This is a genomic window from Clostridiisalibacter paucivorans DSM 22131, from assembly GCF_000620125.1.
Taxonomy (GTDB): Bacteria; Bacillota; Clostridia; order Tissierellales; family Clostridiisalibacteraceae; genus Clostridiisalibacter; species Clostridiisalibacter paucivorans.
This window is the reverse complement of sequence record NZ_JHVL01000013.1, coordinates 1-57671: the sequence shown is the minus strand read 5'-3', so window position 1 is coordinate 57671 and position 57671 is coordinate 1. Positions and strand designations below refer to the sequence as shown.

Annotated in this window: 49 protein-coding genes, 1 pseudogene and 1 other annotated feature; of the genes and pseudogenes, 47 read left to right on the top strand and 3 right to left on the bottom strand. The window is 32.9% G+C overall.

Going from position 1 to position 57671, the window contains the following annotated elements; genetic code table 11:
• The first annotated feature begins 370 nt into the window (after positions 1-370).
• The 5 genes from ftsE to Q326_RS0106435 all read left to right on the top strand — a co-directional run bounded on the left by ftsE (position 371) and on the right by Q326_RS0106435 (position 5739).
• On the top strand, positions 371-1057 hold the full coding sequence (gene ftsE / locus Q326_RS0106455) for a cell division ATP-binding protein FtsE (RefSeq protein ID WP_026894631.1): 687 nt from the start codon (positions 371-373) through the stop codon (positions 1055-1057).
• Entirely contained in the window at positions 1047-1943 is an 897-nt protein-coding gene (gene ftsX, locus Q326_RS0106450; RefSeq protein WP_051531253.1) for a permease-like cell division protein FtsX, read from the top strand. The genes ftsE and ftsX overlap by 11 nt, the downstream gene beginning before the upstream one ends.
• Before the next feature lie 18 nt (positions 1944-1961).
• Positions 1962-3095: a murein hydrolase activator EnvC family protein gene (locus Q326_RS19060; RefSeq protein ID WP_026894629.1), complete on the top strand. Its 1134-nt coding sequence runs from the start codon at positions 1962-1964 to the stop codon at positions 3093-3095.
• Positions 3096-3262: 167 nt separating this feature from the next.
• Complete coding sequence (locus Q326_RS0106440) at positions 3263-4492, top strand: S41 family peptidase (protein ID WP_026894628.1); 1230 nt, start codon at positions 3263-3265, stop codon at positions 4490-4492.
• A 35-nt stretch (positions 4493-4527) separates the two neighbouring features.
• Positions 4528-5739 (top strand): PDZ domain-containing protein, encoded by a 1212-nt coding sequence (locus Q326_RS0106435; protein ID WP_051531251.1) that lies wholly within the window; start codon positions 4528-4530, stop codon positions 5737-5739.
• Positions 5740-5886: 147 nt separating this feature from the next.
• Here Q326_RS0106435 and Q326_RS0106430 read toward each other — a convergent pair whose 3' ends face one another.
• On the bottom strand, positions 5887-7437 hold the full coding sequence (locus Q326_RS0106430) for a TolB-like translocation protein (protein WP_026894626.1): 1551 nt from the start codon (positions 7435-7437) through the stop codon (positions 5887-5889).
• Positions 7438-7663: 226 nt separating this feature from the next.
• Here Q326_RS0106430 and uvrB point away from each other — a divergent pair, with 226 nt between their 5' ends.
• From uvrB to rapZ, 26 genes are all read left to right on the top strand, one after another.
• On the top strand, positions 7664-9643 hold the full coding sequence (gene uvrB / locus Q326_RS0106425; protein ID WP_026894625.1) for an excinuclease ABC subunit UvrB: 1980 nt from the start codon (positions 7664-7666) through the stop codon (positions 9641-9643).
• Position 9644: 1 nt separating this feature from the next.
• Positions 9645-12461, top strand: coding sequence for an excinuclease ABC subunit UvrA (uvrA, locus tag Q326_RS0106420; protein ID WP_026894624.1), 2817 nt, complete (start codon positions 9645-9647; stop codon positions 12459-12461).
• Between the two features lie 183 nt (positions 12462-12644).
• The gene (gene putP, locus Q326_RS0106415; RefSeq protein ID WP_026894623.1) at positions 12645-14120 is read left to right on the top strand and encodes a sodium/proline symporter PutP; all 1476 of its coding nucleotides are present in this window, start codon (positions 12645-12647) and stop codon (positions 14118-14120) included.
• A gap of 125 nt (positions 14121-14245) precedes the next feature.
• Positions 14246-15055, top strand: coding sequence for an amino acid ABC transporter substrate-binding protein (locus Q326_RS0106410; RefSeq protein ID WP_034601422.1), 810 nt, complete (start codon positions 14246-14248; stop codon positions 15053-15055).
• A 36-nt stretch (positions 15056-15091) separates the two neighbouring features.
• Positions 15092-15736, top strand: a complete 645-nt coding sequence (locus Q326_RS0106405) for an amino acid ABC transporter permease (RefSeq protein ID WP_026894621.1) — start codon at positions 15092-15094, stop codon at positions 15734-15736.
• Positions 15737-15884: 148 nt separating this feature from the next.
• Entirely contained in the window at positions 15885-16424 is a 540-nt protein-coding gene (locus tag Q326_RS0106400) for a hypothetical protein (RefSeq protein WP_026894620.1), read from the top strand.
• Between the two features lie 191 nt (positions 16425-16615).
• The gene (locus tag Q326_RS0106395) at positions 16616-17812 is read left to right on the top strand and encodes an ABC transporter substrate-binding protein (protein WP_026894619.1); all 1197 of its coding nucleotides are present in this window, start codon (positions 16616-16618) and stop codon (positions 17810-17812) included.
• 99 nt (positions 17813-17911) lie between these two features.
• A complete protein-coding gene (locus Q326_RS0106390) occupies positions 17912-18814 on the top strand; it encodes a branched-chain amino acid ABC transporter permease (protein ID WP_034601421.1) in 903 nt (300 codons plus the stop codon).
• Positions 18815-18817: 3 nt separating this feature from the next.
• Positions 18818-19861, top strand: a complete 1044-nt coding sequence (locus tag Q326_RS0106385; protein ID WP_051531249.1) for a branched-chain amino acid ABC transporter permease — start codon at positions 18818-18820, stop codon at positions 19859-19861.
• Between the two features lie 23 nt (positions 19862-19884).
• Entirely contained in the window at positions 19885-20646 is a 762-nt protein-coding gene (locus Q326_RS0106380; RefSeq protein WP_026894616.1) for an ABC transporter ATP-binding protein, read from the top strand.
• A gap of 1 nt (position 20647) precedes the next feature.
• The gene (locus Q326_RS0106375) at positions 20648-21358 is read left to right on the top strand and encodes an ABC transporter ATP-binding protein (protein WP_026894615.1); all 711 of its coding nucleotides are present in this window, start codon (positions 20648-20650) and stop codon (positions 21356-21358) included.
• A 194-nt stretch (positions 21359-21552) separates the two neighbouring features.
• Positions 21553-23313: a sigma 54-interacting transcriptional regulator gene (locus tag Q326_RS0106370; protein ID WP_169733577.1), complete on the top strand. Its 1761-nt coding sequence runs from the start codon at positions 21553-21555 to the stop codon at positions 23311-23313.
• A gap of 326 nt (positions 23314-23639) precedes the next feature.
• Positions 23640-25094 (top strand): 4-hydroxyphenylacetate 3-hydroxylase family protein, encoded by a 1455-nt coding sequence (locus tag Q326_RS0106365; RefSeq protein ID WP_026894613.1) that lies wholly within the window; start codon positions 23640-23642, stop codon positions 25092-25094.
• Between the two features lie 99 nt (positions 25095-25193).
• Positions 25194-25472, top strand: a complete 279-nt coding sequence (locus tag Q326_RS0106360; protein WP_026894612.1) for a NifU family protein — start codon at positions 25194-25196, stop codon at positions 25470-25472.
• 11 nt (positions 25473-25483) lie between these two features.
• Entirely contained in the window at positions 25484-25777 is a 294-nt protein-coding gene (locus Q326_RS0106355) for a hypothetical protein (protein ID WP_026894611.1), read from the top strand.
• The gene (locus tag Q326_RS0106350; protein ID WP_250160317.1) at positions 25758-27047 is read left to right on the top strand and encodes an acetyl-CoA hydrolase/transferase family protein; all 1290 of its coding nucleotides are present in this window, start codon (positions 25758-25760) and stop codon (positions 27045-27047) included. Before Q326_RS0106355 ends, Q326_RS0106350 begins: the two co-directional genes overlap by 20 nt.
• A gap of 18 nt (positions 27048-27065) precedes the next feature.
• Positions 27066-28424, top strand: coding sequence for a permease family protein (locus Q326_RS0106345; protein WP_034601420.1), 1359 nt, complete (start codon positions 27066-27068; stop codon positions 28422-28424).
• 230 nt (positions 28425-28654) lie between these two features.
• Positions 28655-28852, top strand: a complete 198-nt coding sequence (locus Q326_RS0106340) for a cold shock domain-containing protein (RefSeq protein ID WP_026894608.1) — start codon at positions 28655-28657, stop codon at positions 28850-28852.
• Positions 28853-28957: 105 nt separating this feature from the next.
• Positions 28958-30823, top strand: a complete 1866-nt coding sequence (uvrC, locus tag Q326_RS0106335) for an excinuclease ABC subunit UvrC (protein ID WP_034601418.1) — start codon at positions 28958-28960, stop codon at positions 30821-30823.
• Positions 30824-30951: 128 nt separating this feature from the next.
• Positions 30952-31164 (top strand): PspC domain-containing protein, encoded by a 213-nt coding sequence (locus Q326_RS0106330; protein ID WP_026894606.1) that lies wholly within the window; start codon positions 30952-30954, stop codon positions 31162-31164.
• A 9-nt stretch (positions 31165-31173) separates the two neighbouring features.
• Positions 31174-32097 (top strand): HPr(Ser) kinase/phosphatase, encoded by a 924-nt coding sequence (gene hprK / locus Q326_RS0106325; RefSeq protein WP_026894605.1) that lies wholly within the window; start codon positions 31174-31176, stop codon positions 32095-32097.
• Positions 32098-32129: 32 nt separating this feature from the next.
• Positions 32130-32864: a phosphatase gene (locus Q326_RS0106320; protein ID WP_026894604.1), complete on the top strand. Its 735-nt coding sequence runs from the start codon at positions 32130-32132 to the stop codon at positions 32862-32864.
• A gap of 132 nt (positions 32865-32996) precedes the next feature.
• Complete coding sequence (nifJ, locus tag Q326_RS0106315) at positions 32997-36530, top strand: pyruvate:ferredoxin (flavodoxin) oxidoreductase (protein ID WP_026894603.1); 3534 nt, start codon at positions 32997-32999, stop codon at positions 36528-36530.
• A 141-nt stretch (positions 36531-36671) separates the two neighbouring features.
• On the top strand, positions 36672-37586 hold the full coding sequence (murB, locus tag Q326_RS0106310; protein ID WP_026894602.1) for a UDP-N-acetylmuramate dehydrogenase: 915 nt from the start codon (positions 36672-36674) through the stop codon (positions 37584-37586).
• Positions 37587-37609: 23 nt separating this feature from the next.
• The gene (locus Q326_RS0106305; RefSeq protein ID WP_026894601.1) at positions 37610-38341 is read left to right on the top strand and encodes a PHP domain-containing protein; all 732 of its coding nucleotides are present in this window, start codon (positions 37610-37612) and stop codon (positions 38339-38341) included.
• Between the two features lie 28 nt (positions 38342-38369).
• On the top strand, positions 38370-39233 hold the full coding sequence (gene rapZ, locus Q326_RS0106300; protein ID WP_026894600.1) for an RNase adapter RapZ: 864 nt from the start codon (positions 38370-38372) through the stop codon (positions 39231-39233).
• Positions 39234-39317: 84 nt separating this feature from the next.
• On the opposite strand, the gene Q326_RS0106295 is transcribed toward rapZ, so the two are convergent.
• On the bottom strand, positions 39318-39839 hold the full coding sequence (locus Q326_RS0106295) for a tryptophan transporter (RefSeq protein WP_026894599.1): 522 nt from the start codon (positions 39837-39839) through the stop codon (positions 39318-39320).
• Between the two features lie 126 nt (positions 39840-39965).
• Positions 39966-40231: a binding site (T-box leader), on the bottom strand.
• Positions 40232-40462: 231 nt separating this feature from the next.
• Here Q326_RS0106295 and Q326_RS0106290 point away from each other — a divergent pair.
• The 16 genes from Q326_RS0106290 (at position 40463) to Q326_RS16880 (ending at position 57370) form a co-directional block, all read left to right on the top strand.
• On the top strand, positions 40463-40873 hold the full coding sequence (locus Q326_RS0106290; RefSeq protein WP_026894598.1) for an NUDIX hydrolase: 411 nt from the start codon (positions 40463-40465) through the stop codon (positions 40871-40873).
• Between the two features lie 39 nt (positions 40874-40912).
• Positions 40913-41869: a DNA-binding protein WhiA gene (gene whiA / locus Q326_RS0106285; RefSeq protein WP_026894597.1), complete on the top strand. Its 957-nt coding sequence runs from the start codon at positions 40913-40915 to the stop codon at positions 41867-41869.
• Complete coding sequence (locus tag Q326_RS0106280; protein WP_026894596.1) at positions 41869-42135, top strand: HPr family phosphocarrier protein; 267 nt, start codon at positions 41869-41871, stop codon at positions 42133-42135. The genes whiA and Q326_RS0106280 overlap by 1 nt, the downstream gene beginning before the upstream one ends.
• A 101-nt stretch (positions 42136-42236) precedes the next feature.
• Complete coding sequence (locus tag Q326_RS0106275; protein WP_026894595.1) at positions 42237-45719, top strand: DNA polymerase III subunit alpha; 3483 nt, start codon at positions 42237-42239, stop codon at positions 45717-45719.
• 68 nt (positions 45720-45787) lie between these two features.
• On the top strand, positions 45788-45979 hold the full coding sequence (locus Q326_RS0106270) for a hypothetical protein (RefSeq protein ID WP_026894594.1): 192 nt from the start codon (positions 45788-45790) through the stop codon (positions 45977-45979).
• A 103-nt stretch (positions 45980-46082) separates the two neighbouring features.
• A complete protein-coding gene (gene pfkA / locus Q326_RS0106265) occupies positions 46083-47042 on the top strand; it encodes a 6-phosphofructokinase (protein ID WP_026894593.1) in 960 nt (319 codons plus the stop codon).
• 14 nt (positions 47043-47056) lie between these two features.
• Positions 47057-48814 (top strand): pyruvate kinase, encoded by a 1758-nt coding sequence (gene pyk, locus Q326_RS0106260; RefSeq protein WP_026894592.1) that lies wholly within the window; start codon positions 47057-47059, stop codon positions 48812-48814.
• Between the two features lie 223 nt (positions 48815-49037).
• A complete protein-coding gene (locus Q326_RS0106255; RefSeq protein WP_026894591.1) occupies positions 49038-50204 on the top strand; it encodes a quaternary amine ABC transporter ATP-binding protein in 1167 nt (388 codons plus the stop codon).
• Between the two features lie 16 nt (positions 50205-50220).
• Complete coding sequence (locus Q326_RS0106250) at positions 50221-51054, top strand: ABC transporter permease (protein WP_250160316.1); 834 nt, start codon at positions 50221-50223, stop codon at positions 51052-51054.
• Between the two features lie 88 nt (positions 51055-51142).
• Entirely contained in the window at positions 51143-51964 is an 822-nt protein-coding gene (locus tag Q326_RS0106245) for a glycine betaine ABC transporter substrate-binding protein (protein WP_245592065.1), read from the top strand.
• Positions 51965-52089: 125 nt separating this feature from the next.
• Positions 52090-52509, top strand: a complete 420-nt coding sequence (locus Q326_RS0106240) for an acyl-CoA thioesterase (RefSeq protein WP_026894588.1) — start codon at positions 52090-52092, stop codon at positions 52507-52509.
• 13 nt (positions 52510-52522) lie between these two features.
• Complete coding sequence (locus tag Q326_RS0106235; RefSeq protein ID WP_026894587.1) at positions 52523-52915, top strand: FxsA family protein; 393 nt, start codon at positions 52523-52525, stop codon at positions 52913-52915.
• 16 nt (positions 52916-52931) lie between these two features.
• Entirely contained in the window at positions 52932-53942 is a 1011-nt protein-coding gene (locus tag Q326_RS0106230) for an aldo/keto reductase (RefSeq protein WP_026894586.1), read from the top strand.
• Positions 53943-54013: 71 nt separating this feature from the next.
• Entirely contained in the window at positions 54014-55384 is a 1371-nt protein-coding gene (gene rlmD, locus Q326_RS0106225) for a 23S rRNA (uracil(1939)-C(5))-methyltransferase RlmD (RefSeq protein WP_026894585.1), read from the top strand.
• A 398-nt stretch (positions 55385-55782) separates the two neighbouring features.
• Positions 55783-56007, top strand: a complete 225-nt coding sequence (locus Q326_RS0106220) for a hypothetical protein (protein WP_026894584.1) — start codon at positions 55783-55785, stop codon at positions 56005-56007.
• Entirely contained in the window at positions 56000-57370 is a 1371-nt protein-coding gene (locus Q326_RS16880) for a type I restriction-modification system subunit M (RefSeq protein WP_250160315.1), read from the top strand. Before Q326_RS0106220 ends, Q326_RS16880 begins: the two co-directional genes overlap by 8 nt.
• Here the strand turns inward: Q326_RS16880 and Q326_RS16875 are convergent.
• Positions 57365-57671: pseudogene (locus tag Q326_RS16875) on the bottom strand (IS3-like element ISAzo10 family transposase); the annotation flags it as partial. The gene Q326_RS16880 and the pseudogene Q326_RS16875 overlap by 6 nt on opposite strands.

Below are 57671 nucleotides of genomic sequence, written 5' to 3'. Positions count from 1 at the left end.
TAGACCCTCCTTACCAATAATTTCATAAAAAATAATGGATATTTAACATTTATTAAAAGAATTTTGAAGGATTTTAGAGAAAAAAGCAGAAGAAATATAGTAAGTTATTTTCAAATCAATACTTAATTTCCCAAAAACTATTATAATATAAATTAGGGCTAATTGTTAGTAGTCAATGTCTAATCAAGGTAAATAAATTAGTGCAGAAAAAATTATATTAGATTCATAATATGGTTTATGGATGCTATTAAAATTAGGACTTAAGAACTAAAAATAACATTTTATGTTTAAATTTATATAACTAAAGTACTTTTTGACGAAATAACTGATAATATAAGGTTTGGATAGTATATTTTACAGGAGTGATAAGATGATAGATTTTATAAATATATACAAAGAATATGATAATGGTGTTGTGGCACTAAAAAATATAGATGTACATATAGAAAAGGGAGATTTTGTATTTTTAGTGGGATCTAGTGGTGCAGGAAAATCTACATTGATAAAGTTACTGTTGAAGGAGCAGGAACCTACTAGGGGAAGGATTATATTAAACAATAAGGATATAACCTATGTGAGGAACAGAAGGATACCTTTTATAAGGAGGAGTGTAGGGGTTGTATTCCAAGACTTTAGATTACTGCCTAAGAAAACAGTATATGAAAATGTTGCCTTTGCTATGGAGATAATAGGGGCGTCTTCAAGGGAAATAAGGAGACAAGTTCCCATGATACTAAGCATGGTAGGGCTTAGTAATAAGGCAAATTCTTATCCTGATCAGCTTTCAGGAGGGGAACAACAAAGGGTTTCCATAGCTAGAGCAATAGTAAATAGCCCTGCAGTACTTATAGCTGATGAGCCCACAGGAAATCTTGACCCAGATACGGCGTGGGAGATAATGAAGCTGATAAAACATATCAATAGAAGGGGCACTACAGTACTTATGGCTACCCATGCTAAAGATATAGTAGATTCAATGAAACGAAGAGTCATAGCCTTGGACAAAGGAGAAGTTATTAGAGACAATCAGAAGGGTGGATATGACTATGAAGTTTAGAATGTTTAAACATATGATGAAACAAGGATTAACAGGGATGTGGAGAAATAGAATGATGAGTTTAGCATCCATAGGTTCTGTTACCTCGGCATTATTTATTTTGGGGATAGTACTTATTCTTATATTGAATATAAACAATATGACCAATATGGCTCAAGAAAAATTTGATGAGATACATGTGTTTTTAGTAGATGATTTAACCGATGAAAATGTTGATAGTATAGGAGATAAAATAAGTGAATACGAAGGCGTTTTATCAGTAACATTTCGTTCAAGAGAACAGGCATTAGAGATAATGAAGAAGGACTGGGGAGATGAAAGTTATTTATTAGAAGGTTTAGAAGATAATCCGTTTCCTAATTCATACATTATTCAATTGAGTAGCATAGATAAGGCAGATGCAGTAGTCCAGAAACTACAGGCAGTTTCAGGTATAGAAGGTATTAGATTCCATCAAGATATAGTAGAGAAGATGATGACTATAACAAATTTTGTAAGGATGAGCGGACTGATTATAATAACTATACTTACATTGATTTCTATATTTATTATATCTAACACTATAAAATTAACTGTTTCTGCTAGAAAGAGAGAAATAAATATTATGAAGTATGTGGGAGCGACTAATGGATTTATTAGGGGACCTTTTATTATAGAAGGGACATTATTAGGAGTTATAGGTTCAGCACTGGCTATAGCTATAGTGAGCTTTGGATATAAATACATATTTAATGTGGCCAGTGAGAAGTTATATGTATTTTTTACTATGTATATGATTCCCTTTGATGGTCTCTTTGAAGATATAATAATAATATTTTCAGTAATCGGAATAGGTATAGGAATATTAGGTAGTGTTATTTCATTGAGAAAATTTTTACGAGTATAGGTTTAAGGAGGGGGCAAAGTGAAAAAAAGGATAACATATTTGATATTAGGTATGTTAGTGTTATTGAATTCCATTGTGGTGTATGCAGGTAATAATGATGTGAATGCTTTGAGGGAAAAAAAGTCTAAAACTGATAGTGAAATAAAATCTATACAAAAAGAAATACACAAAAAACAGCTGAAAGAGGCAGAGGTTACCAATGAAATAAATGCATTAGATAGGAAAATAGATGAGGCAGATAATGAACTGGCCAAAGTAGAAAATAAATTGAAAACTATTAATGGCAATATAAAAAAGACTAAAGAAGAATTAGTTGAAGCAGAGAATAATATAACAAAGAAAAATGACACTCTAAACTCTAGGTTAAGGGTAATGTATAAAAATGGTTCTGTGGGATATTTGGAGGTGCTTTTAGATTCAGAAGACATAGGAGATCTTTTAACTAGATTAGATATGGTTAAAAGCGTAGTTTCTCACGATGTTGATTTATTGAAATACATGAAGGAACAGAGAGAAATAATAGTCTCAAAGAAGAAGGACTTGGAGATTCAACAGGATGCTTTGGCTTCCACTAGAGTTGAATTAAATAATAAGAAACAAGATTTAGTTGTTGCTACTAGGGCTAAAGAACGGTTAATGTCAGATATAAAGCAAGATAAAGATAAATTAGAGAAACAGGTAGATGAACTAAATGCGTTGGCAGAAAAGATTTCATCAGAGATAAGAAAGAGGCAATTATCTGTAGAGTATGCAGGTGGAGAGATGATGTGGCCTACTCCTGGGATATATAGGATAACATCTCCATATGGATATAGAATCCACCCTATATTCCATACTAGAAAGATGCACACAGGTGTAGATATAGGTGCATCATATGGAACAAAGGTACTTGCTGCCAATGATGGTGTGGTTCAGATGTCAGGATGGCTTGGTGGATATGGTAAGGTTGTTTTAATAGATCATGGTGGAGGTATAACCACATTATATGCACATAATTCCAGACTATTGGTAAAGGCAGGAGCTAAAGTAAAGAGGGGACAGGCTATATCAAAGGTAGGGAGTACAGGAAACTCTACAGGGGCGCATCTTCACTTTGAGGTTAGAAAAAATGGATCTCATGTAAACCCATTACCTTGGGTTAAAGGGAAATAAATACAGTTAGTAGTTCATAGCTAGTAGTTGGTAGATATTAACTACTAGCTTTTTTATTTCACAGATATATAGAAATGGGAATTATTGAAAAGTACAAACAGTGGTGGTATAATGAACACATCTGTTTAATAGAATAAAATATTAGAACAATAACTGGGGTGAAATATATGATATCAAAAAGAAAGGCTGTTTTATGGAGTGTGATATTAGTTTTTATATCAAGTATTGTGACATTTACTGTGGGAAATATTATTCAAATATCTGTAGGTGATAAGGTAATAATAGCAAAAAGGGAGGTAAATAAGTTAACAAATACATATGAGAAATATGCTAAAGCTATGGCATTGGAAAACTTTATAAATGAAAATTACTTAAATGATATATCTGAGAAAGAGATGATGGATGGACAATTAAAGGGTATGTTCGAATCATTGGATGACCCCTACTCTGTATATATGACAGAAGATGAATTTAACAACTTCATGGAGCATACAAAGGGTAGCTATGGAGGTATAGGTGTAATAGTCACTCCTGGAGAAGATAATATGATAACAGTAGTTTCTCCCATAGAGGACACTCCAGGATACAGGGCAGGGTTTAAGCCTGGAGACAAAATAATAAAGGTGAATGGAGAGGAGTTTACAGCAGATAAATTGGACGATGCTATAAAAATAATGAAAGGAGAACCGGGAACAGAAGTTAATATTACTGTAATGAGAAGAGATGGAGAAGGAAAGCCTAACTATATTGAAATGCCCATAACTAGGGAAGAAATAAGATTAGAGAGCATAAAATCAAAGATGCTTTCTGATGATATAGGGTATATAAGAATAATTCAATTTGATGAATTGGTATATGATGATTTTATTGAACACTATGAGGCATTAAAAAATGAAGGTATGAAGGGACTTATAATAGATTTAAGAAATAATCCTGGTGGATTATTAGATAAATGTGTAGATATAGCTGATAAACTTATAGGTAAATCTGTGGTAGTATATACAGAAACAAAATCGGGAGATAGGGAGTATTTTAAATCTGATTCAGATAAAATTAATATTCCATATACTGTATTAATAAATGAAGGTAGTGCCAGTGCTTCTGAAATTTTGGCAGGAGCAGTTAAGGATACTAAGTCAGGAACTCTTATAGGAACTAAGAGCTTTGGTAAAGGAATAGTACAAAGAATAAATCAATTGCCTGATGGATCTGGATTTAAGCTTACTGTTTCTAAGTATTTTACTCCTAATGGTGTATCTATTCATGGAGAAGGTATAACTCCAGACATAATTGTGCCCATACCTGAGGATGTAGATCAAATAGGATTAGACAATTTGAATCAAGATACTCAACTTAAAAAGGCTATTGAAGAAGTTAAAGAAAAAATGAATCATTAGTTTTCTGGTGATTTGTAAATGTATGGAGGGGTTGAATGAATCAAATTGTGTATCTGATTAAAATGATATTTTTCACGTTGATTCAGGTTATACTTAATCCTATTTTTTTAGTAGTGTTATTAATATTATTTATTCAATACAATAAGATTTCAAAGATGGAAAGGGACATATTGGGAATAAACAAAGAGAGTATAGCCAAGAGGATATTTTCATCAACAGCTGTGGGGCTTTTAGGAGGAGTTCTTGGGAGTATAATAGTTATTTTATTAGGAGTTACCATAGAGGCTTCAGATTTTAGATATATATTTGTATTGGCTATAATTTTGATGTTGATTCATCCTAGATTCATCTGTTTTTCTTATGGTGGTGGATTGATATCACTATTTAGTTTAATATTTGGATTTCCAGATATAAATGTATCTAGTATAATGGCCATCGTAGCAGTTCTCCATCTAGTAGAAAGTTTTTTAATATTTATAGATGGTGATACAACAAAAATCCCCATATTTATGGAAACAAAGGGTAGAATAGTGGGGGGATTTAATATGATGAGGTTTTGGCCCATACCCTTTATTGTACTTTTGCTTGTTTCCAGCTATGATATTTCTAGTGGAATAGATATGCCTGAGTGGTGGCCACTTTTTAGTTCCACAGATATGAAAAATGTATTCTATATAATGATAGGTGTAATAGCTGCATTGGGTTATGGAGATATGGCTATAGCTCAAATGCCTAGGGAAAAGATAAAAAATTCTTCAAAAAATTTGTTTTTATTTAGCATAGTCCTATTGATATTGGCTGTAATATCATCACATATATATGTATTTAAATATATAGCAGCTATATTTAGCCCAGTAGCCCATGAATTGCTGATACAAATAGGTCGTAAAACTGAGTTAAATGGAAAGTCAATATTTTCTCCACCACAAAAGGGCGTTCTTATACTGGATACTATACCAGGTTTTGCAGGAGATAGAATGGGACTTAAAACAGGAGATATAATTTTTGCTATAAATGGAAATAGGGTAGACTATAAGGAAGAAATAGATAATGTACTTATGGAAACACCCTCATATATATGGATAGATTTATATGAGGGGCCTAATAATATAAAGACTTTAGACTATAAAGACTATGGAATAGGGATACGAAAACTAGGAATACTGACAGTTCCTAAAAATTCAATATATCCCTTTGTGGTAAGGGAAAAAGATGGAATCTTAAAGAGGATTATGAAGAGGAAGTAAGTTCAATATAATGACAGAGTTATAAATACAGTTAGTAGTTCGTAGCTAGTAGTTCGTAGTTGATGGAAGAAATCTTATGGATTTCATCATTAAACTATTTACTACTAGCCATTACCTACTAACTATATTTATATTTTAAACTAAGTTCTATTTTGTTGGAATCATGTATATTCTTTTGTTTTCAACCTCGGAGATGGGAGGTGAGGTATTTACAAACAAATTATTCTCACTATATATGGTATCACTGGACAATGAATAAAATAATGTAGATAATTCTTTGGATTTCATAGAATATTTTATTATTTTTATTATATTACTAAAGGTATCCTCATCAAATATTATTAAGCTATTTGATGATATATTATAATTTTTTATATTCAAGGTATCAATTTTTTCTATTGAATTATCTAGTAAATTGTATATATATAATTCATTTTTATTTAATTCCTTTTTCATATATACTAAAGTATCTTTGTCTAAAAGATTTATATCAAAACCATTGGCTATTTCTAAGGGTTCTTGATCTTTTTCTAATATATATATAGGTGAATTTGTATTATTATCATCAAACTTTTTGTATATTATAATATCATGCAGTATGTCAAATTCAGATACAATAGTATCAAATACATATTCAGTACTGACATTATTGGTACTTATATTGTACTTATATAAGGTAGAAGATTCATTACCATCATTATTAATGAAATATAAATTATTATTTTTCCATTTTATATTCCAGGTATGATCTATTTGTAGACATGGAATTTTTTCGGTGCTGCCCTTATGTAAGTCTATAAGGAATATATCGGTTAAGCCATCATTATTATCTATAACAGAAATATATCTACCATTTTGTCCAAAGCTACCATCAAAAATAGCGTTATGGGTGGTATATAATTTTTTAGTACTTTGATCATTTATATTATAGATCCATAAAGTCTCACTATTTTCACTTTCTGTTGTATTATTTTTTTTGTAAAGTACATATTTATTATTAAATGTATCTAATAGAGTACCTTCGTCTATATAGGTTGATAAATCAGTTATGCTAGATGTCAATATTTCTCCATCCATAGCATTGACAGTGCCTTCAAATGAGACAATAGGGTATTCTTTTTTAGATTTATCAAATGCAAACTCTAATTTTATATCCCAAATATAGCCATCTTTTGTCTCTATCAGTTTTACAATGGGCTTTGTATTTGTAGCAATTTTAAATTGTGAAAATACATTATTAAGAATGTCAACCTTATTAAAAGGAAGTTGAATAGGATCATAATTTGTGGGTATTATTTCAAAGGTGACATCCTTTAATTTATTTATGTCTATATCAGGCAAAGAAATTGTCAGTTGAGGTATAAATAGATCATCGGTTTTACCTCTGGAAACACTGGAAGTATATATTTTAACCAGATTATTTTTAGACGTTATTTTAGTAATTACAGCATCAGAGCATTTAACAATACCTAGATTTATTAATAAATTAGGGTTTTTAGATTTATTTATCATTTCTACATTTTGTTTTATGGATTGGTATCCCATAGATAAAACCTTTTTTTCAATATTAAAATTTAAAAGGGTTTCTTTAGAAGTGTCTTTTATTGTTTCTGTATCATTATTTCCATCAGATAAGAAATTACATCCAGAAATAAAAACAGACAGTATTATAAATACAAATAATATTTTTTTCTTCATAAGTTTAATACCTCCTTGGATACTTACATTATATATGATTCAACAAATATTTTAAAACCCCTTTTTATTTGGGTATAAAATGTGCCAAAGCTAGTATTTAACTATTAACATTTTAGGATACAAATCTTCTTATTTCTATTAGATTAAAAATTAAAGAAAGTTGACTTTTTATATACATAAATATATAATTAATACGAACAAATGTTCATATCGATGAGGTGATTTTATGGGTAAATTCACACTGGTTTCCGAATATAAACCAACAGGAGATCAGCCTTATGCTATAAATAAATTAAGTGAAGGGATTGTAAATGACAAAAAACATCAGACCCTTTTGGGGGTAACAGGTTCTGGCAAGACCTTTACTATGGCAAATATCATAGAAAAGGTACAAAAACCTACTATAGTTATAGCGCATAATAAGACATTGGCTGCTCAATTGGCCAGTGAGTTTAGAGAGTTTTTTCCTGAAAATGCTGTAGAATACTTTGTAAGCTATTATGATTATTATCAGCCAGAAGCATATGTACCTCAAAGCGATACTTATATAGAAAAAGATGCATCAATAAATGATGAAATAGATAAACTTCGACATTCGGCTACTGCATCTCTATTTGAGAGAAGGGATGTAATTATAGTAGCTAGTGTTTCTTGTATATATGGTTTGGGAGATCCAATAGATTATGAAAATTTAGTATTGTCGTTAAGACCAGGTATGATAAAGGATAGAGATGAAGTATTGGCTAAACTTGTAGATATACAGTATGAAAGAAATGATATAAATTTTGTTAGGGGTACCTTCAGGGTACGGGGAGATGTAGTTGAGATATTTCCTGCCTCTTCTTCGGAGAATGCCATACGGGTAGAATTTTTTGGGGATGAGATAGATAGAATAACAGAGGTAAATTCTTTGACAGGGGAGATAATAGGGACTAGAAGTCATATATCTATATTTCCAGCATCTCACTTTGCTACATCTCAAGATAAGATAGAAAGGGCTATTAATGATATAAAACAAGAGCTAGTTGAACGACTAAAAGAACTGCGTTCACAGGACAAACTATTAGAAGCTCAAAGATTAGAGCAAAGGACTATGTATGATATAGAGATGTTAAGAGAGATGGGATATTGTCAAGGTATAGAGAATTATTCTAGACATATAAGTGGAAGACCTCCAGGAAGTAAGCCATATACTTTGTTAGACTATTTTCCCGACGATTATTTAATGATAATAGATGAGTCCCATGTTACTATTCCACAGATAAGAGGCATGTATGCAGGGGACAGGTCTAGAAAGGAAACTCTAGTAAATTATGGATTCAGATTGCCTTCAGCGTTAGATAACAGACCATTAAGATTTGACGAATTTGAAAGTCATATAAATAAGATAGTATATGTAAGTGCAACACCTGGACTCTATGAGAATGAACACTCTGAAGAAGTGGTAGAACAGATAATAAGGCCTACAGGATTATTAGATCCTCTAGTTGAGGTTAGACCTGTAAAAAATCAAATAGATGATTTAATAAAGGAAATAAATATGAGAATAGAAAAGAACCAAAGGGTATTAGTAACTACATTGACCAAGAAGATGTCTGAGGATTTGACCAATTACTTAAAGGAAATAGGAGTGAAGGTAAATTATTTACATTCTGATGTAAAGACTATAGAGAGAATGAAAATAATAAGAGACTTGAGATTGGGAGAATTTGATGTGCTTGTGGGAATAAATCTTTTGAGGGAAGGGTTAGACTTACCTGAGGTTTCCCTTGTGGCAATATTAGATGCAGATAAGGAAGGATTTTTAAGATCAGAGACTTCTATGGTACAGACCATAGGAAGGGCAGCTAGAAACTCCGAAGGAAAGGTCATAATGTATGGAGATAGAATTACTGGTTCTATGGAGAGAGCAATAAGTGAGACTAATAGAAGAAGACAAATTCAGAAAAAATACAATGAGGAACATGGTATAGTACCAAGAACTATTAGAAAGTCCATAAGGGATGTAATAGAGGCCACAAAAGTGGCAGAGGATGAAGAAAAATATGGAATAAGTGAAGAAGATAAGCTTTCCAAGGAGGAAATAAAGGAATTAATAGTTCAACTAGATGCTGAAATGTTTGAAGCAGCTGAAAATTTACAATTTGAACGGGCAGCAGAATTGAGGGATAAAATAAAAGAACTAGAACAGAGGATAGAGGGATAAAATGGAAAGAAACAGTATTATTATAAAAGGAGCAAAGGAACATAATCTAAAGGATGTAGATTTAGAAATACCAAGGGATAAATTTGTAGTCTTAACGGGATTAAGTGGTTCGGGTAAGTCATCTATTGCATTTGATACCATATATGCCGAGGGACAGAGAAGGTATGTGGAAAGTTTATCTGCATATGCAAGGCAATTTCTGGGTCAGATGGAGAAGCCAAATGTGGAGTATATAGAGGGATTATCTCCAGCCATATCTATAGATCAAAAGACTACTAGCAATAATCCCAGATCTACAGTGGGAACTGTGACAGAGATATATGATTATATGAGGTTATTGTTTGCACGAATTGGTACGCCACATTGTCCTAAATGTGGAAAGGAGATAACTTCTCAGACAGTGGACCAAATGGTGGATGCTATATTGGATCTACAACATAGAACAAGGATTCAGATACTGTCTCCCATAGTTAGAGGTCGTAAAGGACAACATAAAAAGACACTGGAATTAATAAGGAAAGATGGATTTGTAAGGGTTAGGGTAGATGGAGAAATATTTGAGCTTACAGATGATATAGAACTAGACAAAAATAAAAAGCATAATATAGAGGTAATGATAGATAGGATTATAATTAAAGACGGTATAAGAAAGAGATTGACTGATTCCTTGGAAACGGCTTTAAAATTGTCAGAGGGATTAGTTATAGTTGATATAATTGATAGAGAAGAAATGCTTTTTAGTGAAAAATTTGCATGTGTAGAATGTGGAATAGCACTGGAGGAATTGGCACCTAGGATGTTTTCTTTTAATAGTCCTTTTGGAATGTGTCCCGTATGTAATGGATTGGGAAGTCATAAAAAGATTGATCCTGATTTAGTAATACCCAATTATGAGCTTTCAATAAATCAAGGAGGATTAGCACCATATAGCAATATATCCGAGGACACATACTATTATAAGATATTTGAATCCATAGCAAAGAATAATAATTTCGATTTGCAGGCACCCCTTAAAGATGCACCTGATAGCTTTTTACAAGAGCTTTTATATGGGACAAACAAAAATATATCCTTTGAGTTTGAGAGTAGATTTAATGGCAGAAGGACTTATAATGGCAAATTTGAGGGTATAATAAACAATTTGGAAAGAAGATATACAGAAACGAATTCTAATTATATGAGGGATAAAATAGATAAATTCATGGGAGTTATATTATGTAATAATTGTAATGGAAGCAGATTAAAAAAGGAAAGCTTAGCTGTTACAGTGGGAAATAAGAATATATATGAAATAACTGAAATGTCCATTAAAGATACTGTAGAGTTTTTTAACACGCTATCTTTAACAGAAAGACAGGAATTTATAGGACATCAAATCCTGAAGGAAATAAAAAGTAGACTTAACTTTTTAAAGGATGTGGGTTTGGATTATTTGACATTATCTAGAAGTGCAGGTACCCTCTCTGGAGGAGAGTCTCAAAGGATTAGATTGGCTACTCAAATTGGATCAAGCCTTGTGGGAGTTTTATATGTCCTCGATGAACCCAGTATAGGTCTTCATCAAAGGGATAATAACAGATTATTAAAGACATTGAGAAATTTAACTGATTTAGGTAATACAGTATTAGTTGTAGAACATGATGAAGATACGATGTATAATGCAGATCATATAGTGGATATAGGACCAGGGGCAGGGCTCCATGGTGGAGAAGTGGTAGCTCAAGGTACTGTAGAAGATATAATGAACTGTGATAGATCTATAACAGGGCAATATTTGAGTGGAAAAAAGAAAATAGAAATACCTAAAAATAGAAGGGCACCCAATGGTAAAAAAGTCATGGTTATGGGTGCTAAAGAAAATAATTTGAAGGATATAGACGTGGAGTTTCCACTGGGAGTATTTCTCTGTGTAACAGGTGTATCGGGCTCTGGTAAAAGTACATTGGTAAATGAAATATTATATAGAGGTCTAGCCCATAATTTACATAGGGCTAAGACAAAACCAGGGGCTCATAAAGGTATAAAAGGAATAGAAAATATAGACAAGGTTATAGATATAGATCAATCTCCAATAGGAAGAACTCCAAGGTCCAATCCAGCCACATATACAGGAGTTTTTGACCATATAAGAGATGTATTTGCTAAGACTCCTGAAGCTAAAATGAGGGGATATAAGAAGGGAAGATTTAGTTTCAACGTAAAGGGCGGTAGATGTGAGGCATGTAATGGAGACGGTATAATTAAGATAGAGATGCATTTTTTACCTGATGTATATGTACCCTGTGAGGTATGTAAAGGGGAAAGATATAATAGGGAAACTTTACAGGTTAAATATAAAGGTAAAACCATATCCGATGTATTAAATATGACTGTTGAAGAAGGTCTAGAATTCTTTGAGAATATACCCAAAATAAAAAGAAAATTGCAGACAATGTATGATGTGGGATTGGGATATATAAAATTAGGCCAACCTTCCACACAACTTTCTGGTGGTGAAGCCCAGAGGATAAAACTAGCCACTGAATTAAGTAAAAAGAGTACTGGAAAGACTCTATATATTTTAGATGAGCCAACAACAGGATTGCATATGGCCGATGTGCATAAACTTATAAAGGTATTAAACAAGCTTGTTGAGGGAGGAAATACGGTAATAGTAATAGAACATAATTTAGATGTAATAAAAACTGCAGACTATATAGTGGATTTAGGTCCTGAAGGTGGAGATGGAGGAGGTACTGTAATCGCTAAGGGAACTCCAGAAGAAGTTGTTGAAACACCAGAGTCCTATACAGGACAGTTTTTAAAGGAGATATTGTAAATATAGTTGGTAGTTCATAGTGCGTAGTTAGTAGTTGGTGGAGGAAATCTTATGGATTTCATGATTAAACCACTGACTACTAACTTTTCTTTTCTCCTATAATATGTTACAATTTATTAATATGTGTTTTTTCACCCAAAAATGAGACAATATTTGTAAAAACAATAGGAGGAGTGAATATTTATGGCAATTAATAGTGGAAGTATACTGTTGACCTTTATAATATATCTACTTTTTATGCTAGGTATAGGTTTTTTCTTTTATAAAAGGACAGAAAATTTATCAGACTATGTATTAGGAGGAAGGGGATTAAACAGTTGGGTAACAGCATTGAGTGCCCAAGCCTCAGATATGAGTGGATGGCTTTTGATGGGATTGCCTGGAGCTGCATATTTAACAGGAATAGAGTCAGTATGGATAGCTATAGGACTGGGATTGGGAACATACTTAAATTGGAAATTTGTAGCTGAAAGGCTTAGGAAATATACAGAGATAGCAGGAGATTCTATAACCCTTTCTGTATACTTTGAAAATAGGTTTAGAGATAACTCGGGGATTCTTAGAACATTGTCGGCATTGTTTATATTATTATTCTTTTTATTCTATACTTCATCGGGATTGGTTGCAGGAGGAAAATTATTTAGTACTGTATTTGGTATTGAGTATAATTTAGCCCTTACTATTGGAGCTATAGTAATAATAGGTTATACGTTTTTAGGTGGATTTATGGCTGTGAGTTGGACAGACTTTTTTCAAGGTGTTATTATGTTTTTTGCCATAATAATAGTACCTATAGGTGGTATTTATAATCTGGGAGGTATTTCTGAGACATTAGATAAAATAAGAGTCATAAATATGGAACTAATTAATCCCTTTACTAATATTGAGGGAAATTTTTTGGGCTGGATTTCAATAATATCCCTTTTTGCATGGTGTTTTGGCTACTTTGGACAACCCCATATATTGTCTAGATTTATGGCTATATCTTCTGCTGAAAAGATAAAGAAGTCTAGAATGATAGCTATGATATGGGTGGTCATAAGTTTGGTCATGGCAATATTAATAGGAATGATAGGTAGGGTATATTTAGCTGAGCCATTGGCTGATGCTGAGAAGGTATTTATGGTAATGGTAAATAGATTATTTCCATCATATATAGCGGGAATAATGTTGGCAGCCATATTGGCAGCTATAATGAGTACAGCGGATTCACAGCTTTTAGTTACTGCGTCTGCATTGACAGAGGATGTATATAGGGCATTGTTTAAAAGAAATGCATCGGATAAGGAACTGGTATGGGTTAGCAGATTATCTGTAATAGGGGTAGCTATAGTTGCATATATATTAGCACTTAATCCTGAAAGTTCAGTGTTGGATTTAGTATCATATGCCTGGGCAGGATTTGGTGCAGCATTTGGACCAGTAGTTATATTTTCTTTATTTTGGAAGAGAATGACTAGAAATAGTGCCATATTAGGTATGCTTACGGGAGGAATCACAGTAGTTGTTTGGAAACAACTTTCAGGGGGAATATTTGATCTTTATGAAATAGCCCCTGGATTTGCCATAGCCAGTCTAATAATAGTAATAGTTAGTCTGTTGGGAAAAGAACCATCTGAAGAAATTCAGCAGGAATTTGAGAGAGTTGGTAATGAGTAATTAATAACAAGTAGTTAGTAGTTAATATTGCAAGCTACTAGCTACAAATTTTTAAATTTATACTTTACTTATATAAAGTGATAAAGTATAATAGTATATAGTTAAAAAAGAGAGGAGAAATTAATATGAATAGGAAAAAATATTTATTGATTAGTTTTGTAATTATATTATCTTTATCAGTAATTTTGACGGGGTGTGGAGAAAAGAAATCTGTTGATAATTCATTGAATGATATAAAGGAAAAGGGATATTTTGTAGTGGGACTAGATGATAGTTTTCCACCTATGGGGTTTAGAGATAATTCTGGAGAGATAGTAGGATTTGATATTGACTTGGCAAAGGCAGTAGCTGAAAAAATGGGGGTAGATGTAAAGTTTCAACCTGTAGAATGGGATGGAGTTGTATTAAGTCTTAAAAAGGGAGATATAGACGTAATATGGAATGGATTGACAGTTACAGAGGAAAGAGAAGAGAATATAGACTTCTCAGATGCTTATCTTGCCAATAGACAAGCTATAATAGTTGGAAGAGACTCTGAAATAAAGGATAGATCAGATTTAAAGGATAAAATAGTAGGTATCCAGATGGGAAGCAGTAGTGAAAAGGCATTGGCTTCAGATGATGAACTTACAAATTCTTTAAAGGAAGTTAGAAAATATTCCAATAATGTGGAAGCACTTTTAGACTTAAAAGCTGGTAGGCTAGAAGCTGTTATTGTAGATGAGATAGTAGGAAGATATTATACTGCAAAGAAACAGGATGAATACAAGATATTAGAAGATTATCTGGCTGAAGAATCTTATGCTGTGGGAGTTAGGGAAGAAGATGATTCCTTTACTGAAGAATTAAACAAGATTTTAAAGGAGATAAAAGAAGATGGCACTGGTAAAACAATATCTGAAAAGTGGTTTGGAGAGGATATATTAGTTAAATAAATGATTTTTCTAAAGTAAAATTGAGGGGTTTAAATTATGGCAGATATTTTAGATATGACAATTTTTATATTAAAGGGATTATCGGTAACATTGAGGTTGTATATATTTACAGCTATACTTTGTTTGCCCTTAGGGCTTGTATTTGCAATAGGTAAGGTATCAAAGCTTAAGGGTTTAAGAAATATATTAGGTATATATACTTGGATATTTAGGGGAACACCCCTTCTACTCCAATTGTTCTTTACCTATTATGGATTACCTATAGCTACAGGCATATCTTATAGTCCTTTTATTGCAGCATTAATCACATATACTCTGAATTATGGGGCATATCTGACTGAAATTTTTAGATCAGGTATAGAATCTATAGATAAGGGGCAATATGAGGCATCATTTGCTTTAGGTATGAGTTATAGACAGACTATGTCAATTGTAGTAATTCCTCAAGCATTGAGACGAGTTATACCTCCACTATGCAATGAAGCTATTAATCTTGTGAAGGATACGGCTTTGGTAGCTGCCATAGGAATGGGAGATCTACTGAGGTCTTCTAAAGAATTAGTTACTGCATCTTTTACTATAACCCCATTTATTATTACAGCAATACTATATCTGATATTTAGTAGTTTTGTTGTATTGTTTTTTAGATATCTAGAGATGAAATTCCAGATAAAAAATTAAAAATTATTGCATAATTACAGCTCTCAATTCTTATTCACTAGTTAAATAAGAATTGAGAGCTGTTTTTAATATATCAGTATAGAATTATTTATTGAGGAAATACTTTCTAATAATATTGTACAAGCATATTTATTGGGAGGTATGAATAATGAATAGAAAGATGATTATAATTATATTTGTGTTGATATTGTTGAGTAATGTAAATATTGCGCAGGGACTGGAACAAGGCATCCAATGCTACATAGAAAAGATATCATTTAAAATTGATAATAATACAGATGATATAGAGTATGATGTACTCTTTTATGATGATTTGCCCTATATGTCATTGGAGCAGATAGAAAGTATATATAATAGTGATATAGATTTCCATGATATTGATAAAGAGGTAGATATAAAAAGGTATAGGGATTTTGATGAGTGCAATCCATTGGAGGGAGAGATATTTGTCTATGGAACAATAAAAATACTAGATGATGAAAAGGGATATATTGAAATAGAACAGGCATTTGACCACAATAGTACAGAAATAGAAGGAAGAAAGGAAATAGTAGATGATTTGGTAATAATATTGAAACGGGGAGACAATAAAATGAATATAGCATTTAAGGATTTAAAATTAGGAGATAACATAGGTATGGTACTCAATGCTAATGGCAAAGTTCGGGGGATTATATTAGAAGGTTAAAATTTACAAATTGTATACACACAAAAAACACTTGACTTCTTCATGAATACAGATTAAAATTATATTAAATAAATTTAATATTTTAGCATTTGATTCAGAGACAGTATTGTCTCTGAATCAAGTTTTGTTTTATTGCTTTAACTTAGTATTGTCTTAAAGCGATGGGACTAAAATTATAAGGGGGGTATATTGTGAGGAAGAGAATTTCATTGTTTTTGGCATTGGTTATGATATTGTCATTATTTACTGTGGGATGTTCTCAAGGGCAAGAGACATCTAATGAAGGTGGAGCTGGAGATAAGCAGGTTAGTGAAGGTGGAGATACGATTAAGATAGGTGTATTTCAGCCTATGACAGGCCCAAATGCTGCAGGAGGAGAAATGGAAGTAGAAGGTATAAAGTTGGCCAATGAACTGTATTCAGAAGTCTTAGGAAAAGAGGTAGAACTTGTTATAGTAGATAATAAATCAGATAAAGTTGAAGCAGCTAATGCTGCCACTAGACTTGTAGATAAAGAGAAAGTTGTGGCAATAATAGGTAGTTGGGGAAGTTCATTGTCAATGGCTGCTGGTCCAATAATACAGAAGGGGCAAGTACCCACTGTAGGTGCATCTTGTACAAATCCATTGGTTACAGCGGGAAATGAATACTATTTTAGAGCATGTTTTATAGATCCTTTCCAAGGCAAGGTTATGGCTAACTATGCCTTTAATGAGTTAGGTGCTAAAAAGGCCGCTATAATAAAGGAAATATCAAATGATTATTCAGTAGGACTAGCTAAGTTTTTTACTGATGCATTTAAAGAATTAACTGGAGATGAAAATGCAATAGTAGGAGAGGCAAATTATAATACTATGGATCAGGATTTTACTGCACAACTAACAAATATTAAAGATCAAAATCCAGATGTTATATTTGCACCAGGTAATTTTACTGAATCTGCATTACTTATAAAACAAGCCAGAGAATTGGGAATAGAGACACCTATTTTAGGTGGAGATACTTGGGAACTAGAGGAATTCTTAGAAATAGGTGGAGAAGCAGTTGAAGGAACTGTTATATCTACATTCTTTACATCAGAGGTACCTATAACTGATAAATCAGAGGAATTTTTGAATGCATATAGGAAAAAATTTGATTCAGAGCCACCAGCAGTTGCTGCATTGGGATTTGATGCATATTTAATGATATTAAATGCAATTGAAAAGGCTGGGTCAGCTGATAAAGTAGCTATAAGGGATGCATTGGCTGAAACAGAAAATTTTGAAGGGGCAGCGGGAATAATTACATTAGATGAAAATGGAGATGCTGTTAAGAGTGCAATAATAAAAGAGGTTAAAGATGGAGAATTTAAATATTTGACAACTGTAGAGCCTTTTAAGAAATAGGAAAAATATAATATAGACTATCGGTATTGATAGTCTATATTATATTTTATAAATTCGCAATATTTTGCATATTTAATCTAATACAAGAGAGGGATATTTATGGACTATATGAGTTTAGAAAGCTTTTTTCAACATTTGGCCAATGGCATATCATTGGGTAGTTTATATGCATTATTAGCTATTGGTTATACAATGGTATATGGCATATTGAGACTAATAAATTTTGCTCATGGAGATATATTTATGTTGGGTATATATTTTGGCTTTTATGCTGTAAGTAGATTCTTCCTACCATGGTGGATAGGATTTATAGTAGCAATTCTTTTGACTGGAATAATAGGAATATTAATAGAAAGACTGGCTTATAGACCATTAAGGGACTCTCCAAGAATATCTGTTATGATATCGGCCATAGGAGTATCTTTTTTTATAGAAAACCTTGCAGTAGTTATATTTGGAGGAAAACCAAAGTCTTTTCCCAATATAGGGATTTTTAGTAAAGTAGTAAAAATAGGTTCAGTTACATTGACAAGTGTATCTCTTTATATTCCCATTGTGACAATGGTATTATTAATTGGATTATTATATATAGTTAATCATACTAAAACAGGTATGGCTATGAGGGCTGTATCTAAGGACTATGAAGCTGCAAGGCTCATGGCTATAAATGTAAATAGTATAATAACTATAACCTTTGGAATAGGCTCTGTAATGGCTGCAGTAGGGGGAGTAATGTGGGGACTTAGGTATCCATCTATGATTCCTTTAATGGGACTTATGCCTGGTCTTAAATGTTTTATTGCTGCTGTTGTGGGTGGTATTGGGGATATCAAAGGTGCAGTTATTGGCGGATTTATATTGGGGCTAGGAGAGATTATGCTAGTGGCATTTTTGCCTAGTTTATCAGGATATAGGGATGCCTTTGCCTTTGTATTATTAATAGTCATTTTATTATTTAAGCCCACAGGCATTATGGGGCAAAATACAGTGGAGAAGGTGTAGCATATGGAAATAAATAAAAAAAAGAGATTAATGACTTTAATAGCTATTGGGTTATTTCTTGTAATAATAGTAATATTTAACAAAACATTTGACTCATACAAGATGAGGATATTTAATCTATGTGGAATATATGTAATTTTAGCTTTGGGACTTAATTTGATAAATGGGTTTACTGGATTATTTTCTTTGGGTCATGCAGGTTTTATGGCTGTGGGGGCATATACATCTGCATTACTTACAATGTCCCCTGATATGAAGGAAATGAATTTTTTTATGAAACCCATAGTACCCTTTTTGGCCAATGTGGAAGTACCCTTCTATATCGCATTACTTATGGGAGGAATTATGGCTGGATTGGCAGGTTTTTTAATAGGAGCACCTGTATTAAGATTACGAGATGATTATCTTGCTATAGCAACATTGGGATTTGGTGAGATTATCAGGATAATATTTACTAATACCCAATCTTTGACTAATGGAGCATTGGGACTTAAAGGATTGCCCAATACTACCAATGTATGGTGGAGTTGGGGTATAGCAATAGTATGTATAATATTTATGGTATTTCTTATAAAAGGTAGTTATGGAAGGGCCTTTAAAGCCATAAGAGAAGATGAGATAGCAGCACAGGCCATGGGAATAAATCTATTTAAACATAAGATATTGGCATTTACAATAGGCTCTTTTTTGGCTGGAATAGGAGGGGCATTATTAGCCCATTTATTGGGTACTATAGATCCATTAATGTTTAGATTTATTTTGACATTTAATATAGTTCTTATAGTAGTACTGGGAGGTATTGGCAGTATAACAGGGACAGTAATATCTGCTGTAGTAGTTACAACACTAATGGAGGTATTGAGGGTATTAGATGGAAGTATGAACTTTGGATTTATAAAGATTGCAGCCATACCAGGACTGAGAATGGTAGTATTTTCTGCTCTATTGATGATAGTTATATTATTTTATCAGCAAGGGCTTATGGGGACCAATGAGTTTACATGGGATTGGTTTATAGATAGAAAGAAACGCAAAAAAGTTAGTTAATATAACAGAAGGATGTGAAGTATATGTCAGTTTTACGAACTGATGGAATAACCATGAAATTTGGAGGACTGGTTGCAGTATCAAATTTGAATATGGATTTGGAAAAAAATCAAATTGTAGGATTAATAGGTCCCAATGGTGCAGGTAAGACTACTGCATTTAATATGATAACAGGTGTATATAAACCGACTGAAGGAAGTATATATTTTGAAGATAAAGATATAACATTAATGAAGCCTCACAATATAACTAAATTAGGATTGGCAAGGACATTTCAGAATATAAGGTTGTTTAAAGAGTTGTCAGTTTTAGATAATGTGTTAGTAGCCAACCATTTGAGACTTAATTCCAATGTTATTTCATCTATATTTAGGACACCTGATTATGTAAAAAAGGAAAGATATATGTATGAAAAATCCATAAATCTTTTAAATGAAGTAGATTTGTTAGATGTAAAGGATGAAAAGTCATATTCACTGCCCTATGGAAAACAACGGAGACTTGAGATAGCTAGGGCATTGGCTACAAATCCTAAAGTATTACTTTTAGATGAGCCAGCGGCAGGCATGAATCCTCAAGAATCTTTGGAGTTGATGAACTTTATACAGGAAATAAAAGAGAAATTTGACATAACTATATTGATGATAGAGCACCATATGCAAGTAGTCATGGGGGTATGCGAGAATATTTATGTTTTAGACCATGGAGAAACTATAGCGGTGGGCAATCCTTACGAGATACAAAACAATCAAAAGGTAATAGAAGCCTACTTGGGGGTTGATTGATATGCTTAAAATAGAAAATTTAAATGTACATTATGGAGGTATACATGCACTAAGGGGTATTACATTGGAAGTGATCAGTGGTAAAATAGTAACCCTCATTGGGGCAAATGGAGCAGGGAAAAGCACAACACTAAGGACTACTATGGGATTAGTTGAGAGTAGCAGTGGAAAGATAATATATCAGGGGAAGGATATAACTGGTGAAAATACCACTGGCATTGTGAAGAAAGGATTGGTATTGGTACCAGAGGGAAGAAGGGTATTTCCCGACCTAAAGGTTGAAGAAAATCTTATGTTGGGTGCCTATGGTAGAAATGATAAAGAGCAAATTCAAAAGGATTTGAAATGGGTATATGAGTTGTTTCCCATATTAAAGGAACGAATCTGGCAAAAGGCAGGGACTATGTCAGGAGGAGAACAGCAGATGTTAGCTGTGGCTAGAGGACTTATGTCTAGACCAAAATTATTAATGATGGATGAGCCTTCTCTAGGGTTGGCACCATTAATAGTTAAAGATATTTTTAATATAATAAAAGAGATAAATAGAGAAGGAGTAACTATACTTTTAATAGAGCAGAATGCTAAAGCATCGTTAGAGATTGCTGATTATGGATATGTATTGGAGACAGGAAAGATAGTATTAGAAGGTAATGGAATGGAGCTTCTAGACAATGATGATGTTCAAAGGGCATATTTAGGAGAAGTCAAATGAGAATATAAAATATAGTTAGTAGTTGGTAGCTAGTAGTTCGTAGTTGATGGTGGAAATCCTATGGATTTTATCATTAAACTACTTACTACTAACTTTTTTATATTTTAATAAGTTTTATAGTTGCCAACAATCGGGATATTTGTTTTTAGAATCATTTTTTTGTGTTATTATTAAAAATGGGAGGGGGTTATTTTATGGGGATGGGCGAGAGTAATGCAGATAAATTATCAATACAATATGAACTTAAAAAACTTCGAACAATAATACAATCTTCCAGCAATGGGATAGTTACAATTGATAAGGATGGAATTATATCATGTTTTAATAAGACGGCTTTAAAGATATTGGGGGTTGACAAGTATGATGTGAAAGATAGTCATATCTCAGATATATTTGAAAAATTCAGAATAGAGAAAAATATATTGAAAGAATTTAATAGTATATATAAAGAGAAAATCAGGTATAAAGGGAAATTACTAATATATGATTTTATTCCGTTGAGAATAGATGACAAATTATGGGGAGCTACTATCTTATTTCAAGATATAACTTCCTTTGAAAAGATATTAAAGGAGCTAGAAATTAATAGAAAGTTATCTAAAAGATTGGATAGAACTATAGAGTATTCCTATGATGGGATATATATTACAGATGGAAAAGGAAAAACTATCAGAGTTAATGAATCATATGAGAGAATAACAGGGCTGAAAAGGGCGAATCTAATTGATAGAAATATGAAAGACCTTGTGAAAGAGGGTTATATATCAAAGTCAGGTTCTCTTTTATCAATAGAGAAAAGACAGACTATTTCTTTAAATCAAGAGTTTAAGACAGGGAAGAAGGCATTGATTACCAGTAGACCAGTATTTGATGAAAAAGGAAATATAATTATAGTGATAACTAATGTAAGGGATGTCACTGAGCTGTATAAACTAAAAAGTGAACTGCAAGTACAGGAAAAGTTAGCTGAAAAATATTATTGGGAGATTAAAGAACTAAAAAATCAATATCTAGACACATCAGGTCTTGTGGTAAAGGATAAAAAAATGTTAGATATTCTTTATCGTGCTAAAAAGGCGGCAATAACTGATATTACAGTATTACTTTTTGGTGAAAGTGGAGTTGGAAAAGAGGTTGTGGCCAAATTCATACACAAGAATAGTAACAGACTTGAAAAGCCATTTATAAAAGTAAATTGTGGTGCTATACCAGAAAATCTAATAGAATCTGAACTCTTTGGATATGAACAAGGGGCATTTACTGGTGCAAATAAAGATGGAAAGATGGGACTTTTTGAGGTTGCTAATGGAGGAACCTTATTTTTAGATGAGATAGGAGAATTGCCACTAAATATGCAGGTAAAACTTTTGAGGGTACTTCAAGAAAATGAAGTCAAAAGGGTTGGGGGAGTGAAATCCATAAAGATAGATGTGAGGATAATTTCTGCCACTAATAGGGATTTAGAAAAGATGGTAAAACAGAAGCTATTTAGAGAAGATCTATTTTATAGATTAAATGTAATTCCTATAAATATTCCTCCACTTAGAGAGAGAAAGCAGGATATAATAGAATTGACTAGATATTTTTTAATGAATATAAACGAAAAATATGGATGGAATAAATCTTTAGCCAGAGATGTTATGGATGCTATTTATGACTACCAATGGCCAGGAAATGTAAGGGAACTAAAAAATGTTATAGAAAGAATAACAGCAATGAGTAGTGGCGATGAGATAAATTGTAAAGACTTACCTAGAAAAATACTCAATAAAAAGAATAGGCCAAGATTTGAATTCTGTGATGATATAATCCCTATAAAAAGGGCAGTTTCCATTGTAGAAAAAAATTTGCTAGAGAGGTCATATGAAAAATATGGTAATGTCAGGGATGCTGCTAGGGCTTTAGACATAGATCCTTCTACATTTGTGAGAAAGAGGAAAAAATATGAAAAATAGATGTTGCAATAATGCAATAAAAATGCATATATGCAAACAAGGGTATATATAGCTTTAAATTCAATGATTTCATATTAAGAATTCAAAAAACGAAGAGAAATTCGTTGCGATATCGCAACGAATTTCTCTTTGTTTTTTGAAAATATAGGATTTGTTTTGGTTTTTTATTAAATGAAGATACTGAAAATACAGTCATTTAATGAGGACAAATAAAAAATAATTAACTTTGTTAAAAAAATGGCATATCAATTGCAATATTAATTAAGTGAGAATAAAAGATAGCTATCTTGATATCAAAATTAAATTATGTTAGGGAGGTTGTTAAAATGGCACTTATGACAGGGAAAGAGTATATTGAAAGTCTTAGAAGTTTAGACATAAAGGTTTATATGTTTGGAGAGTTGGTGGAGAATCCAGTAGACCATCCGATAATTCGTCCATCTATTAATTCAGTGGCAATGACATATGAATTGGCCCATGATCCACAATATGAAGATTTGATGACAGCTACATCTAATTTAACAGGAGAAAAGGTAAATAGGTTCTGTCATTTACATCAAAGTACTGAAGATTTAGTTAAAAAAGTAAAAATGCAAAGATTATTGGGACAAAAAACGGCATCATGCTTTCAAAGATGTGTTGGGATGGATGCCTTTAATGCAGTTTTTAGTACTACTTATGAAACAGATGAAAAATATGGGACTAATTATCATAAGAATTTTACAAAATACATGAAAGAGGTTCAACAAAAGGATTGGACAGTGGATGGAGCAATGACAGATCCCAAAGGAGATAGAGGTTTAGCCCCTAGTAAACAAGAGGATCCAGATATGTTTGTCCATGTAGTAGAAAGAAGGAATGACGGTATTGTAGTAAGGGGGGCAAAGGTACATCAAACAGGTAGCATTAATTCCCATGAGCATTTAATCATGCCTACAATAGCGATGGGACCCGATGACAAAGATTATGCTGTGTCCTTTGCTATACCTACAGATGCAGATGGAGTTTTCATGATATATGGCCGTCAGTCATGTGATACTAGAAAGCTGGAAGAAGATGTACAAATGGATGTGGGTAATAGTGAATTTGGAGGGCAAGAGGCATTGGTGGTATTTGATGATGTCTTTGTACCCAATGAGAGAATATTTTTAAATGGAGAGACAGAATTTGCAGGTATGTTAGTAGAAAGATTTGCAGGATATCATAGACAAAGTTATGGTGGCTGTAAAGTAGGAGTTGGTGATGTATTAATAGGAGCTGCTGCATTGGCTGCGGAATATAATGGAGTGCCTAAGGCATCTCATATAAAGGATAAACTTATAGAGATGATGCATCTAAATGAAACTCTATACTGTTGTGGTATAGCATGTTCTTCAGAGGGCTATGCTACACAATCGGGGAATTACCAAATAGATATGTTATTGGCGAATATATGTAAACAGAATGTTACGAGATTCCCTTATGAGATAGCCCGATTAGCTGAAGATATTGCAGGGGGATTAATGGTTACTATGCCATCTGAAAAGGATTTCAAACACCCAGAAATAGGACCCATATGTGAAAAATACTTTAAAGGTAATGCAAATGTACCTACTATGGATCGTATGAAAATATTAAGATTAATTGAAAATATGACACTGGGTACTGCAGCGGTAGGATATAGAACAGAATCAATGCATGGAGCAGGGTCTCCTCAAGCACAGAGAGTAATGATATGGAGACAAGGTAATTTAGAACACAAAAAAGATTTAGCTAAAAATATAGCCAAAATAGAAAAATAATTGAGATGTAATTATAAATTTTAGTATTGACAGAGGCATAAATAAAATTATTTGTAGCAATTTTATGTCTCTGTTGATCTATAAATATGGAGTGATATTATGGTTGACAAAGTGAAGGAAATACTTGAAGAAAAAATAAGACCTAGGTTAATAAGTCATAATGGGGATGTAAGACTTTTAGAAGTTAAAAATGGAGTAGTCAGGATAAAATTATTGGGTGCATGTAGTGGGTGTCCCCATTCTGATATGACTACAAAGGATTTTATTGAACAAAAGTTAAAGGAAGAGTTTCCATGGGTCAATGAAGTTGTTATATCTAGAGAAGTGAGTCCAGAGCTTATTGATATGGCAAAAAAAATTTTAAACAAATCTCTATAAGGAGAAATGATGTGAATATAGGTATAAAGTATTGTGGTGGTTGTAATCCCAAATACAATAGAAAAAGGTTTGTAAAATATATAAAGGATATATTAACAGAAGATAAATTTTTTGTAGCTAGAGAAAATGAGTATTATGGTGTGTTGATTATAGTGTGTGGGTGCACAAGTGCTTGTGCAAATAGTGATAGAATTTTGTGCCAGTGGAAGATAAAAGTAGACAGTAGAGATTGTTATGAAGATATATTTAAAAAGATAAATATGTTAAGGCATGAGGGGGGAGATTATGTGGAAAAGAATTTATAAAAATAGATTGACATCTGCTGATGAAGCAGTAAAAAATATAAAGTCTGGCGATAGAGTAGTTATAGGCCATGCATGCAGTGAACCTACGAAACTGGTTAAGGCCATGATAGATAATAAGGAACAATACGAAGATGTTGAAATTGTCCATATGGTTGCCATGGGAAAAAGTGAATATACAAAACCTGAAATGAGAGGACACTTCAGGCATAATGCCCTTTTTGTTGGAGGATCTACTAGGGAGGCAGTTAATCAAAATAGGGCAGATTATACACCTAGCTTTTTTTATGAAATACCTAGGTTGTTTACAGATAATTACTTACCTGTAGATGTGGCACTTATACAGGTAAGTACTCCAGATGAACATGGATATTGTAGTTATGGATTATCTAATGATTACACTAAGCCTGCTAGCGAATGTGCAAGGTTAGTAATAGCAGAGGTCAATGATAAGATGCCAAGAACTTTAGGTGATAATTTTATACATGTGTCTAATATGGATTATATAGTTGAAAATTCAACAGAGCTCATAGAGCTTAATGCACCTAAAATAGGTGATATCGAAAGGGCAATAGGAGAGAACTGTGCTGCTCTTATTGATGATGGATCCACATTACAATTGGGAATAGGGGCAATCCCCGATGCTGTATTATTGTTTTTAAAGGATAAAAGAGATTTGGGGATTCATTCAGAGATGTTTTCTGATGGAGTTGTAGACCTTGTTGAGGCAGGTGTAATAACAAATAGGAACAAAACTATTCATAAAGGAAAAATGGTAGTTACTTTCATGATGGGGACGAGACGACTTTATAATTTTATTGATAATAATCCATCTGTGGAACTATATCCTGTGGACTATGTAAATAATCCTGTAATCATTGCACAAAATTATAAGATGATTTCCATTAATTCATGCCTAGAAGTAGATTTAATGGGACAAATATCTTCTGAAAGTATAGGATTAAATCAATTTAGTGGGACTGGGGGGCAGGTTGACTATGTTAGAGGTGCTAGTATGGCCAAAGATGGGAAATCTATAATAGCCATACCTTCCACAGCAAGGAAAGGCAAGACTTCAAGAATAGTACCATTTTTAAATAAGGGTTCTGCAGTTACTACTTCAAGAAATGATGTTCATTATATTGTTACTGAATATGGTATAGCTGATTTAAGGGGGAAGACATTGAGAGGTAGAGCTAAGGCCCTTATCAATATTGCTCATCCTAATTTTAGAGATGAGTTAAAAGATGAGTTTGCAAAGCGATTTAAATAAAATGAGGGGGATATATTTATGAAAGGAAGAAAAAATGGTGAAGAGCAACCGTATATTCCATTTGGAATATTTAAAATAAGAATTCCATTTATACACTATAAAATAGAAATGCCTGAAATTTGGCAAGGACTCTTACTTTGTGCAACTTGTCTAGGTGCGATACCTGTTATGACTGAGACTCTAGGATTTTCTTTTGAGGTGGCTTTAACAATGGTTATAATAAATGGATTGTTTTATAACCTACATGTTTTAATGGGAGATCCTGTTGTGCCAGGCTGGATAACTCCAGCATTGCCATTGATTTTAGGGTTTTTAGGACAATATAAAATGGGCCCAGATAGAATACATGCACTAATAGCATTACAATTATTAGTGGGAGTATTGTTTGTAATAATGGGGATAACAGGTTTAGCTGGAAAAATAATAAACTGGATTCCCAATTCAATGAAAGCTGGTATATTATTGGGTGCTGGTGTTGCTGCTATAACAGGGGAAATGGGCATAGGAGGAAGATTTGGTGAATTTCCTATTTCTATAGCATTAGGGGGGTTATTGTCATTTTATATTTTATTTTCAGCAAAGTTTAAGAGTATAAAGGTGAAATCTAATATATTGTCATATTTAGGCAAATATGGAATGGTACCAGCTATAATAGTGTCTTTATTTATAGGTGTTTTAGTAAAAGAAATACCAGTACCAAATATACAGTGGGAAATATTTGTGCCTAGATTTGGAGAAGTTATAAAGACCATAAGCCCATTGGGCATAGGCTTTCCAGGCGTTGATATATTTATAGCTGCATTACCTATGGTAATTGTAGTGTATATAATAGCCTTTGGAGACTTTATAACTAGTAAAGCATTGATAAATGAAGCAAATGAAAGCAGAAAAGATGAAAAGATAGACTTTGACTCCAATAGATCTAATCTTATAAGTGGTGCTAGAAATATCATTCAATCTATAATAGTTCCCTATGCCACATTATGTGGACCCTTATGGGCTGCAGTGACAGCAGCTGTTAGTGAAAGGTATAAAGAGGGAAGGCATCAAATGGATTCTATATATGGAGGATTTGGAAGTTTTAGAATAGCTAGTTTTATAGGTGTTTCATTAATGCCCATAGTGTCATTGTTAAAGCCTGTATTGCCTATTGCACTATCTTTGACATTATTAGTTCAAGGATTTGTTTGTACTAGGATAGCCATGCAATATACTGAAACAAATGAAGAAAAGGGATTGGCTGGAGTTATGGGTGCTGTACTAGCTACCAAAGGAGCTGCTTGGGGATTGGCTGTAGGACTGATATTGCATTTTATAATAGGAAGTGGAAAGAATAAAGAAATGGAAAAGGCAAATGAATTAGAGGCTACAGCATAGAATTTGAAGATTTAGTTTCAGTTTTTTTGTAACATTTCCAAAAATTACTTGACTTATTATTAAAAGTATTATAGACTTAGTAAGAACCTTAATTCAAAAGTAAATTATTATTATTGTATTTCTGATTTGTTTATTGCTAACAATGACTTTGCATATAAAATCCGAAATTTCTATTGATAAGTTATATTTACAAAGAATTAAAGGAATAAAAATTTCGGAGGTATGAAAATATGAATGGTATAGTAAAATGGTTTAATGCAGAAAAGGGATTTGGATTTATTACTACAGAAGAAGAAAATGATGTATTCGCTCATTTTTCTCAAATTAATAAGGATGGATTCAAGACATTGGAAGAAGGACAAAAAGTATCCTTTGATGTAGTTAAAGGACCAAAAGGCCCTCAAGCAGAAAATATAACAATACTTTAATTTTATAAGAGCAATGAAAACCTGAAGATTTATCTTCAGGTTTTTTTACTTTCTTTTTTTGTGGTATTATATATGTATAACATTTAAATAAATAAGGGTGAGAGTATGCACTTTAATATAGATGAGGAATTAAAAAAGTTACCAGATAGATCAGGTGTATATCTAATGAAAGATGATTCTGGACAGATTATATATGTAGGGAAGGCCATCTCTTTAAAGAAGAGGGTGAGACAATATTTTCAAAACTCTTCATCAAAGGCGACCAAGGTAAGGGCTATGGTGAAGAATATAAAGGAATTTGAATATATAATCACTGATACAGAAGTGGAGGCATTAATTTTAGAAGCAAACCTTATTAAAAAGCACAAACCTAAATATAATGTGCTTTTAAGGGATGACAAGCAATATCCTTATATAAAGGTTACTACTAATGAGACATATCCTAGAGTGTTTAAAACTAGAAATATAAAAAAGGATGGTGCAAAGTATTTTGGACCGTATACCAGTAGCGGTGCAGTAAATGATACATTAGATATCATTAGGAATTTATATCCAATAAGGACATGTAAGATGAATATAGACAAGGGACAGAGAAAAAAGAGGCCATGTCTAAATTATTATATAGGGAAATGTATGGCACCTTGTCAAGGCAATGTAGATGAAAAGAAATACATGGATATGATTAATGAAATAATTATGTTTCTTAATGGCAAAGAAGAAAAATTGGTACAGATTATAGAAGAAAAAATGAAAATGGCATCTAAGGAATTAGACTTTGAATTGGCAGCAAAATATCGAGATAAGATAATGTCTTTGAAACATATATTGGAAAAACAAAAGATAGTTTCCACTAAGATGGTGGATCAAGATATAATAGGTATGGCAAGAGCAATGGACGAATCTTGTATACAGATATTCTTTGTTAGAGCAGGAAAGGTTATGGGAAGAGAACATTTTATTTTAGATGATACTGAGAGTATGAATAGAGGGGAAATATTAAGCGCCTTTGTAAAACAATTTTATCTAGGAGCTGCATATGTGCCAAAGGAAGTATTGATAGAAGAAGACTTTGAAGATAGAGAAGTAGTAGAAAAATGGTTAAGTGAAAAAAGGGGTTCAAAGGTATATATGAAGATACCTAAAAGGGGAGATAGAAATCAGTTAATGGAAATGGTAAGAACCAATGCAATGAATGTATTAAATCAATATAGTGACAGAATAAAGGGGAAAACATTGGAAGCAAAGGAGGCATTACAGCAATTATCAGAAATAATGGGGTTGGAAGCATTGCCCATAAGGATAGAGGCCTTTGATATATCCAATATACAGGGGGTAGAATCAGTGGGTTCCATGGTAGTGTTTCAGGATGGACAAAAGGTCCCCAGATATTATAGAAGATTTAAAATAAAAAGTGTAATTGGTTCTAATGACTATGGAAGCATGGAAGAAATTGTTAGAAGAAGGTTTAATCGTGGCATAGAGGAAAGAAGACTTATAAAGAACAATAAAGTAAAGATGAAGAGTTTTTCTGTATTTCCAGATATTATAATGATTGATGGAGGGAAAGGTCAAGTAAATATAGCAAAAAAAGTTATAGATAAAATGGGAATAGATATCCCTATATGTGGTCTGGTAAAGGACGAAAATCACAGGACTAGAGGTATTATATATAATAATAAGGAAATAAAACTCCCTGTTGGAAGTAAGGCGTTCAATCTTATTACTAGAATTCAAGATGAGGCCCATAGATTTGCCATAAGCTACCATAGAACATTAAGGGATAAAAAGGTGTTTAAATCTGTATTAGATGATATAAAGGGCATAGGACCCAAAAGGAAATTTGAATTGTTAAAGGCATTGGGTTCTGTAGAAAATATAAGAAAGGCATCTTTAGAAGAATTAAGAGCAGTTAAGGGTATGAATAATATATCGGCAGAATCTGTATATAATTATTTTAGACAGAGACGATAGTTTGTAGTTGGTAGTCGGTAGTCGATGAATGAAATTCTATGAATTTCTTCATACTTCTAAGCCCTAAGAACCAAGCCCTAAGAACCAAGAACCAAGAACTAAGAGCTAAAAAAGAAGGAGTGAAACTGGTGGAAAATAAAAAATTATATTTATCGAGGACTGATAAAAAGATTTCAGGAGTTTGTGGAGGTATAGCAGAATACTTTGAGATAGATTCTACACTGATACGATTATTATGGGTATTGGCAACAATATTTACCGTTGGATTTCCTGGTGTCATAGCATATATTGTGGCAGCTATGGTTATGCCAGATAAACCAAAACATTTTGATGAATATTAGGGGGAAAAAATGAAATCTCTTACTATAGACAGATTAATTAAAGATATGAAATTACAGATTATATATAAACCAGAAAAAATAGATACTGAAATAATAAAAAGTGACATAAATAGGCCAGGTCTTCAATTGGCAGGATACTTTGATCATTTTGTTTATGATAGACTTCAAATTATAGGGAAGGTTGAGTCCAGTTATCTGGAGACATTGGATAAGGAGACTAAGGAATACAGACTAAATAGATTTTTTAGTGCTCCTATACCAGCACTAATAGTTAGTAGAAAAATGGAAGTTGATCCCTATATGATAGAATGTGCCAAGAAATATAAAAGACCTATTTTGACTACAGAGATGCCTACGACCAAGTTTATAAGTAAGATCATAGGATATATAGATGATATGTTAGCTCCAAGTACTACTATTCATGGAGTATTGGTTGACGTATATGGTATTGGTATACTAATAGTAGGAAAAAGTGGCGTTGGCAAAAGTGAAACAGCATTGGAATTGATAAAAAGAGGACATAGACTAGTTGCAGATGATGCAGTAGAAATTATCAGAGAAGAAGAAGGAAAATTAAAGGGAATGGCCCCTGAATTGATAAGACATTTTCTTGAGATAAGGGGACTAGGGATATTGGATATAAAAAGGCTTTATGGAATAGGAGCTGTTAGGGCTTTTAAAACCATAGAATTGGTAATAGAACTGGAATATTGGGATGAAGAAAAGAGTTATGACAGGGTAGGATTAGATGAAGATTTCACTGAAATACTGAATACCAAATTGCCCAAGATTGTAATACCAGTGAAACCAGGACGAAATTTAGCAATGATAATGGAGGTTGCAGCTAAAAATCATAGACAAAAACAGATGGGTTATAACGCCGCAGTGGAGTTAAACAATAAATTAATGAAACAGATGGGATTTAGTGAGTAGATGTATACAGTATAAAAGAAGGAGGCTTTTTTATGATGTATTTAATGGATATACATTGTCATACAATAGCTAGTGGTCATGCATATAGTACTGTCAGTGAAGTGATTCATGAGGCCAGTAACAAGGGCTTATCTATAGTAGCATTGACTGATCATGGACCAGAGATGCCTGGTGGTCCTCATATGTTTTATATAGCCAATCAGCGAGTAATTCCTAAAAAAGTGATGGGGGTTCACGTATTAAAAGGAGTGGAGGCAAATATAATGGACTTTGAAGGTGCATTAGATGTGCCAGATAGGGTATTGAAAAATCTAGATTTAGTAATAGCATCATTACATGACAAATGTATAGAACCTGGACATAGGGACGAAAATACAGCGGCTATTATAGGTGCTATAGAAAATCCTTTAGTGGATATTATAGGACATTCGGGGAATCCTGTTTTTCCTATCCATAAGGAGGAAATGGTATTGGCTGCAAAAAAGAACAACACATTGATAGAGATAAATAATAGCTCGTTAGGAGTCACTAGAAAGGGAAGTCTTGTTAATTGCATAGAGATAGCTAAGTTATGTAAGAAATATAAGGTGCCCGTGGTTATGGGGAGTGATGCCCATATAGCATATGATGTAGGTAATTTTGACAAAGTTGTAGAAATATTTAAAGATATAGATATGCCAAGGGATCTGATAATGAATCTATGGCCTGAAAAATTCATGAAATATTTGGAGAACAAAGGCAAGAAAAGGTTTGAGTCAAATATCTAAAAAATCAGCAATTTCAAATTTTTTTGAAATCTGTCTAAAAACTTGTAAATTGTTGACTTTATGGACACAGTTTATTATACTAGAGTTGTGTGTAGATAGAGTTTTGAACAAATTTTGCAAGGGGGTAATATAATGGCAAAAGTTATGAAAACTATGGATGGTAATACAGCTGCTGCATATGTTTCTTATGCATTTACTGATGTGGCTGCAATATACCCTATAACACCATCATCACCAATGGCTGAGCATGTTGATGAATGGGCTGCCCATGGTAAGAAAAACATCTTTGGTCAACCAGTACGTGTTACTGAATTACAATCAGAGGCTGGTGCATCAGGAGCAGTACACGGTTCATTAACAGCAGGAGCATTAACTACAACATTTACAGCATCACAGGGATTATTATTAATGGTTCCTAATATGTATAAAATTGCAGGAGAGCTTTTACCAGGAGTATTCCATGTAAGTGCCCGTGCGGTTGCAACCCATGCACTTTCAATATTTGGAGATCATTCGGATGTAATGGCTACTAGACAAACTGGATTTGCACTTTTAGCTTCAAGTAGTGTACAAGAAGTGGCAGACCTTGCTGGAATTGCTCATTTAGCAGCAATAAAGACAAGCGTTCCTTTTGTACATTTCTTTGATGGATTTAGAACTTCTCATGAAATCCAAAAAGTAGAGTTAATAGACTATGAAGAATATGCTAAACTGACTGATTTTGAAGCAGTTAATGCATTTAGAAATAAGGCATTAAATCCAGAGCATCCATATACAAAAGGTACAGCTCAAAACCCTGATATATTCTTCCAAGCAAGAGAAGCATGTAATAAATATTATGATGTTATACCAGATGTGGTAGCAGAATATATGAAAGAAATAACTAAGATAACTGGAAGAAAATATATGCCATTTAAATATTATGGTGCAGAAGATGCAGAAAGAATTATTATAGCTATGGGATCAGTTACTGAGACTATCGAAGAAACAGTAGACTATTTAGTAGCTAAGGGAGAAAAGGTAGGAGCAATAGTAGTACATCTATATAGACCTTTCTCTGAAAAATATTTCTTTGATGCATTACCAAAGACAGTTAAAAAGATAGCTGTTTTAGATAGAACTAAAGAGCCTGGAGCAATTGGAGAGCCATTGTATTTAGATATAAAAGCATTATTTTACAATAAGGAAAATGCTCCATTAATAGTTGGAGGAAGATATGGATTAGGTTCAAAAGATACTACTCCTTCAGATATTAAAGCAGTGTTTGATAATTTGAATGCAGAAGAACCAAAAGATAGATTTACTGTAAGCATCGTTGATGATGTTACATTTACTTCATTAGAAGTTAAAGAAAAGATAAATACAGCACCAAAAGGAACTATCGCTTGTAAATTCTGGGGATTAGGTTCAGATGGTACTGTTGGAGCTAATAAAAACGCTATCAAAATTATCGGAGACAATACAGATATGTATGCTCAAGGATATTTTGCATATGATAGTAAAAAATCAGGTGGAGTTACAATTTCTCACTTGAGATTTGGTGACGAACCTATAAAGTCTACTTACTTAATTAATGAAGCGGACTTTATTTCATGTTCAAAACAAGCATATGTGAACCAATATGATTTATTGAAAGGCCTTAAAGATGGAGGAACTTTCCTATTAAATACATTATGGTCACCAGAAGAATTAGAAGAAAAATTACCTGCTAATATCAAGAAATATATAGCTGATCATAATATTAACTTCTATATTATAAATGCTACTAAGATAGCATCTGAAATAGGATTAGGTAATAGGACAAATATGATTATGCAATCAGCATTCTTTAAATTAGCTGAGGTAATTGATATAGATGACGCACTTAAGTACCTTAAAGAAGCTATTGTTAAATCTTATGGTAAGAAAGGTGAAAAGATAGTTAATATGAATAAAGAAGCTGTTGATAAAGGTATAGATTCTCTAGTTAAGATAGATGTACCTAGCTCATGGGCGAAAGCTGAAGAAGCTAATGAAGCTGCTGCAACAAAAGAAGTGCCAGATTTCATTAAAAATGTATTAGAGCCTATGAATAAACAAGAGGGAGATAATCTACCCGTAAGTACATTTGTTGGTGCAGAAGATGGATCATTCCCACATGGAACTGCTGCATATGAAAAGAGAGGTATAGCAGTAAATGTACCAGAATGGGCAAAAGATAAATGTATCCAATGTAACCAATGTTCATTTGTATGTCCACATGCAGCTATAAGACCTATATTAGTTGATGAAGATGAAGCTAAGAAGGCACCAGAAGGATTTGAAACTAAACCTGCAACTGGTAAGGGATTTGAAGGACTACAATATAAGATACAGGTAAGTGCATTGGATTGTACAGGATGTGGAAACTGTGCAGATATTTGCCCAGTTAATGCCCTTGAAATGAAACCTCTTGATACTCAAGTTGAAAAAGAAGTTCCAAATTGGGACTATGCTATGAGTGTAAAGGTAAAAGATGATTTAATGACAGCAGAAAATGTTAAAGGTAGTCAATTTAAACAACCATTACTTGAGTTCTCAGGAGCTTGTGCAGGATGTGGTGAAACACCATATGCTAAACTTGTAACTCAATTATTTGGAGATAGAATGGTTATAGCTAATGCTACTGGATGTTCTTCAATCTGGGGTGGTTCAGCTCCTTCAACTCCATATTGCAAAAATGCAGAAGGCAAAGGACCTGCTTGGGCTAACTCATTATTTGAAGACAATGCTGAGTATGGATATGGTATGGCAGTGGCAATTAGACAAATAAGAGAAGGAATAGCTGAATTAGTAAAAGAATTAATCAGCTTAGATATAAAAGAAGATGTAAAAGCACCATTTAAAGAGTGGTTAGAAGGCATGGATGATGCTAAAGCATCTAAAGCAGCTACACTTAAAGTATTACCTGTATTAGATAAGAAAGATGTAGACGATGCTAGAGCCAAAGAAATTCTTGCAGATATTGAAGCTAAGAAAGATTATCTAATCAAGAAATCTGTATGGATATTTGGTGGAGACGGCTGGGCTTATGATATAGGTTATGGTGGATTAGATCACGTATTGGCATCTGGAGAAGATGTAAATGTATTTGTATTTGATACTGAAGTTTATTCAAATACTGGTGGTCAATCATCTAAGGCTACTCCTACTGCTGCTGTTGCTAAGTTTGCTGCTTCAGGTAAAAAGGTTAAGAAGAAAGACCTTGGTATGATAGCAACAACTTATGGTTATGTATATGTAGCACAAGTAGCTATGGGATACAACAAAAATCAATTAGTTAAGGCAGTAGTTGAAGCAGAGAAATATGATGGACCTTCACTAATCATTGCCTATGCTCCATGTATTAACCATGGTATAAAAGCTGGTATGGGTAAAACACAAGAGCAAGAAAAGAAAGCTGTAGAAGCTGGATATTGGCATCTATATAGATATAATCCACTACTTAAAGAAGAAGGAAAGAATCCATTCACATTAGATTCTAAAGAACCAACAGCATCCTTCAAGGAATTCTTAAATAGTGAGGTTAGATATACATCCCTTATAAAAACATTCCCTGAATTGGCAGATGAATTGTTTACTAAGGCAGAAGAAGATGCTAAAGAAAGATATGGAAACTATAAGAGAATGGCTGAAATGGAATATTAATATAAGAAAAGCAGCGAAATTTATTTCGCTGCTTTTTATTTTGCCTATATCTTGTATAAATATATTAAAACCGATATACTTTTAATATATTATGAATAAAAATATAATGGATTATAAAAATAGATACTAGAGGTGAAAATATTGAACAAAGATAAGGTGTATGACACTATATTTAAAACTTTAGGAGAAGATAGGGTATTAAGTAATGAGCCTATGAAGAGACATACATATTTTAAAATAGGAGGACCTGCTGATATCTTGGTATTGCCGAAGACTGTTGATGAAATAATATTTATTTTGGATATATGCAAAGAAAATGGTATAGACTATTTTATTATGGGAAATGGAACAAATTTATTAGTAACAGATAAAGGTATAAGGGGAATAGTTGTAAAAATTGGGGAAAACTTTAATGATATAAAGATCAATGGAAATAAAATTGTGGCACAAGGGGGCAGTTTATTGTCACAAATATCTAAAATAGCCTTGAATCATGGGTTAACTGGAATGGAATTTGCCAGTGGTATTCCAGGGTCTATTGGTGGAGCTGTGACTATGAATGCTGGGGCATATGGACCAGAAATGAAGGATATAGTAACCAAAGTAAAATGTATAGATAGTAGAGGAAGAATTAAGACTTATTCAAATGAAGATATGGAATTTGGGTATAGATATAGTAGAGTTGTAAAAGATAATCTTATAGTTGTAGAAGTTGAAATGGAATTAAATAAAGGTGAATATGGTCTTATAAAGGTACAGATGGATGATTTAACTAAAAAAAGAACTAGCAAACAACCATTAAATATGCCCAGTGCTGGAAGTACATTTAAAAGACCTGAAGGAGATTATGCCAGTAGATTGATAGATGCCGCAGGACTTAAGGGAGTTAGGTTTGGGGATGCCCAGGTATCAGATAAACATTGTGGATTTGTAGTGAATTGTGGAAATGCAACTGCTGAAGATGTACTGAGATTAATTAAATTTGTACAGAAGACCATAAAAGATAAATTTGATATAAAATTAGAACCAGAAATAAAGATAATAGGAGAAAGGTAGTAAAGGGGAAGGAGAAAGATTGTATGAAAATATTTGCCGATTATCATACCCATACTATATATAGTCATGGAAAGGGAACCATAAGGGAAAATGTTGAAAAGGCGATTAGTATAGGTCTTGAAGAGATAGCAATAACTGATCATGGTCCTAGACATATCGGGTATGGTGTTAAACGAAAGAATTTCAGTGTTATGAGAAAAGAAATAGATGAATTAAATAGAGAATTTAAAGATATAAATATATTATTGGGAGTAGAGGCCAATGTGGTTGGATATGATGGAACTTTAGACATAGACGATGACATAAAAAAATATCTAGACATTCTATTAGTAGGATTTCACTTTGGAGCTCTTCCTCAATCTATTAAAGATGGATATAAGATTTTTGGATTAAACTATATGGGAAAGATGTTTAAGAAGAAGGCAGAAAAGGCCCGATATTTGAATACTCAAGCATTAATAAATGCTATGAATAGGTATAAAATAGATATCATAACTCATCCTGGAGCTAAGGTAGATATAGACTCTAGAATGTTGGCAAAGGCAGCAGCCAAAAGGGGAACTAAATTAGAAATAAATGCTAGTCATGGGCATCTAACTGTGGAATATATAAAAATAGCAATGCAGGAAGATGTGGAGTTTGTTATAGATAGTGATGCCCATACTCCTGAAGATGTAGGAAATGTCATGAAGGGAATAGAGAGGGCTAAAGAGGCAGGACTAACTGCTGAAAGAATAATAAATGCAAAAGACTAAATAGTGACAATGAAAGGGGAATAATAATATGGAATTTGTAATTGTTACTGGACTATCGGGAGCTGGTAAAAGTCAAGCTATAAAGGTAATGGAAGACATAGGGTTCTATTGTATGGACAACCTGCCACCTTCACTATTACCGAAATTCACAGAACTTTGCTATCAGTCTAAGGGTAGGATTGAAAAGGTAGCCCTTGTTGTAGACATAAGGGGAGGGAAGTTTTTCGATGACCTGTTTGAAAGTTTGGATATATTAAAAGAGCGGGGCTATAAATATACCATATTATTTTTAGAGGCATCAGATGATACTTTAATAAAGAGATATAAGGAACTTAGGAGACCTCATCCTTTGACTCCAGACGGTAGGATAATTGATGGTATAAAAAAAGAACGGGAAATATTAAGTGAAGTAAAGAAAAAATCAGATAATATAATAGACACATCTAATTTTACTATATGGATGCTAAAGGAAGAAATTCAAAAGATATTTTTAGAGGGAAAGAAACCCGATAATTTCACCATATCAGTATTATCCTTTGGTTTTAAATATGGTATACCCTTAGATGCAGATTTGGTATTTGATGTCCGATTTCTTCCAAATCCCCACTATATAGATGAATTAAGAGACTTTACTGGAAATGATAGAAATGTAAGGGACTATGTGATGAGTTGGGATCAGACTAGGATATTTGCTCAAAAGCTCAAAGATATGATAGATTTTTTAATTCCCTATTATGTAAAAGAAGGAAAAAGCCAATTGGTAATAGCTATGGGATGTACAGGTGGAAAGCATAGATCTGTAACTTTGGCAAATTTATTACATGAACATTTGAGACAAAGAGGTCTAAGATCAGTAGTAAATCATAGAGATGCAGGCAAGATAAAGGAATAAATATAGTTCGTAGTTTGTAGCATGTAGTTCGTAGTCTATACTAAAAATCCCACGAACTACCGGCTACATACTACAAACTATATTTTATTGTTCAATAAATTTCACGCCTGAAACCTTCAATGTTGATTTTACGGCATTGTATACTATAAGGGTTATAAATATATTTGTTATTGATGTGGGAATTACTATACCCACAAACAATGCCAAGAAAGGAGCAGGAAGGCCTACTAAAAATAGTGCAGTTCCTAAAAATACAGAACCACTTACAATAGTACCAATAAAAGATATGATTCCCACAGATATTTGATTGAATTTAACCTTTTCTGCAATTAAAACTAATAGATAAATGACTAAGCAAGTAATAATTTTGTCTACGATATTTGCTATTTGACCTCCTGGAAATGCAGTTGTTAATGCAGTAATTATACCTCCTAATAATGCAGTAAGGATTACATTTTTAAACTCTCGATTTATAAATATGGAGACAAATATAAAGGCTAACATCAGATCAAATTTCATACTACCTATGGCACCTGGCATAACTTGATGCAATATAAATCCTATAGCTAACAATAATGCGGTTAATATATTTTTTCTTAAATCCATCTAAATCTCTCCTTTTAATAAATTAGTGTAAATAACATTTTAAAAATAATATATTTTTTTATTTGAAGTTCATATCATTATTATCACCTCGCAAAATTTAACAAAACAAAAAGCCCTCCATCCCCATAAAGGGACGAAAGGCTATTTTTTCCGCGGTACCACCCAAATTAGATAGTATGTAATACTATCTCGCTTAAATCAGATACGGAGCATATAATGAACTCGATATCTTATTTCTATAATGGGAAATCCCATCCATAGCTACTTAACAAATCAGTGTTCACTAGGATTCTCCCAGGTCCATTCAACAGTTACCTAATATCGACCTTCCACTATCGCCGACTCGCTATAATGTTAGCAATCTGTTTACTATTCCTGTTCAAAGAATTTGTATATATATTTTAAATAATATTAACATAGTAAAAATATAATGTCAATAATATTTTGAAAAAATAATAATTATTGAATTGATAGTGAAGACATGATATTATTCATTACAATGAGTAAAAACTATGATATAATAATAGAGTATATATTTTTGTATATAATTATTGTAATTTAGATAGGTGGTATAATAAAATCTGGATATATGTCATACATAATATAAACAGGAGATGTATATTGTGAAAAGGGAAATAAGTGCCGGTGGAGTTGTGGTATTTGGAAATGCCATCTTACTACTTAAAAAATACAATGGTGATTGGGTACTACCTAAGGGAAAGGTAGAACAGGGCGAAAAGTTGAATGAAACTGCCATAAGAGAAGTTTTTGAAGAAAGTAATGTAAAAGGGAAAATACTGAAATATTTAGGATATATTAGATATAGTTTTACTAATAGTAGATGTGAAAAAACAGAAATAGTCAATAAAACTGTCCATTGGTTTCTTATGGTTACTAGAAATATGAATTGTACACCTCAAAGGCAGGAGGGTTTTGTTGATGCAAGATTTGTCCATATGGATAGAGCTATAAAGGTAGCTAGATATGAGGATGAAAGAAGTATTATTATGAAGGCTATAAGTGAGTTTATATAATTTAGTATTTATAAGAGTTGAAAGTGGGAGTAGATATATATGTCTTTTTCTTCTAAAACAAAGAATGAACTTTCAAGACTTGAGATTGAAAACTATTGCTGTGCCATAGCAGAGATATCAGCCCTCATAAGAATGAGTGGTACTATACAGTTTAACGGCATGGGGAATATATCTTTGAAATTTGTGACTGAAAACGCTGCCATAGCTAGAAGGATATTTCTGATATTAAAAAAGATATATGATATGAAGATTGAAGTTATGGTGAGAAGGAATAAACAGCTCAAGAAGAATAATAGTTATCTTATGATTGTGGATGATTCTGAGGATGCAAAAAAGATTTTGACAGAAACCGAAGTATTTAACGAAGATGAGCCGTTTAAATTTAATACAGAAGTGCCCCAGAATTTAGTCAACAATAGATGCTGTAAAAGGGCATATATACGGGGAGCTTTTCTAGGAGGAGGTTCCATAAGTGACCCAGAAAAGACCTATCATTTGGAATTTGTAAATCATAGTGAAGAGCATAGTAAGGGTCTTTGTGATATAATAAATTCGTTTGGATTAAATGCTAAGATTGTATTAAGAAAGGACAACTATATAGTATATCTTAAAGAAGGAGAACAAATAGTAGATATACTCAATATAATTGGTGCCCATAATGCCTTGTTGAAGCTTGAAGACATAAGGGTATTGAAAGATGTTAGGAATAATATAAATCGCATAGTTAATTGTGAGACAGCAAATCTGAGTAAGACTATAAATGCATCTATTAGACAAATAAATAACATAGAGTATATAGATAAACATATTGGAATAAATAATCTTCCAGAAAATCTTATAGAAATTGCAAAACTTAGGCTTGATCATAGGGAAGCAAGTTTAAAAGAATTGGGAAAAATGTTAAATCCTCCCATAGGTAAATCAGGTGTAAATCATAGATTAAGAAAGCTTGAAGAGATAGCCGAAGACTTAAAAATGAAAAGAGGTGAAGTTTAATGAAATGTGAATCCATTGTTGTAAAGAATAAAATAGGGCTTCATGCTAGGCCAGCAGCGCTATTTGTGCAGACAGCAACTAGGTTTTTAGCAGATATTTATATCAAAAAAGAAGGTAGAGAAGTAAATGCCAAGAGTATAATGGGGGTTATGGCATTGGGTGTCTCTCAAGGTGACGAAATAGAATTAATAGCTAAAGGGGAAGATGAAGCAGAAGCAATAAATGCATTGATAGAACTTCTGCAAAGTGGATTAGATGAAGAATAGATATTATCTATACTAAAGATGATATATGGATTTGTATTTGATATAATAAGGATGGTGGTAATCACTGTCCTTTAAATTTTTAAATGAGGAGTAGATTTTTTATGAGTGAATTTGTTCATCTGCATGTCCATACTGAATATAGTTTGTTAGATGGCTCAGCCAGAGTTTCAAAACTTCTTGATAGAGTAAAGGAATTGGGGATGGATAGTATAGCCATAACTGATCATGGTGTGATGTATGGCGTAGTTAACTTTTATAAGAATGCTATAAAAAAGGGAATAAAACCTATATTAGGATGTGAAGTTTATACATCTAAAGGTGCATATACAGAAAAAGACCCTCAAAGAGATAAAAACCAATATCATTTGGTTTTGTTAGCAGAAAATAATGAGGGATATAATAATTTGATGAATATTGTTTCTGAGGGCTTTGTAAATGGTTTCTATTATAAGCCGAGGGTAGATAGTAGTGTATTAAGGAAATATAGTAAAGGGGTAATAGCCCTTAGTGCTTGCCTGGGTGGAGAAATACAGAATCATATATTAAACAATAATTATGAAAAGGCCATAGAGAGGGCAAAGGAATATAATGAAATATTTGGACAAGATAATTTTTATTTAGAGTTACAAGACCATAATATGAAGGAACAGAAATATGTAAATCAAAAGTTGATATCTATGAGTAAAGAATTAAATATACCTTTAGTAGCAACTAATGATGTACATTATATAGATAGAGATGATGCCAGGGTACATGATGTATTATTATGCATTCAGACTGGAAAAACTGTAGACGACGAACAGAGAATGAGGTTTCCTTCTGATGAGTTTTATCTTAAATCTCCAGAGGAAATGAGTGCATTATTTCCCAATGTTAAAGAGGCTATAAGTAATACGGTGAAAATAGCAGAGAGATGTAATGTGGACTTAGATTTTGATACATTACATTTACCTGAATATAAAGTACCCCAGGGATATACAAATGTGGAGTACTTTAGAAAATTATGCTATGATGGATTGAAAAAGAGATATGATCATATAACAGAAGAAATAGAGAATAGATTAGAATATGAGATGAAGACCATAGAAGATATGGGATATGTAGACTATTTTCTCATCGTTTGGGACTTTATAAAATTTGCCAAGGACAATGGAATCATGGTTGGACCAGGTAGAGGTTCAGCAGCAGGAAGTATAGTATCTTATACATTAGGAATTATAGATATAGACCCTATAAAATACAATCTGATATTTGAACGTTTTTTAAATCCTGAAAGGGTGACTATGCCAGATATAGATATAGATTTTTGCTACGAAAGAAGAGAAGAGGTTATAGATTACGTTGTTAAAAAATACGGTAGTGATAAAGTGGCACAGATAGTAACCTTTGGTACCATGGCTGCTCGTGGGGCAATAAGGGATGTAGGAAGAGCCCTTAATATGTCCTATGGAGAAGTTGACTATATAGCCAAGCAAATCCCGATGGAATTGGGGATGACCATAGAAAAGGCATTGAATGTAAATCGAAAATTAAAGGAATCCTATGATAATGATATAAAGGTTAAGAAGCTAATAGATATTGCACTATCTGTAGAGGGTTTGCCAAGGCATACATCTACCCATGCAGCAGGGGTAGTTATATCTAAATTGCCAATAACAGAATATGTACCACTGGGTAGAAATAATGATGCAGTAATCACCCAATTTACTATGACTGAATTGGAAGAATTGGGACTTTTGAAGATGGACTTTTTAGGACTCAGGAACCTTACTGTTATAAGGGATGCAAAACATCTTATAGAATATAATCATGATGTAGAGATATCTTTTGAAAATTCTCAGTATGATGATCCCAATATTTATAAGATGTTTGCTGAAGGGAATACTTTAGGTGTATTTCAGTTTGAAAGTGCTGGTATGAGACAGTTTTTAAAAGAACTAAAACCCACAGGGTTTGAAAATATAGTTGCTGCAAATTCACTTTTTAGACCAGGTCCTATGAGACAGATTCCAACATATATATCAAATAAAAATAATCCTGAGAATATTCAATATATACATTCTACACTAAAACCCATATTAGGTGTAACCTATGGTTGTATGGTATATCAAGAGCAGGTTATGCAAATAGTAAGGGATATCGGTGGCTTTTCCATGGGAAGATCAGATTTAGTTAGAAGGGCCATGGGAAAGAAAAAGATGGATGTAATGGAACAAGAGAGAAAACACTTTATATATGGTAAAAAGGATGAAAAAGGCAATCAAGAAATAATTGGTGCTATAAATAACGGAGTAGATGAAAAGATAGCAAATAAAATTTATGACCAGATGATAGATTTTGCAAAATATGCCTTTAATAAATCCCATTCGGCAGCATATGCAGTATTGGCCTATGAGACAGCATGGCTTAAGTATTATTATCCTGTGGAGTTTATGGCGGCACTCTTAACCAGTGTAATGGGTAATACCACATCTATATCTCTATATATACAAGAATGTAAAAAGTTAGGCATAGAGATATTACCACCCGATATAAACGAGAGCTATGCCAAGTTTACAGTATCAGGTGATAAGATAAGATTTGGATTAGCGGCAGTTAAGAATGTGGGTATTGGTGCCATTGAAGCCATAGTAGATGCAAGAAATAAAGATGGAGAATTTAAGACGTTAACAGATTTTTGTCAGAGGGTAGATATAAGTAGCTTAAATAAGAGAATGGTTGAAAGCCTGATAAAATGTGGTGCCTTTGACTCATTAGATGGAAATAGAGCACAATATTTGGCCATATATGAAAGGGTGTTAGATGGCATCCATTATGATAGAAAGAAGAATATTGAAGGACAGTTTTCTATATTTGATACTATTAAACAAGAAGACAATAATCTAAAGGATGAAACTTTACCTAATATAGAAGAATTTCCTGAGAGGACATTATTATCTATGGAAAAGGAAATGACGGGGGTATATATAAGTGGACATCCATTGTCTCAGTATGCCAGTAAAATAGAAGAAATATCTACTATGAATAGCAGTGAAATATATGAGTTGAACAATAGTATTAATACAGGAGAAGGAGATATTGATACTATTTATAGGGATGGAAGTAAAGTCTATCTTGGTGGGATAATAATCGATGTCAAAGAGAAAATAACTAAGAATAACAATATGATGGCATTTGCTACTGTGGAGGACTTATATGGTAGTATTGAAATAATAATATTTCCTAAGGTATACGAGAGATATGGGAGATATATAAAAGAAGATAGTATAATAGTAATAGATGGAAGGCTTTCTATTAACGAAGAAGATGACCCTAAGATAATATGCGATAGGATATCACCTTTCTTTTCAGAGAAGAAGACCAAATTATATCTTAAAGTATCTCCTAAACATAGAGCAAATATATTTAATAACATAAAGGGGATATTGAGAAAATATTCTGGAGATACTCCAGTATATGTATATATGGAAAAAAATAAATCCACAGCTATGGCTGATAGAAGCTTATGGGTTAATGTGAAAGATGAAGAGCTTATAGAAAAATTATCAGAAATTTTAGGGGATAATTGTGTAAAAATATGTTAGTAAATTATTTTATGTGATATAATATTGCTATATTTAGTAGATATTTATAGGGACATGGGGGTAAATATATGTGGACTACAGTTCATATAGTTGATAGTAAAGAAGAAGCTGATGAAATTATGAGAAAACTACAGGCAGAAGGATTCTTGATAAAGACTGACATACTAGCTAGAGAAGGGGATTTGATTACTTATCAAATATTGGCCCCAGAGTTTGAGGCTGATGATATTCAGTCTGTAATATTAGAACTCAATCTATAATATGGCAATAAAAGTAATATTTTTAATGTATATAATAGTGGAAAACTTATTTTTAATGTTTGTGGGACACATAAGGTCCATCATGGCAAAAGGAGGCGGTATAATGAAAAATATTGGGGTATTGACCAGTGGTGGTGATGCGCCAGGGATGAATGCAGCCATAAGGGCAGTGGTAAGGTCAGCGATATATAATGGTCTTAATGTTTTTGGTATAAAGCATGGCTATAATGGTTTGATAAATGGAGACATAAAAGAGATGAACTTATCATCTGTAGCAGATATAATCCATAGGGGAGGTACCGTATTAAGAACAGCCCGCTGTGAAGAGTTCAAAACAGAAAAGGGATTACAAAAGGGTTTAAATGTAATAAATGTTTTTGGTATTGATGGCATAGTGGTAATAGGTGGAGATGGTTCATTTAAGGGAGCACAAAAGCTTGCCGATGCAGGTATCCCTACGATGGGAATACCTGGAACTATAGATAATGATTTGGGATATACCGACTATACTATTGGGTTTGATACTGCTATCAATACAGTATTGGACGCTATAAGTAAAATAAGGGATACATCTACATCTCATGGCAGAGCAAATATTGTTGAGGTGATGGGAAGACACTGTGGAGATATAGCATTGTATGCAGGATTAGCCGGTGGAGCTGAAAGTATAATAGTCCCAGAGGAAAAGATTAATACAGAACAGATATGTAAAAAGATACTCCAAGGAAGGAATAGAGGAAAACTCCATAGTATAATAGTGTTGGCGGAGGGTGTAGGAAATGCCTTTGAATTAGAGAAATCTATACAAGATAAGACCAATATAGAGACAAGGGTTACTGTATTGGGACATATTCAAAGAGGTGGAAGTCCCACTGCTTCAGATCGAATAATGGCTAGTAAGATGGGAGCTATGGCAGTGAGTTTATTACTAGATGATAAAGCAGGATTGGCAGTAGGTATAAAGGGTAATAAAATAATATCTGTAGATTTAAACGATGCTATTAATTCTAAAAATTATTTTGATAAGGACATGTATAAATTAGCTAAAATATTATCTATATGATGAGGAGGTATATAATGAAAAAGACAAAAATAGTATGTACACTGGGACCAGCTTCAGAGAAGAGAGAAGTATTAAAAGGCATGATTAAAAGTGGTTTAAATGTAGCTAGGCTTAATTTTTCCCATGGGAATCATGAAGAGCACAAGGTCAGGATAGATATGGTAAAGGCTTTGAGGGATGAATTGGAACTACCCATAGCAGTAATGTTAGATACTAAGGGACCAGAGATAAGGACAGGAAATTTTGAAGGTGGAGAAATAACTGTCGAAGATGGAGATACTATTACATTGACTACTAGAGATACTATGGGCAATAAAGATTTATGCCATGTTACATATAAGGGATTGGCTAAGGATGTCAATGTGGGGGATACCATACTTATAGATGACGGCTTAGTGGGATTAAAGGTAATAGATATAAAAGAAGATACAGATATAGTATGTACTGTTGAAAATGGCGGAGTGATAAAAAATAAAAAAGGTGTAAATGTGCCAGGTACAAAGATAAATCTTCCTGCCATCACTGAAAAAGATTTGGAGGATATAAAGTTTGGAATAGAAAATGATATAGATTTTATTGCGGCATCATTTATTAGAAAACCTTCAGATGTAATTGAAATAAGAAAAATTCTTGAAGAAAATAATGCAGATCATATACAGATAATATCTAAAATAGAGAATAGAGAAGGTGTAGAGAATATTGACTCCATACTCAAAGTGTCCGATGGAATAATGGTTGCCAGAGGAGATATGGGGGTTGAAGTGCCAGCAGAGGAAGTACCTCTTATACAAAAGATGATAATTAAGAAATGTAATAATATAGGTAAGCCAGTAATTACAGCTACTCAGATGTTAGACTCTATGATTAGAAACCCAAGACCTACTAGGGCAGAGGTTACAGATGTGGCAAATGCTATATTAGATGGTACTGATGCGATAATGTTGTCGGGAGAGACAGCAGCAGGTAAATATCCCATAGAAGCAGTTAAAACTATGCATAATATAGCAGAAAGAACGGAAGACTCTATGGATTATAAGGACATATTGGCATCTATAGTTAGACAAAATGATATAACTGTAACTAACGCTATAAGTCATGCTACTTGTGCTACAGCACAGGACTTAGGTGCAGCTGCCATAATTACAGCTACATCATCAGGATATACTGCCATGGCAGTATCTAAATTTAGACCTAAGGCACCTATAATAGCTGCTACTACAACAGAAAGGGTTATGAGACTATTGTCGTTGGCATGGGGAGTATATCCCATATTAGTAGACCAAACTAATTCTACAGATGAGATAGTAGATGTTTCCATAGATGGAGCTATGGAAAAGGGATATATAAAGAATGGTGATCTAGTAGTAATTACAGCTGGAGTACCAGTGGGAGTAGCAGGAAGTACAAATCTTTTAAAGGTACACATAGTAGGAGAGGTATTACTTAAGGGTACAGGAATAGGAAACAAATCAGCAGTAGGAAAGGTTTGTACAATTAAAAATGCCAGTGAAATAAATGAAAAATTTGAAACTGGTGATATATTAGTAACTATTAGTACAGATAAAGATATGGTAGATGCTATGCAAAGGGCATCAGCAATAATCACAGAAGAGGGAGGACTTACATCCCATGCAGCAGTAGTGGGATTAAGTATAGGTAAGCCAGTAATCGTTGGAGCAGCAAATGCCACAGAGGTACTTGCCCATGGAGGTATAGTTACTGTAGATGGTATTAGAGGACTAATATATAAAGGTAAAGCAAAGGTATTATAGGAAAGTGGCCACTGGTCACTTTTCTGTTTTTTATTTGCCACATACCTAAGTTTGACTATTTGTAACTTATATGATAGTTTTATAAATGGTTTTATATGTATGGTCTATTTTTAAATATATGTTTTAACAGATAATAAACACTTTAGGATGTAATTTATAATATTCTAAAGTGTTTTGTTTATATATATTAAATGAATTAAAAATAATTGGGAGGCTTTTTTAGATGGCAAAAATTAAAATGAAAAATGTTACTAAGGTATTTGGTGATGACCCTGAAGAGGGGCTCAAACTGTTGGACCAAGGATATTCCAAAGAGGAGATATTGAAAAAGAAGGGGCTGACGGTTGGAGTTAATAATGTGAGCTTTGATATTGAATCCAATGAGATATTTGTGATTATGGGTTTATCAGGCAGTGGAAAATCTACTTTGCTTAGATGCATAAATAGACTTATAAAACCAACATCAGGTGAAATATTGATAGGAGATACTGATATAACTAAATTAGATAAAAAACAGCTTAGAGATATAAGAAGGGAAAAATTTGGAATGGTTTTCCAAAACTTTGCACTGTTTCCCTTTAGAAATATATTAGAAAATACACAATTTGGACTGGAAGTATATGATATGTCTAAATCAGAAATGGAAGATAAATCAAAAAAGGCACTTAAAAAGGTAGGGTTAGAGGGATGGGGTGATAAATACCCAGATGAGTTAAGTGGAGGGATGCAACAGAGAGTGGGATTAGCCAGAGCCTTGGCAATTGAACCCGATATACTCTTGATGGATGAACCCTTTAGTGCATTGGATCCTCTTATAAAAAGGGATATGCAAGATCTATTATTGGAAATATATGACGAATTAGATAAAACTATTATATTTATAACCCATGACTTGGACGAGGCACTGAGATTAGGAGATAGGATAGCAATAATGAAAGACGGAGAGATAGTTCAATTGGGTACGGCAGAAGATATTTTGACTAATTCAAAAAATGAATATGTGGAAGAGTTTGTAAAAAATGTGAACAGGTCTCAAATATTAACTGCAGAAGATATAATGGTAAAACCATTGGAGCTGGCCTATGAAAAAGATGGTCCTAATACTGCAAAATATAAAATGAAACAGAATAAAATATCTAGTATTTTTGTAGTAGGTAAGAAAAGAAAACTTAAGGGGTTAGTTACAGTTGAAGGTATAAAAAGAGCCGTTGAAAATGGAGACAAGGATTTATTAAATGTTATGGAAGAAACTAAAGAGGTAAGCCCTGATACAACTATAAATCAGTTGTTTGACGATATATCACAAATGGATGTACCTATTCCAGTAGTTGAAGATGAAATTTTAAAGGGAATAATAGTAAAAGGTACAGTGCTTGCAAACTTATCATAATATGGAGGTGTTAGTTTTGAATACTATTCCTGTGGGAAAAGTCGTTGATAAATTCGTACAATGGTTACTTGAAAACTTTGGAACTGTATTTGATGGTATATCAAATATTATAGAAAATTTTATGGGGTGGACAGAAATAGGATTATTAACATTACCGCCACTTATCTTTACAATTATATTGGCTGGTATAGCATTATTACTGGCAAATAAAAAGGTTGCGTTATTTACATTTGGGAGTCTAGTATTTGTTTTTTATATAGGTATATGGATAAATTTTGTTCAGACCTTTGTTTTAGTTTTAATATCTGCAATATTGTCTTTATTAATAGGGCTGCCAATAGGTATACTTTGTAGTAAATCTAAAGTATTGAATCGTATAGTGGCACCAATTCTTGATTTTATGCAGACGATGCCTCCATTTGTATACCTTATACCAGCTGCAATACTGTTTGGAATAGGAGAAGTGCCAGGGGTGATTTCAACTATAGTATTTTCAATGCCTCCATCAATAAGGTTAACAAAATTAGGTTTAAAACAAGTACCTGATGACTTAATAGAGGCAGGGGATGCATTTGGATTAACTTCTATACAGATGTTATATAAAATTAAGCTTCCAATGGCATTTCCATCAATCATGGCAGGTATAAATCAAACTATAATGTTGTCTCTATCTATGGTGGTAATAGCATCAATGATTGGAGCAGAGGGATTAGGTAGCCAAGTATTAACAGGGATACAACAAATGGAAGTAGGAGTAGGATTTGAAGCAGGATTGGGAGTAGTTATAATGGCAATAATACTGGATAGAATAACAGGAAGTATAAAGATGGGTAGAGCTAAAAATAGTTAATTAATAGAGGTGATTTATTATCAATAAATTTATTAAAGTAATATCAATATTATTGTTGATAGTGTTAATATCAACAGGATGTGCAATGATGGAAAGTCCGATAAAATCCAATGAAAATAAAGAAACAAAAGGAACTGTTGAAATAGGATATGTCCAGTGGGCATCGGCTCAAGCATCTACCAATATAGTGAAGGTGGTATTGGAGGATATGGGATATGAAGTCAAGACTCCAATGCTTCAAACTGGAGTTATGTATCAATCTACAGCCAATGGAAAAATAGACGCATTTGTGTGCTCTTGGCTTCCAGACACCGATAGAAATTATTGGAAAAAATATGGTGATGATTTAGTAGAGTTAAACGACAATTATACATCGGCACAGATTGGACTAGTTGTTCCTGAATATGTTGAAATAGATAGTATAGAGGAGCTTAAAGATCATAAAGATGAATTTGAAGGAAGAATAGTGGGAATAGACCCAGGAGCTGCTCAGATGGTAGTAACAGAGAAAGAAGTTATGCCCCATTATGGGCTTGAAGATTGGAATCTTGAGGGAAGTAGTGGCCCTGCCATGACAACAGAATTGTCAAGATCAATAAATAATGGAGAATGGATTGTAGTAACAGGATGGAAACCCCATTGGAAATGGGCAAGTTGGGATCTAAAGTTTTTAGAAGATCCAGATCAAGTTATGGGGACAGGAGAATGTATTAAAAGTATGGGTAGGCCTAATATAAGAGAAGATTTACCAGAGGTTGCAGCGTTTTTGGAGAATTATAGAATAAATACTGAACAATTATCTTCTGTAATGTTAAAGATACAAAATGGCATGGACCCAGAAAAGGCAGCAAAGGAATTTGTAGAAAACAATAGAGAATTAGTTGAAAAATGGATACCTGAAGGAAAGTGATATAAGAAGTTAGTAGTTAGCTACTAACTTTTTTATTTATATATGGACTAAAAAAATATAGTTAAATTTGATATAATGAAATTTATAGAATTTAATTATTTTATTTCTAAAAAGGCGGGGTATAGATGATAAATGAGACAGTTATACGAGCAAGATACAGTGAAACAGATCAAATGGGTGTAATATATCATGCAAATTATTTTAATTGGTTTGAGATAGGAAGAACGTCATTTTTTAGACAGTTGGGAATGGATTATAAAGTTTTAGAGGATAATAATATATTATTGCCAGTAATTGATGTGGGGTGTAAATATATACTTTCGGCAAAATATGATGATGAGATAATTATCAGGACTGCTATTAAAAAATTGAAAGGTGTAAGGATAGGATTTAATTATCAGATAAAGAGAAAGAGAGACGATAAATTATTGGCAGAGGGATGGACAAATCATGCATTTGTAAATAAAGATTTGAAACCAATAAACTTTAAGAAGAAATTTAATGATGTGTGGAATAGATTAATGGAATCAATAGAAAAGGGTTGATAGGAGTGAAAACATGTTAGCAAGATTGATTATTTTATTTACTGCTATACCAATAGCAGAGCTCTATGTATTATTCAAATTAGCAGAAAAGACCAGTGCCTTAACTACTATAGCAATAGTGTTGTTGACAGGTGTTGTAGGTGCATATTTAGCAAAAAGTCAAGGAAGAGCAATATTAGATAGAATAAGGCTTGAACTGAACAGTGGAAGAATGCCTGGAAATGAATTGATTAATGGACTATGTGTATTGATTGGAGGGGCATTACTTTTAACTCCAGGTATAATAACAGATGTAATGGGTTTTAGCCTTGTAATACCAGCCACTAGGGAAGTGTTTAAACAATTATTGAGAGATAAGTTTAAAAGTATGTTAGAAAGAGGCAATATAAATATTTATCGCAAATAATGAGGGGGTCAAAATTATGGAAAAAAGAATATTAGGAAGAACTAATTTAGAAATATCAGCTATAGGATTTGGAGGTATACCTATACAAAAGGTAGATAAAGAAACAGCTATAGAACTGATAAAAAAGGCAAAAGAAGAGGGTATAAACTTTATAGATACTGCAAAGATATATGGAAGAAGTGAAGAGTTAATAGGATATGGAGTGGAAGAGACAGGAAGAGAAAACTGGATATTGGCAACAAAATCTCCTGAGAGAGACTATGATGCTATGAAGAAAGATATAGAGAGAAGTCTAGAATTAATGAAAACAGATTATATAGACTTATATCAATTGCATAATGTTAGAACAGATGATCAATATGATAAGGTTATGTCTGAAGATGGTGCATTGAAGGCATTAAAAGAGGCGCAAAAACAGGGAAAAATAAAACATATAGGGATTACTAGCCATGATCTAGGAATTATTGAGAGGGCATTGGATGATGATATATTCTCAACAATTCAATTTCCATACAACCCAGTAGAAACTCAAGCCAGTGAAATATTTGATAGGGCTCATAAAATGGATGTTGGAGTTATAGTTATGAAGCCTGTTGCTGGAGGGGCTATAAGAAATGTAGATTTATCATTGAGATTTATATTGGAAAATTCAAATATATCTGTAGTGATACCAGGTATGAATGAAGTGAAGCATATAGAGAGTAATGCTGCGATAGGGAATAATTATAAGCCGTTGACAGATGAAGAACGAGATATAATATTAGGAGAGGCAAAGGAATTGGGTACAGAATTCTGTAGAAGATGTGGATATTGTGCACCATGTCCTCAGGGTATAGATATTCCTGTTCAATTCATAGTAGAGGGATATTACACTAGATATGATCTAAAAGACTGGGCCAAGGAAAGGTATGCTACATTTGAGCATAAGGCAAATGAATGTGTAGAATGTGGAATATGTGAAACACGATGTCCTTATGATTTGCCTATAAGAAAGATGCTTAAGAGAGTCCATAAGAATTTAGGGTAGGAAGATATAGCTCTTAGTTTTTGGTTCTTAGTTCTTAGGGAGAATAAGTAAAGAAGGAGGAGATTATTGCCTTGGAAATACCTATTAAAAAAGATAACAGTTATGATATAGAAATAATAGACTTAAATCATTTAGGTAAAGGAGTAGGGAAAGTAGAAGGGTTTACTGTATTTGCTGAAGGTGGAATACCTGGAGATGTGGGAAAAGTTAAGATAAATAAGATAAAAAAGAATTTTGCATTGGGTAAAATGGAGGACATATATACCCCTTCATTAAACAGGATTACTCCCCCATGTCCAATAGCCCATATATGTGGAGGGTGTCAAATACAGGAATTAAAATATCAGCAGCAATTAAATATAAAGAAAAGACTAGTTGAAAATAATATACAGAAGATAGGTGGATTAGAGGATGTTAAAATACACGATGTAATAGGCATGGAATCTCCTTTTAGATATAGAAACAAGTCTCAATTACCAGTAGGAAAGAAGGATAATGATTTAGCTATAGGATTTTATAAGATGGGCACCCATGAAATAATAGATACAAAGGAATGCTTAATTCAACATGAGAATAGTGATAAAATCATAGAGATCGTTAGAAATTATATGAAAGATTATAATATAATGCCCTACAATGAAAGAACGGGAAAGGGCATTATTAGGCATATAGTATCCAGAGTATCATTTAGAACAGGGGATACTATGGTGGGTATAGTTACTAATAAAGAAAAAATACCCTATGAAAAGGCACTTATAGATAGTTTAGTGATGGAAGTACCTAATATAAAATCTATAGTGCAAAATATAAATACTAGAAAAACCAATGTTATCTTAGGTAATAAAAATAGATTATTATATGGTGAAGATACTATAGTAGACTATATAGAAAATCTGAAATTTAAGATATCACTAAAATCATTTTTACAAGTTAATCCCAAACAAACAGAAGTACTATACAAAAAGGCATTGGAGTACTGTGACTTAAATGGTGATGAAACAGTGTTTGACCTATATTCTGGAGCAGGAACTATCTCATTATTCTTAGCCCAAAGGGCAAAAATGGTATATGGCATAGAAATAGTAGAGCAAGCAGTAAAGGATGCCAAGGAAAATGCTAAGTTAAATAATATAGACAATGTACAATTTTATGCTGGAAAGTCGGAAGATATATTTCCTAAGCTCTATAATGATGGAGTAATAGCAGATGTAGTAGTGGTAGATCCACCTAGAAAAGGCTGTGATGAAAAGGTACTGGAGACTATTGTAGATATGAATCCCAAAAAGATAGTATATGTATCTTGCAACCCATCAACATTGGCTAGGGATTTAAAATATTTAGATGAAAGAGGATATAAAGCAGAAGAAATACAGCCAGTAGATATGTTTTCCCATACTATGCACGTTGAGACGGTAGTATTGCTGTCAAGGGTAGAGAAGTAAGAGTGTAGAAAAGTCTTGAAATAAGAGCTTTCCGTGATTTGAGACCTGGCTTTAAGCTGGGAGGATAATCACGGTTTTTATTTTTGTGCGAACTTATCTAAAACTCGAAAAGCGTGAGCCTGACGGAGAAAAATAACTTCAGTGCTTATGAGTTGATGAAATGGCTATCAAAAATGTGGTGAGTTGATAAGTTTACTAACTTAAAAACTGAAGTGAGTAAGGTTTAGTAATAGGATTTTAAGCATATTGAGAAGGTAACTATTAGTAAGCTTTGAAAATTCATTTTGTTTAAAAAATAATCTTATTTGTGCTGAAATATAAACCATAATGTGTTAAAATATAAAGGTGTATTTAAACCTTGAAACACATGAATACTTTGAAGGAAAGGGAGGGTAAATATGATTTTAAACAATATTGAAAAAGATATTAAATTGAAGTGTGTGGAAAATGATACTACTCAGATGGGGCTTGCAGAAAAAATTGGTAAGACAAGTCAGTACATAAATCGTATTGTGAAAAAGAATGATGGAGTGATAAATAAAACCTTCGTGGAGATGATGGAAGGTTTGGGCTATGACATTGAATTAATTTACGTGAAAAGAGAGGACGAAGAAAATGAATAAGCAGAAGCTGGCATCAACTATTTGGGAATCAGCAAATCAAATGAGATCAAAAATTGAAGCTAATGAATATAAGGATTTTATTCTTGGTTTTATTTTTTATAAATATTTATCCGAAAAAGAGCTTGCCTTTTTTAGAAAAGAAAAATTAACCAATGCAGATATTGAAAAAGTTACTGAGAACGATGTTAAGTACGCAACTTACGTAAGAGAAAACTTGGGATATTTTATTTCATATGAAAATCTATTTTCAACCTGGATTAAAAAAGGTAACGATTTTGACATATCAAATGTGAGGGATGCATTGTCTGCCTTTGATCGTAATATCGATGATGTATATAAGAAAGTATTTGAGAAAATTTTCAATACATTGCAGACGGGCTTATCTAAACTTGGAGAAACTTCACAAGCTCAAACAAAAGCTGTAAAGAGTCTTCTTAAATTAATTAAAAAAATTCCTATGGATGGAAAGCAAGATTATGATGTTCTTGGTTTTATTTATGAGTATTTAATAAGTATGTTTGCTGCCAATGCAGGTAAAAAAGCAGGAGAATTTTATACCCCTCATGAAGTTTCTGTTTTAATGTCTGAAATTATTGCAGAACATTTAAGAGATAAAAAACAAATTAAGATATATGACCCTACATCTGGATCAGGATCTTTATTGATAAATATTGGTAACTCCATTGCAAGATTCTTAGGAGAAAATAAGATAGATTATTATGCACAGGAACTTAAGGAAAATACTTATAACCTAACAAGAATGAACTTGGTCATGCGAGGGATTAGTCCTGCAAATATTAATGTAAGAAATGGTGATACATTAGAGGATGATTGGCCATTTTTCGAAGATAATGATAAAGATAAGACGTACAAATTGATACGTGTTGATGCTGTTGTTTCTAATCCTCCGTATTCACAAAAATGGGATCCGACTGATAAAGAGTTCGATCCAAGATATAAAAATTATGGTGTGGCACCAAAGGGCAAAGCAGACTATGCGTTTTTATTACATGATCTATATCACCTTGAAGATGATGGGATTATGACAATAGTTCTTCCACATGGTGTGTTATATAGGGGTGGAGATGAAGGTAAGATTAGAGAGAATCTTATAGAAAAGAACAACATAGATACTATCATCGGTTTGCCATCAAATATTTTCTTTGGCACAGGTATTCCTACTATCGTAATGGTGCTTAAAAGAAAACGCCCTACTTCAGATGTGTTGATTATAGATGCATCAAAAGGATTTGAGAAATCTGGGAAAAACAATATACTGAGAGCCTGTGACATAAAAAAAATTGCTGATACTATCAAGAGTAGAGAGCCGATAGAACGGTGTTTGTCAAGTAAGTTGTCATAGAACTTTTTTCTTAAGCTTCTCGTTTTTGTATAAATCATCGGTTGGATTAAGGCTTACTATTTCAACCTTATCCCAATTTCTTATACCTTTAGACCATCTATTAGGATTTTTTGATTTAGCATTTTTATAGACTTCTTTTCTATTTGCAAGTATTTCATCATCTAAACCATAATGTCTATCATGTGGAGTTACATACTTTATACCACTATGAAGGGATTCTTTATTATAAAAGTTTACAAATTCAAACACCCAGCTCCTAGCTTGCTCAATAGACTCAAAGCCTTTGGTTGGAAAATCTTTA

What these genes read in the sequence shown, in the direction of transcription:
- Q326_RS0106245 (WP_245592065.1), top strand. Translation starts at nt 51,143, where the DNA reads ATGGAAAGTCCGATAAAATCCAATGAAAATAAAGAAACAAAAGGAACT.
- uvrA (WP_026894624.1), top strand. Translation starts at nt 9,645, where the DNA reads ATGGAAAGAAACAGTATTATTATAAAAGGAGCAAAGGAACATAATCTA.
- Q326_RS0106320 (WP_026894604.1), top strand. Translation starts at nt 32,130, where the DNA reads ATGATGTATTTAATGGATATACATTGTCATACAATAGCTAGTGGTCAT.
- putP (WP_026894623.1), top strand. Translation starts at nt 12,645, where the DNA reads ATGGCAATTAATAGTGGAAGTATACTGTTGACCTTTATAATATATCTA.
- Q326_RS0106365 (WP_026894613.1), top strand. Translation starts at nt 23,640, where the DNA reads ATGGCACTTATGACAGGGAAAGAGTATATTGAAAGTCTTAGAAGTTTA.
- Q326_RS0106230 (WP_026894586.1), top strand. Translation starts at nt 52,932, where the DNA reads ATGGAAAAAAGAATATTAGGAAGAACTAATTTAGAAATATCAGCTATA.
- Q326_RS0106350 (WP_250160317.1), top strand. Translation starts at nt 25,758, where the DNA reads ATGTGGAAAAGAATTTATAAAAATAGATTGACATCTGCTGATGAAGCA.
- Q326_RS0106280 (WP_026894596.1), top strand. Translation starts at nt 41,869, where the DNA reads ATGAAATGTGAATCCATTGTTGTAAAGAATAAAATAGGGCTTCATGCT.
- Q326_RS0106220 (WP_026894584.1), top strand. Translation starts at nt 55,783, where the DNA reads ATGATTTTAAACAATATTGAAAAAGATATTAAATTGAAGTGTGTGGAA.
- Q326_RS0106385 (WP_051531249.1), top strand. Translation starts at nt 18,818, where the DNA reads ATGGAAATAAATAAAAAAAAGAGATTAATGACTTTAATAGCTATTGGG.
- Q326_RS0106295 (WP_026894599.1), bottom strand. Translation starts at nt 39,839, where the DNA reads ATGGATTTAAGAAAAAATATATTAACCGCATTATTGTTAGCTATAGGA.
- Q326_RS0106240 (WP_026894588.1), top strand. Translation starts at nt 52,090, where the DNA reads ATGATAAATGAGACAGTTATACGAGCAAGATACAGTGAAACAGATCAA.
- Q326_RS0106435 (WP_051531251.1), top strand. Translation starts at nt 4,528, where the DNA reads ATGAATCAAATTGTGTATCTGATTAAAATGATATTTTTCACGTTGATT.
- uvrB (WP_026894625.1), top strand. Translation starts at nt 7,664, where the DNA reads ATGGGTAAATTCACACTGGTTTCCGAATATAAACCAACAGGAGATCAG.
- Q326_RS0106375 (WP_026894615.1), top strand. Translation starts at nt 20,648, where the DNA reads ATGCTTAAAATAGAAAATTTAAATGTACATTATGGAGGTATACATGCA.
- ftsX (WP_051531253.1), top strand. Translation starts at nt 1,047, where the DNA reads ATGAAGTTTAGAATGTTTAAACATATGATGAAACAAGGATTAACAGGG.
- whiA (WP_026894597.1), top strand. Translation starts at nt 40,913, where the DNA reads ATGTCTTTTTCTTCTAAAACAAAGAATGAACTTTCAAGACTTGAGATT.
- Q326_RS0106275 (WP_026894595.1), top strand. Translation starts at nt 42,237, where the DNA reads ATGAGTGAATTTGTTCATCTGCATGTCCATACTGAATATAGTTTGTTA.
- Q326_RS0106360 (WP_026894612.1), top strand. Translation starts at nt 25,194, where the DNA reads ATGGTTGACAAAGTGAAGGAAATACTTGAAGAAAAAATAAGACCTAGG.
- Q326_RS0106270 (WP_026894594.1), top strand. Translation starts at nt 45,788, where the DNA reads ATGTGGACTACAGTTCATATAGTTGATAGTAAAGAAGAAGCTGATGAA.
- nifJ (WP_026894603.1), top strand. Translation starts at nt 32,997, where the DNA reads ATGGCAAAAGTTATGAAAACTATGGATGGTAATACAGCTGCTGCATAT.
- Q326_RS0106410 (WP_034601422.1), top strand. Translation starts at nt 14,246, where the DNA reads ATGAATAGGAAAAAATATTTATTGATTAGTTTTGTAATTATATTATCT.
- hprK (WP_026894605.1), top strand. Translation starts at nt 31,174, where the DNA reads ATGAAATCTCTTACTATAGACAGATTAATTAAAGATATGAAATTACAG.
- Q326_RS0106430 (WP_026894626.1), bottom strand. Translation starts at nt 7,437, where the DNA reads ATGAAGAAAAAAATATTATTTGTATTTATAATACTGTCTGTTTTTATT.
- Q326_RS0106235 (WP_026894587.1), top strand. Translation starts at nt 52,523, where the DNA reads ATGTTAGCAAGATTGATTATTTTATTTACTGCTATACCAATAGCAGAG.
- Q326_RS0106255 (WP_026894591.1), top strand. Translation starts at nt 49,038, where the DNA reads ATGGCAAAAATTAAAATGAAAAATGTTACTAAGGTATTTGGTGATGAC.
- Q326_RS0106345 (WP_034601420.1), top strand. Translation starts at nt 27,066, where the DNA reads ATGAAAGGAAGAAAAAATGGTGAAGAGCAACCGTATATTCCATTTGGA.
- Q326_RS0106340 (WP_026894608.1), top strand. Translation starts at nt 28,655, where the DNA reads ATGAATGGTATAGTAAAATGGTTTAATGCAGAAAAGGGATTTGGATTT.
- ftsE (WP_026894631.1), top strand. Translation starts at nt 371, where the DNA reads ATGATAGATTTTATAAATATATACAAAGAATATGATAATGGTGTTGTG.
- Q326_RS0106370 (WP_169733577.1), top strand. Translation starts at nt 21,553, where the DNA reads ATGGGGATGGGCGAGAGTAATGCAGATAAATTATCAATACAATATGAA.
- Q326_RS0106405 (WP_026894621.1), top strand. Translation starts at nt 15,092, where the DNA reads ATGGCAGATATTTTAGATATGACAATTTTTATATTAAAGGGATTATCG.
- Q326_RS16880 (WP_250160315.1), top strand. Translation starts at nt 56,000, where the DNA reads ATGAATAAGCAGAAGCTGGCATCAACTATTTGGGAATCAGCAAATCAA.
- pfkA (WP_026894593.1), top strand. Translation starts at nt 46,083, where the DNA reads ATGAAAAATATTGGGGTATTGACCAGTGGTGGTGATGCGCCAGGGATG.
- Q326_RS0106380 (WP_026894616.1), top strand. Translation starts at nt 19,885, where the DNA reads ATGTCAGTTTTACGAACTGATGGAATAACCATGAAATTTGGAGGACTG.
- pyk (WP_026894592.1), top strand. Translation starts at nt 47,057, where the DNA reads ATGAAAAAGACAAAAATAGTATGTACACTGGGACCAGCTTCAGAGAAG.
- rapZ (WP_026894600.1), top strand. Translation starts at nt 38,370, where the DNA reads ATGGAATTTGTAATTGTTACTGGACTATCGGGAGCTGGTAAAAGTCAA.
- Q326_RS0106400 (WP_026894620.1), top strand. Translation starts at nt 15,885, where the DNA reads ATGAATAGAAAGATGATTATAATTATATTTGTGTTGATATTGTTGAGT.
- Q326_RS0106390 (WP_034601421.1), top strand. Translation starts at nt 17,912, where the DNA reads ATGGACTATATGAGTTTAGAAAGCTTTTTTCAACATTTGGCCAATGGC.
- uvrC (WP_034601418.1), top strand. Translation starts at nt 28,958, where the DNA reads ATGCACTTTAATATAGATGAGGAATTAAAAAAGTTACCAGATAGATCA.
- Q326_RS0106440 (WP_026894628.1), top strand. Translation starts at nt 3,263, where the DNA reads ATGATATCAAAAAGAAAGGCTGTTTTATGGAGTGTGATATTAGTTTTT.
- Q326_RS0106305 (WP_026894601.1), top strand. Translation starts at nt 37,610, where the DNA reads ATGAAAATATTTGCCGATTATCATACCCATACTATATATAGTCATGGA.